Source organism: Actinomycetospora sp. (assembly GCF_036497585.1).
GTDB lineage: Bacteria > Actinomycetota > Actinomycetes > Mycobacteriales > Pseudonocardiaceae > Actinomycetospora.
The window spans coordinates 1-42,426 of record NZ_DASXJD010000087.1; the positions used below are offsets into that span (position 1 = coordinate 1).

The 42,426-nt window shown below is 73.8% G+C and carries 40 protein-coding genes; 31 read left to right on the top strand and 9 right to left on the bottom strand.

Going from position 1 to position 42,426, the window contains the following annotated elements:
• Positions 1–31 precede the first annotated feature (31 nt).
• Positions 32–235 (bottom strand): BldC family transcriptional regulator, encoded by a 204-nt coding sequence (locus tag VGH76_RS07650; RefSeq protein ID WP_331556033.1) that lies wholly within the window; start codon positions 233–235, stop codon positions 32–34.
• A gap of 214 nt (positions 236–449) precedes the next feature.
• Here VGH76_RS07650 and VGH76_RS07655 point away from each other — a divergent pair, with 214 nt between their 5' ends.
• The gene (locus tag VGH76_RS07655) at positions 450–806 is read left to right on the top strand and encodes a DUF4229 domain-containing protein (protein WP_331556034.1); all 357 of its coding nucleotides are present in this window, start codon (positions 450–452) and stop codon (positions 804–806) included.
• Between the two features lie 70 nt (positions 807–876).
• Here the strand turns inward: VGH76_RS07655 and VGH76_RS07660 are convergent, their stop codons facing one another.
• Complete coding sequence (locus VGH76_RS07660) at positions 877–1,755, bottom strand: 1,4-dihydroxy-2-naphthoate polyprenyltransferase (RefSeq protein ID WP_331556035.1); 879 nt, start codon at positions 1,753–1,755, stop codon at positions 877–879.
• Positions 1,756–1,864: 109 nt separating this feature from the next.
• Positions 1,865–3,133, bottom strand: a complete 1,269-nt coding sequence (locus VGH76_RS07665) for a hypothetical protein (RefSeq protein WP_331556036.1) — start codon at positions 3,131–3,133, stop codon at positions 1,865–1,867.
• A gap of 235 nt (positions 3,134–3,368) precedes the next feature.
• On the opposite strand from VGH76_RS07665, the gene menD reads away from it, so the two are divergent.
• The 25 genes from menD (at position 3,369) to VGH76_RS07790 (ending at position 32,532) form a co-directional block, all read left to right on the top strand.
• Positions 3,369–5,159, top strand: a complete 1,791-nt coding sequence (gene menD / locus VGH76_RS07670) for a 2-succinyl-5-enolpyruvyl-6-hydroxy-3-cyclohexene-1-carboxylic-acid synthase (RefSeq protein WP_331556037.1) — start codon at positions 3,369–3,371, stop codon at positions 5,157–5,159.
• A gap of 18 nt (positions 5,160–5,177) precedes the next feature.
• On the top strand, positions 5,178–8,114 hold the full coding sequence (locus tag VGH76_RS07675; protein WP_331556038.1) for a Na+/H+ antiporter subunit A: 2,937 nt from the start codon (positions 5,178–5,180) through the stop codon (positions 8,112–8,114).
• Positions 8,111–8,572 carry an NADH-quinone oxidoreductase subunit K gene (locus tag VGH76_RS07680; RefSeq protein ID WP_331556039.1) on the top strand — a complete coding sequence of 154 codons (462 nt, stop codon included), beginning with the start codon at positions 8,111–8,113 and terminating at the stop codon, positions 8,570–8,572. The genes VGH76_RS07675 and VGH76_RS07680 overlap by 4 nt, the downstream gene beginning before the upstream one ends.
• Positions 8,569–10,257 carry a Na+/H+ antiporter subunit D gene (locus tag VGH76_RS07685; RefSeq protein ID WP_331556040.1) on the top strand — a complete coding sequence of 563 codons (1,689 nt, stop codon included), beginning with the start codon at positions 8,569–8,571 and terminating at the stop codon, positions 10,255–10,257. The genes VGH76_RS07680 and VGH76_RS07685 overlap by 4 nt, the downstream gene beginning before the upstream one ends.
• Positions 10,254–10,859, top strand: a complete 606-nt coding sequence (locus tag VGH76_RS07690; protein WP_331556041.1) for a Na+/H+ antiporter subunit E — start codon at positions 10,254–10,256, stop codon at positions 10,857–10,859. The genes VGH76_RS07685 and VGH76_RS07690 overlap by 4 nt, the downstream gene beginning before the upstream one ends.
• Positions 10,856–11,155: a monovalent cation/H+ antiporter complex subunit F gene (locus VGH76_RS07695; protein WP_331556042.1), complete on the top strand. Its 300-nt coding sequence runs from the start codon at positions 10,856–10,858 to the stop codon at positions 11,153–11,155. Before VGH76_RS07690 ends, VGH76_RS07695 begins: the two co-directional genes overlap by 4 nt.
• A complete protein-coding gene (gene mnhG, locus VGH76_RS07700; RefSeq protein WP_331556043.1) occupies positions 11,152–11,529 on the top strand; it encodes a monovalent cation/H(+) antiporter subunit G in 378 nt (125 codons plus the stop codon). Before VGH76_RS07695 ends, mnhG begins: the two co-directional genes overlap by 4 nt.
• Before the next feature lie 126 nt (positions 11,530–11,655).
• Entirely contained in the window at positions 11,656–12,282 is a 627-nt protein-coding gene (locus VGH76_RS07705) for a DUF3592 domain-containing protein (protein WP_331556044.1), read from the top strand.
• The gene (locus VGH76_RS07710; RefSeq protein WP_331556045.1) at positions 12,279–12,995 is read left to right on the top strand and encodes a demethylmenaquinone methyltransferase; all 717 of its coding nucleotides are present in this window, start codon (positions 12,279–12,281) and stop codon (positions 12,993–12,995) included. Before VGH76_RS07705 ends, VGH76_RS07710 begins: the two co-directional genes overlap by 4 nt.
• Positions 12,996–13,197: 202 nt before the next feature.
• A complete protein-coding gene (locus VGH76_RS07715; RefSeq protein ID WP_331556046.1) occupies positions 13,198–14,628 on the top strand; it encodes a geranylgeranyl reductase family protein in 1,431 nt (476 codons plus the stop codon).
• Between the two features lie 217 nt (positions 14,629–14,845).
• Positions 14,846–15,232 (top strand): NADH-quinone oxidoreductase subunit A, encoded by a 387-nt coding sequence (locus VGH76_RS07720; protein ID WP_331556047.1) that lies wholly within the window; start codon positions 14,846–14,848, stop codon positions 15,230–15,232.
• Positions 15,233–15,241: 9 nt separating this feature from the next.
• Complete coding sequence (locus VGH76_RS07725) at positions 15,242–15,802, top strand: NADH-quinone oxidoreductase subunit B family protein (RefSeq protein ID WP_331556048.1); 561 nt, start codon at positions 15,242–15,244, stop codon at positions 15,800–15,802.
• Positions 15,802–16,620 (top strand): NADH-quinone oxidoreductase subunit C, encoded by an 819-nt coding sequence (locus tag VGH76_RS07730; RefSeq protein WP_331556049.1) that lies wholly within the window; start codon positions 15,802–15,804, stop codon positions 16,618–16,620. Before VGH76_RS07725 ends, VGH76_RS07730 begins: the two co-directional genes overlap by 1 nt.
• Positions 16,617–17,960, top strand: a complete 1,344-nt coding sequence (locus tag VGH76_RS07735; protein WP_331556050.1) for an NADH-quinone oxidoreductase subunit D — start codon at positions 16,617–16,619, stop codon at positions 17,958–17,960. The genes VGH76_RS07730 and VGH76_RS07735 overlap by 4 nt, the downstream gene beginning before the upstream one ends.
• Complete coding sequence (gene nuoE / locus VGH76_RS07740) at positions 17,957–18,751, top strand: NADH-quinone oxidoreductase subunit NuoE (RefSeq protein ID WP_331556051.1); 795 nt, start codon at positions 17,957–17,959, stop codon at positions 18,749–18,751. The genes VGH76_RS07735 and nuoE overlap by 4 nt, the downstream gene beginning before the upstream one ends.
• Positions 18,748–20,127 carry an NADH-quinone oxidoreductase subunit NuoF gene (gene nuoF, locus VGH76_RS07745; RefSeq protein WP_331556052.1) on the top strand — a complete coding sequence of 460 codons (1,380 nt, stop codon included), beginning with the start codon at positions 18,748–18,750 and terminating at the stop codon, positions 20,125–20,127. The genes nuoE and nuoF overlap by 4 nt, the downstream gene beginning before the upstream one ends.
• Entirely contained in the window at positions 20,127–22,874 is a 2,748-nt protein-coding gene (locus VGH76_RS07750; protein WP_331556053.1) for an NADH-quinone oxidoreductase subunit G, read from the top strand. The genes nuoF and VGH76_RS07750 overlap by 1 nt, the downstream gene beginning before the upstream one ends.
• Complete coding sequence (gene nuoH / locus VGH76_RS07755; RefSeq protein ID WP_331556054.1) at positions 22,871–24,205, top strand: NADH-quinone oxidoreductase subunit NuoH; 1,335 nt, start codon at positions 22,871–22,873, stop codon at positions 24,203–24,205. Before VGH76_RS07750 ends, nuoH begins: the two co-directional genes overlap by 4 nt.
• Positions 24,205–24,834 carry an NADH-quinone oxidoreductase subunit NuoI gene (nuoI, locus tag VGH76_RS07760; protein ID WP_331556055.1) on the top strand — a complete coding sequence of 210 codons (630 nt, stop codon included), beginning with the start codon at positions 24,205–24,207 and terminating at the stop codon, positions 24,832–24,834. The genes nuoH and nuoI overlap by 1 nt, the downstream gene beginning before the upstream one ends.
• A complete protein-coding gene (locus tag VGH76_RS07765; RefSeq protein WP_331556056.1) occupies positions 24,831–25,676 on the top strand; it encodes an NADH-quinone oxidoreductase subunit J in 846 nt (281 codons plus the stop codon). The genes nuoI and VGH76_RS07765 overlap by 4 nt, the downstream gene beginning before the upstream one ends.
• Entirely contained in the window at positions 25,673–25,972 is a 300-nt protein-coding gene (nuoK, locus tag VGH76_RS07770; RefSeq protein WP_169185271.1) for an NADH-quinone oxidoreductase subunit NuoK, read from the top strand. Before VGH76_RS07765 ends, nuoK begins: the two co-directional genes overlap by 4 nt.
• A gap of 11 nt (positions 25,973–25,983) precedes the next feature.
• Positions 25,984–28,062: an NADH-quinone oxidoreductase subunit L gene (gene nuoL, locus VGH76_RS07775; RefSeq protein ID WP_331556057.1), complete on the top strand. Its 2,079-nt coding sequence runs from the start codon at positions 25,984–25,986 to the stop codon at positions 28,060–28,062.
• Positions 28,059–29,750 (top strand): NADH-quinone oxidoreductase subunit M, encoded by a 1,692-nt coding sequence (locus VGH76_RS07780; RefSeq protein ID WP_331556058.1) that lies wholly within the window; start codon positions 28,059–28,061, stop codon positions 29,748–29,750. Before nuoL ends, VGH76_RS07780 begins: the two co-directional genes overlap by 4 nt.
• Positions 29,747–31,411 carry an NADH-quinone oxidoreductase subunit NuoN gene (gene nuoN, locus VGH76_RS07785; protein ID WP_331556059.1) on the top strand — a complete coding sequence of 555 codons (1,665 nt, stop codon included), beginning with the start codon at positions 29,747–29,749 and terminating at the stop codon, positions 31,409–31,411. Before VGH76_RS07780 ends, nuoN begins: the two co-directional genes overlap by 4 nt.
• 50 nt (positions 31,412–31,461) lie before the next feature.
• Positions 31,462–32,532, top strand: coding sequence for a polyprenyl synthetase family protein (locus tag VGH76_RS07790; RefSeq protein WP_331556060.1), 1,071 nt, complete (start codon positions 31,462–31,464; stop codon positions 32,530–32,532).
• Here the strand turns inward: VGH76_RS07790 and rarD are convergent.
• From rarD to VGH76_RS07810, 4 genes are all read right to left on the bottom strand, one after another.
• Positions 32,508–33,443 (bottom strand): EamA family transporter RarD, encoded by a 936-nt coding sequence (rarD, locus tag VGH76_RS07795; RefSeq protein WP_331556061.1) that lies wholly within the window; start codon positions 33,441–33,443, stop codon positions 32,508–32,510. The genes VGH76_RS07790 and rarD overlap by 25 nt on opposite strands.
• A 123-nt stretch (positions 33,444–33,566) precedes the next feature.
• Entirely contained in the window at positions 33,567–34,679 is a 1,113-nt protein-coding gene (locus VGH76_RS07800; RefSeq protein ID WP_331556062.1) for a 2-oxoacid:ferredoxin oxidoreductase subunit beta, read from the bottom strand.
• A complete protein-coding gene (locus tag VGH76_RS07805) occupies positions 34,676–36,598 on the bottom strand; it encodes a 2-oxoacid:acceptor oxidoreductase subunit alpha (RefSeq protein ID WP_331556063.1) in 1,923 nt (640 codons plus the stop codon). The genes VGH76_RS07800 and VGH76_RS07805 overlap by 4 nt, the downstream gene beginning before the upstream one ends.
• Before the next feature lie 190 nt (positions 36,599–36,788).
• Positions 36,789–37,658, bottom strand: a complete 870-nt coding sequence (locus tag VGH76_RS07810) for an enoyl-CoA hydratase-related protein (RefSeq protein WP_331556071.1) — start codon at positions 37,656–37,658, stop codon at positions 36,789–36,791.
• Positions 37,659–37,685: 27 nt separating this feature from the next.
• On the opposite strand from VGH76_RS07810, the gene VGH76_RS07815 reads away from it, so the two are divergent.
• Positions 37,686–38,285, top strand: a complete 600-nt coding sequence (locus tag VGH76_RS07815; RefSeq protein ID WP_331556064.1) for a PaaI family thioesterase — start codon at positions 37,686–37,688, stop codon at positions 38,283–38,285.
• 101 nt (positions 38,286–38,386) lie between these two features.
• A complete protein-coding gene (gene htpX / locus VGH76_RS07820; RefSeq protein WP_331556065.1) occupies positions 38,387–39,220 on the top strand; it encodes a zinc metalloprotease HtpX in 834 nt (277 codons plus the stop codon).
• On the opposite strand, the gene VGH76_RS07825 is transcribed toward htpX, so the two are convergent.
• A complete protein-coding gene (locus VGH76_RS07825) occupies positions 39,211–39,819 on the bottom strand; it encodes a hypothetical protein (RefSeq protein ID WP_331556066.1) in 609 nt (202 codons plus the stop codon). The two genes, htpX and VGH76_RS07825, sit on opposite strands and share 10 nt — an antisense overlap.
• Positions 39,816–40,493 (bottom strand): hypothetical protein, encoded by a 678-nt coding sequence (locus VGH76_RS07830; protein WP_331556067.1) that lies wholly within the window; start codon positions 40,491–40,493, stop codon positions 39,816–39,818. Before VGH76_RS07830 ends, VGH76_RS07825 begins: the two co-directional genes overlap by 4 nt.
• A gap of 92 nt (positions 40,494–40,585) precedes the next feature.
• Here VGH76_RS07830 and VGH76_RS07835 point away from each other — a divergent pair, with 92 nt between their 5' ends.
• From VGH76_RS07835 to VGH76_RS07845, 3 genes are read left to right on the top strand one after another with little or no spacing between them, the layout of a single operon-like run.
• Positions 40,586–41,659, top strand: coding sequence for a glycoside hydrolase family 172 protein (locus VGH76_RS07835; RefSeq protein ID WP_331556068.1), 1,074 nt, complete (start codon positions 40,586–40,588; stop codon positions 41,657–41,659).
• A 13-nt stretch (positions 41,660–41,672) separates the two neighbouring features.
• Positions 41,673–42,068 (top strand): EVE domain-containing protein, encoded by a 396-nt coding sequence (locus VGH76_RS07840; protein WP_331556069.1) that lies wholly within the window; start codon positions 41,673–41,675, stop codon positions 42,066–42,068.
• Positions 42,065–42,337 (top strand): RNA 2'-phosphotransferase, encoded by a 273-nt coding sequence (locus VGH76_RS07845; RefSeq protein WP_331556070.1) that lies wholly within the window; start codon positions 42,065–42,067, stop codon positions 42,335–42,337. Before VGH76_RS07840 ends, VGH76_RS07845 begins: the two co-directional genes overlap by 4 nt.
• The last annotated feature ends 89 nt before the right edge of the window (positions 42,338–42,426 follow it).

A 42,426-nucleotide genomic window follows, 5' to 3' on the forward strand; every position in this document is an offset into this window, starting at 1 on the left:
CGGCCGGGTCCTCCCGGGGTCCTGCGTGGATTCAGCTGTGGGCCTCGCTGGTGAGCCCGTCGAGGAGGGTGCGGACCTCGGACTCACGGAAGCGGCGGTGTCCACCCGGCGTGCGGATGGAGCCGATGCGGCCGGCGGCGGCCCAGCGGGTCACGGTCTTCGGGTCGACCCGGAACATGGCGGCGACCTCGCCGGGGGTCATGAGACGCTCGGTGGCGTCGGGTGCGACGGTCATGCGGCACCTCCTCGGGCCGGATGGCCCGACTTCCCAGGGTTCTGTCGCCCGCGGCCGGAGTGGTCGTCGGGCGGAGCAGACGAACTGGAGCGAATCGTGACACCGGACCCCTCACGTACTCGAACGCTAGTGCGGAGGTAAAAGGTTCACAAAGGCAGGAAACGGACGATCAGGTCGCGCCCGGCCCCCGACCCGGACGCCTACCCTGGAGGGCGTGGAACCCGCTGGATCGTCGTCGGGCGGCACCCCGCCGTCGTCCGACACCACCCCGCCGCCGGAGGCGCCGGCCCCGGCCCCGGCCCCGTCGGGCAGCCCCGGGGGCCTGGCCCTCGCCATCACGCTCTACGTCGCCGCCCGGGTGGTGCTGGTCGCGGCCCTCACGGGGGTGCTCGTGCTGGTCGGGCTGCCGCTGCTGCTGGCGCTGATCATCGCGCTCGTCGTGGCCCTGCCGCTCTCGCTGCTGCTCTTCCGGCCGCTGCGCACGCGGCTCAACCGGGAGCTGGCGGCGGCCGGTGCGGGCCGTCGCGCACAGCGGGAGCGCCTCCGGGCCGAGCTGCGCGGTGATCAGTAGGTGCGCTCCGCGCACGTGAGCACTTTCCGGGCCTATAGCCCCGGAAAGTGCTCACGAGCGCGCAGCGCACCTACGCGGCCACCACGGCCAGGCCGATCGCCGTCCCGACCCCCCAGACGAGCAGCGCCAGCCCGGTGTCGCGCAGCACCGGGATCAGAGCCGGTCCCCGCGCCCCGCCGAGCACCCGCCGCAGGGCCGGGACGAGCACCACCAGCGCGACGAGGCCCAGCAGGGCCCACGGCGCGCGCAGGCTCAGCACCAGGCTCATGCCGAGCGGGATGACGACGAGCGCGGCATACAGCACCCGCGTGTCCCGCTCTCCGAGCATGACCGCGAGGGTCCGCTTCCCTGCGACGGTGTCCGAGGGGACGTCGCGCAGGTTGTTCGCGACGAGCACCGCGCACGAGAGCAGGCCCACCCCGACCGAGGCGCCGATGCCGAGCCCGCTCGCCCGCCCGGACTGGGTGTACTCGGTGCCGAGCACCGCGATCGGGCCGAAGAACAGGAACACCGCGATCTCGCCGAGCCCGCGGTAGCCGTAGGGACTCGAGCCGCCGGTGTAGAACCAGGCACCTGCCAGGCACACCGCGCCGACCAGCAGCAGCCACCACGCGCCGCTCACCGCGAGCAGCACGATGCCGGCGAGCGCCCCGATCCCCAGGGAGACGAACGCCGCCGTGCGCACCGCCTCCGGGCTCGCGGTGCGGGAGCCGACGAGGCGCATCGGGCCGACGCGCTCGTCGTCGGTGCCGCGGATGCCGTCGGAGTAGTCGTTCGCGAAGTTGACGCCGATGATCATCCCGATCGCGACGACGAGCGCGAGCACGGCGGGCAGCGGCCGGAAGAGGTCGGCGGAGGCGGCGGCGCCGGAGCCGGCGACCACGGGGGCGATCGCGTTCGGGAGCGTGCGCGGGCGCGCCCCCTCGACCCATTGCGCGACGGTGGCCATGTCCACGAACACTAGCCAGCGACCGCGCGCCCGCCCGGGCACCGTCGTGGACGGAGGGCACCTTCGGCCGTCCCAGGCGGCCGAAGGGCACCTCCGTCCCCGCCCGCCGTCAGCAGGCCGGCGGCGGGGTGCTCGTGGTGACCCGGGCGGCGGGCACGTACCGGTCGGTGTCGATGCGCAGCCAGTCGGTGCTCGTGCCGTGGCTGCCGGCCACGGGGTCGCCGGTGACGCGGCACGCGACGTCCACCTGGGCGTCGTGGCCGACGAGGCCCTCGTCGCCCCCGCCGTTCGAGGGCGTGGACCGGATGGTCACCGGGTCCTGCGGGCTGTCGGCGGTGCCGAGGTGGATGTCGGCCGGGGCCTCGCCGGCGGGCCCGGTCCAGAGGTAGTCGACGGTGACGAAGGAGTTGTCGCCGAGCCCGAGCGCGTGGAAGGTGCCGTCGGCCACGTCGATCCCGGCCGGGTTCTTCACCGTGCGCCCGAAGCCGTCCTGGCCGTCGTAGTAATGCTCCTGGAACGCCTTCTGGGCCTCCGGCGTGCCCTGCGGGACGTCCGCCCAGTTCTGGCGCGGCGGGGCGGCGTTCCAGTAGTCGTCGTCGGTGTTCCACGGGCCGACGTCCCAGACGGGCACGATCGCGCACCGCCCGGCGTCCGTGCAGAGCCGGACGGTGTAGTCGCCCTTGCCGTCGGCGTCGAGCGCGTGGCTGGAGGGCAGCGCGACGAACTGGTCGTCCTCGGTGATGACGTGGCCGTTGGCGGTGGTGCCGCCGACCAGGCCCTCTCGGGTGGCGAACACCCGGTAGGACGCCCGCGGGGTCAGCGTTCGCTGCGCGCCGACCTCCCGGTCCGCCCGTACCGACACCGCCCGGACGGTCGGTCCCGCGCCGGCCCGCGGTGCGACGAGGGTCAGTCGCAGCGCCACGGTCCGCGCCGGGGCGGGCAGCACCGCCGGGGCGCCCGGCGTCGCGGGCACCCACTCCGACCAGCGCCCGGCGTCGTCGCGCCCGCGCACCGACGCGACCGCGGACGTGCCGGCGGGCAGGTCGGCGGTGACCGGCACCGTGAAGCGGTCCACGGCGCGCGCGAACCGGTGCGTGCCGAGGTCGAGGAAGCCCTGACGTGTGGCGCCGCGCAGGCTGCCGGCCCGCTCGCCGTCGCGGGGAGCGGCCAGCCGGGCCGCGCCGCCGGCGACCTGGACGCGGACGGCGCTGCCCGCGAGATCCGGGTCCCAGCGCTGGGCGTCGGTCCCGGGTCCCGGGGTCGGCGACGGTGCCCCGGCGGCGGCGACGCCGGTCGCGAGGAGCAGGACCGCGGCGACCGCCGTCACCCAGAGCACGACCGGGCTGGGCGCGGGGCGGCGCCGACGCGAGGTGCGCATGCCGCCAGCAACCCCGCTCCGACGGCCGCCGATACGTCCCCACGCGCCTCACCAACCACACGGGGGTCCCTCGATCCGGTCCTTCCGGGCCCGATCGGCGCGGCTGCTGGTGCCGGTGCGGTCGCCGTAGGTGTCCGGACCGGGTCCGCGTGGTGGACGTGGGGGTGGTCGCTGTGCTCCACGCGGCACCGGTTCGCCCGGCCGGGAGCCCGTCCGCTCACTACGCTCGCCCGCCGTGACCCCGTCGACCGTGCAGGCGCGCGTGGTCGTCGACGAATGGGTCCGCGGCGGGGTGCGCGACGTGGTCGCGTGCCCGGGATCGCGGAACGCGCCGCTGCTCCTGGCGATCCACGCCGCCGACGCGGCGGGTCGCCTGCGGCTCCACGTGCGCATCGACGAACGCTCGGCCGGCTTCCTCGCCGTCGGGCTCGCCGCCTCCTCCGGGCTCCCGGTGCCCGTGGTGGTCACCTCCGGCACCGCCGTCGCCAATCTGCACCCCGCGGTGCTCGAGGCCTCCCACGCGGGTGTGCCGCTGGTCGTGGCCAGCGCCGACCGGCCGCTCGAGCTGGTCGGCACCGGGGCCAACCAGACCGTCGACCAGGCGAACCTGTTCGGGAGCGCGGTGCGGGCGAGCGTCGTGCTGCCGCTCGCCGAGGAACGCCCGCGCGCCGCGGCCGGCTGGCGGGCCGCGGTCTGCCGGGTGCTCGACCGCGCCGCGGGCACCGGCACCGCCGACCCCGGGCCGGTGCAGCTCGACGTCCCGCTGCGCGAGCCGCTGGTGCCCGACGCCGGGGACGCCGCGGACCCCGTGGACGCGGCCGGGCTGCCCCCCTGGGCGGTCGGACGCCCCGACGGCGGGCCGTGGACGCGCGTCGCCCCGCACCTCCCGCGGGTCGGTGCCCTCGACCTCTCCGCCGCGGTGCCGACGGTCGTGGTCGCCGGCCACGGTGCCGCCGCCCCCGACGGGCTCCCCGCGGGCGTCCCGGTGATCGGCGAGCCGACCTCGCCGCTGTGGGGTCGGGGGCTACGCGCCGGGACGCGTCTGCTCGACGCCGCGCTGGACGGGACCGCCCCCGGACTGCTGCCCGCCCGCGTCGTCGTCCTCGGCCGTCCCACGCTGCACCGCGCGGTCTCGCGGCTGCTCGCCGACCCGCGGGTGGAGGTCGTCGTCGTGCCGGCCGCCGGCGCCGGCGGACCGGCCCGCCCGGGCTGGACCGACGTGGCCGGTACCGCGGCCCGTGTCGGGGCCCTGCCCCCGCCCCCGGCCTGGGGCGTGGACGAGGAGTACGGCGACCGGGTGGCGGCCGCGGACGCCCGGGTCGCCGACGCGCTGGCGGCGGCCGTGGAGGACGGCACCGGGCCCGCGCTGGCGGCCGCCCTGGTGGCCGGCCTGCCGCCGGGGGCGCTGCTGGTGGTCGGCTCGTCGAGCCCGGTGCGCGACGTCTCGCTCGCCGCGCGCCCGCGTGGGGACGTCACCGTGGTCTCCGCCCGCGGCGTGTCCGGCATCGACGGCGCGGTGTCCTTCGCCACCGGCGCGGCCCTCGCCCACGACGGTCCCGCCTGCGCCCTGCTCGGCGACCTGACCTTCCTGCACGACACGAACGGGCTGCTGGTGGGCCCGGACGAGCCGCGTCCCGAGCTCGTCGTGGTGGTGGCCAACGACGACGGCGGCAGCGTGTTCGCGACCCTCGAGCAGGGCGCCGCCGAGCACGCCGGGTCCTTCGAGCGGGTCTTCGCCGTCCCGCACGGCACCGACCTCGCGGCGCTGTGCCGCGCCCACCACGTCGAGCACACCGCGCCCGCCGGCGCGGCCGACCTCGCGGCGGCGCTCGCGCGCACGGGGCGGCCGGGCGTGCGGGTCGTCGAGGTCGTGGTCGACCGCGCCGACCGCCGCGGACTCGCCGACCGCCAGCGCCGGATCGCTCTGGATGCGCTCGGTCGCCAACCCGGGCACGGCGAGCCGGGCGTTTCCAGCGAACCGGGGGACAACGCCCCGATCGGTAGCATCGTCGGCGACGGTCCGTGAGCGGGAGGGGGCGGTTCGTTGCTGGAGCTGATCGGGGTGCACGCCCTGACCGCCCTGCTCGCCCCGACGCTCGTCCGTGCCCTCGGGCGCCGCGCGTTCGTCCTCCTCGCCCTCGTCCCCGCCGCCGCCTTCGGCTGGATCCTGACGCAGCTGCCCGACGTCCTGGCCGGGGTGCCGGTCACCGAGGGCTTCGCGTGGATCCCGGCGCTGGGTGTCGACGTCGCGGTCCGGCTCGACGCGCTCTCGGCGACGCTCTCGCTGCTCGTCACCGGGATCGGCGCGCTCGTCGTCTGCTACTGCGCGCGCTACTTCACCCCGTCCTCGCGCGGACTGGGGCGCTTCGCCGCGGTCCTGGTCGCCTTCGCCGGCGCGATGCTCGCGCTGGTGTGGGCCGACGACGTCGTCGTGCTCTACGTCTGCTGGGAGCTGACGACGATCTTCTCGTTCCTGCTCGTGGGCCAGGACGCCCACAAGCGGGCGAGCCGCGCCGCCGCGATGCAGGCGCTCGTCGTCACCGCCGCGGGCGGGCTGACGATGCTGGTCGGCCTGGTGGTCCTCGCCGAGGCGGCGGGCACCTACCGGCTCTCCGGGATCGTGGCCGCGGGCCCGCACCTCTCCTCCGCCGCCGTCACCGCGGGCGTGGTCTGCGTGCTCGTCGGGGCGCTCTCGAAGTCCGCGCTGATCCCGTTCCACTTCTGGCTGCCCTCGGCGATGGCCGCCCCCACGCCGGTCAGCGCGTTCCTGCACGCCGCCGCGATGGTCAAGGCGGGGGTCTACCTCGTGCTGCGCCTCGCGCCCGGCTTCGCCGACGTCGGCGCCTGGCGCCCACTGATCGCGGTGCTCGCCGCGCTCACCATGCTGCTCGGCGGCGTGGTGGCGATGCGCCAGCACGACCTCAAGCTGCTGCTCGCGCACGGCACGGTCTCCCAGCTCGGCTTCATGATCCTGCTCGCCGGGGCGGGGACCCGGGACGCGGCGCTCGCGGCGATCGGCCTCGTCGTCGCCCACGCGTTGTTCAAGGCGGCGCTCTTCCTGACCGTCGGCGTCATCGACCGGTGCGCCGGGACCCGTGACCTGCGCGAGCTGTCCGGGCTCGCCCGGCGCGCGCCGGTGCTCGCGGTGGCCGGGACGCTCGCGGCGGCGTCGATGGCGGGCATCCCGCCGCTGCTCGGCTTCGTCACCAAGGAGGGCGCGTTCGAGGCGTTCCTCCACGGTGCTTACGACCCTCCGGGCACCACGGCCCCGCTCGCACCGTTCCTGCTCGCCGTCGTCGTCCTCGGCTCGGTGCTCACCGTCGCCTACAGCGCCCGGTTCGTGGCCGGCGCCTTCACCGACGCGTTCACCACCGAGCCGCACCGGACGTGGATCCGCCCGGGCCCGCTCTTCGTCGCACCGCCCGCGGTCCTCGCGCTCGCCTGCCTGGCCGCCGGCCCCGCGATCGCGCTGCTCACGCCGCTGCTCACCGAATACGCGGACACCCTCCCCGCGACCTACGCCTCGCCGCTCGTGCTGGAGCTCTGGCCCGGGATCACCCTCGCCCTCGGGCTCTCGGTGCTCGCCATCGTGCTCGGCCTGCTCGTCGCCCTGCCCGGCGTGTCGGGGCGCGTGGCGGCGGTCCGCCCGCTCGCGGCGATCCGTTCCGAGGTCACCTGGCGGACCCTCGTGCACGCCGTCGAGGCGGGCTCACTGCGGGTCACCGCACGGACCCAGCGCGGGTCGCTCGCCGTCGTCGTGTGCACCGTGCTCGCGGTGCTGCTCGCCGGGCCCGGGGTGGCGCTGGTGGCGACCGGGGCGCTCGGGGAGATCCGCGTCGACCGGGTCGCCGACTCCCCGGCGCAGGTCGTCCTCGCCGTTCTCGCCGTCGTGTCCACCGTGGCGTCCGCCCTCGCCCGGCGCCGGCTCGCCGCGGTCCTGCTCGTCGGCGGCCTGGGTTACGCGCTCGCGGCAATCTTCGCGCTGGCCGGGGCGCCGGACGTCGCCCTCACCCAGGCCCTCGTGGAGACGATGACGCTCGTCGTGGTCGTCCTCGTACTGCGCCGCCTTCCCCGGGACATCACCGAGCACCACCCGCCGCGCCGACGGCTGGCCCGCCTCGCGATCGCCGCCCCGATCGGGGTGCTCATCGCGCTGCTCGGGGCCACCGCCCTGGGCGCGCGATCGCTGCCCGCGGTCTCCCTGGCCTTCCCCTCGCAGGCCTACGCGGTCGGGGCGGGCCAGAACGTCGTCAACGTGACGCTGGTCGACATCCGGGCCTGGGACACCATCGGCGAGCTCTCCGTGCTGGTCGCGGCCGCGACCGGGGTGGCGAGCCTGGTCTTCCTCGACCGCCGCACCGGCACCCCGCCGGGAGCCCGACGACGGCGGGCGCGGGCCGCGGTGGCGCCGGGACCCGCCGAGGGGTCGGCCTGGCTGCGGGGCCCGACCCTCGAGCGCCTGGCCCGCCGGGCCCGCCCTGGCCCCGCGGTGACCGAGCGGACGCTGCTGCTCGAGGTCATCACCCGCCTCGTCTTCCCGACGATCATGGTGGTCTCGGTCTACTTCCTGTTCGCCGGGCACAACGCGCCGGGCGGGGGCTTCGCGGGCGGCCTGCTCGCGGGCCTCGCGCTCGTCGTGCGCTACGTGGCCGGCGGGCGCTACGAGCTGGGGGAGGCGGCCCCGGTCGAGGCGGGCACGCTGCTCGGCGCGGGCCTGCTGTGCGCCGGGCTCTCCGGCCTCGGCGGGCTCGTGCTCGGGGGCGAGGTGCTGCAGACCGCGGTGCTCGAGCTGGACGTGCCCGTCCTCGGCCACGTCAAGCTCGTGACCTCGCTGTTCTTCGACGTCGGCGTCTACCTCGTCGTCGTGGGTCTCGTCCTGGACGTCCTGCGCAGCCTCGGCGCTGAGCTGGACCGGCTGGGCGAGACCCCGGACACCCCGGACCCCGCGCCCGCCTCCACCGCGGGAGGGGTGCGCCCGTGACCACGTCCTGGCTGCTGCTCGTGCTCCTCGCGGCGCTCTACACCGCGGGCGTCTACCTGCTGCTCGACCGCAGCCTCACCCGGGTCCTGATCGGCGTCCTCGTCCTCGGCAACGCCACCGACCTGCTCGTGATCTCCGCCGGCGGACCGTTCGGTGCGGCGGCGCTGGTCGGCCGCGCGCCCGACGCGGCGATGAGCGACGCGCTGGTGCAAGCCCTCGTCCTCACGGCCATCGTCATCACCCTCGGCGTCGCGGCGCTCCTGCTCGCCCTGATCCGTCGCTCGTGGGCGCTCGACCGCGAGGACGACCTCACCGAGGACACCGAGGACCGCTCGGTGCGTCGGCGGCTGGCCCGCGGCGAGCAGGTCGACGAGGACGAGCTGGACACCACCGGCTGCGAGCAGACCTCCGACACCGACGACGACCGCGCGACCGCCGGCACCGAGGCCCCGTCGTGAACCCCACCCCCGGCCTCGTCGAGAGCCTGCTGCCGCTGCCCGTGCTGCTGCCGCTGCTCGGCGCCGGCGCCGCACTGGTGCTCGCCGGCCGCCCGACCGCGCAGCGGATCGTCTCGGTCGGCGTGCTGGCCACGGTCGTGGCGATCTCGGGGGTGCTGCTCGCCGGCGCGGCGGGCGGACCGAAGGTGGTGACGCTCGGGGCGTGGCCCGCGCCCCTGGGGATCACACTGGTCGCCGACCAGCTCTCCACTGTCATGCTGCTCACCTCGATGGCGGTGACGCTGCTGGTGCTGCTCTACGCCATCGGCCAGGGCACGAGCGGCGACGACACCCGCACCCCGGTCTCGATCTTCCACCCGACCTACCTGGTGCTGACCGCCGGCGTCGCGGACGCGTTCCTCACCGGGGACCTGTTCAACCTCTACGTGGGGTTCGAGGTCCTGCTCATGGCCAGCTACGTGCTGCTCACCCTGGGCGGGACGCGGTCGCGGGTGCGGGCGGGCCTGACCTACGTCGTGGTCAACGTGCTCTCCTCGCTGGTCTTCCTCATCGGGATCGCGCTGGTCTACGCGGCGGTGGGCACGCTCAACCTCGCCCAGATCTCGGTGCGGATGGCGTCCGTCCCGCCCGGCACGCAGCTCACGATCCACCTCGTCCTGCTCACCGCGTTCGGCATCAAGGCCGCGGTGTTCCCGCTCTCGGCGTGGCTGCCCGACTCCTACCCGACGGCGGCCGCCCCGGTCACCGCGGTGTTCGCCGGCCTGCTCACCAAGGTCGGCGTCTACTCGATCATCCGCACCCAGACGCTGCTGTTCCCCGACTCCCCGGTGGCCGACGACGTCCTCATGGTCGCCGCGCTGGCGACGATGGTCATCGGTGCGCTCGGCGCCATTGCCCAGGAGGACCTCAAGCGCGTCCTCTCGTTCACTCTGGTCAGCCACATCGGCTACATGGTCTTCGGGGTGGCGCTGGCGACCCCGGCGGGCCTCGGGGCGGCGATCTTCTACGTCGTCCACCACATCACGGTGCAGGCCACGCTGTTCTGCGTCGCCGGGCTGGTCGAGCGCGTCGGGGGCTCGACCTCGACGACGCGGCTCGCCGGGCTCGCGGCCGCATCCCCGGTACTCGCGGTCCTCTACTTCCTCCCGGCGGTCAACCTCGGCGGCATCCCGCCGCTCTCGGGCTTCGTCGGGAAGCTGGGGCTCGTCGAGGCCGGTGTGCAGGACGGGTCGGTGCTGGCCTGGCTGCTCGTCGGCGGGGCGGTGCTCACCAGCCTGCTCACGCTCTACGCGATGGCGAAGGTCTGGGTGCTGGCGTTCTGGCGCCCGGCCGACCAGTTGCCCGTCGAGGATCCCGACGACGCCGGGGCCCACCGGTCGGACGACGACGAGCGCTACCCCGTCCTGATCGGGGCCGGACCGTCCCGCGGGGGGAGCGGTGCCCCGGCGTATTCCGGGGAGCTCCTCGGGACGCCGTCGCGCTCCGGGCAGGGCTGGGTCCGGGTCCCGCTGCCCGCGCTGATGACCGGGGCGACGGTGGCGCTGGTGACCGTGGGCGTCGCGCTCACCGTCGCCGCCGGCCCGCTGTACACGCTCACCGACCGCGCGGCCGCCGACCTCACCGCCCGCACGCCCTACGTGTCCGCGGTGTTCGGGCAGGCCGTCGACACCCGGGTCGCGCGGTGAGCCCCGGGTGGTGGCGCCGCCCGCGCCTGCTGCGCGTGGCGTGGCTGACACTGGTGTGGGTCCTGCTCTGGGGCACGTTCTCCTGGGCGAACCTGCTCGGCGGGATCGTCGTGGCCGTCGCCGTCCTGGTGCTGTTCCCGCTCCCGCCGGTGTCCTCGGGCGGGGGGCTGCGCCCGCTCGGGCTGCTGCGCGTGCTGCTCGACGTGGCCCGCGACCTCGCGGTCTCGAGCGTGCAGGTGGCCTGGCAGTCGGTGCGTCCCGGGCCGCCGCCGCGCAGCTCGATCGTCGCGGTCGAGGTGCGCGACGACTCCGAGCTGCTCATGGCCCTGCTCGTCGAGTGCCTCTCGCTGGTGCCGGGCAGCGTCGTCGTCGAGGCGTCCGCGCCCGAGCGGACGCTGTGGGCCCACGTCCTGGGCGCCGACGACGAGGCCGCGATCGCCCGGTTCCGCCGCCGGACCGACCGGCTCGTCGCCGACCTGCTCGCGGCCGGGGTGCACCGGGTCCGCGTCCAGCCGGACCGCGCGGCGCGGGTCGGGGCGGGCGACGACCCGCGGGACGACCCCGAGGCGCTCGAGGACCCCGGCGCCGGGAGCGGCTCGTGAGCGCCGCCGCGGTCCTGCTCGGCGTCGCGCTCGGCCTGCTCGGGCTCAGCCTGCTGCTGGTGTCCGTCCGCTTCGTTCGCGGCCCGTCGGCGCTGGACCGGCTGGTGTCCCTCGACGCGATCGTCGCGGTGATCATGTGTGGGCTCATGGTGCACGTGGCGCTGACCCACGACTCGGCGACGGTGCCCGTGGTCGTCGCGGTGAGCCTGGTCGGCTTCCTCGGGTCGTCGACTGTCGCCCGGTTCGTGGGACGGCGACGCGGAGCCGGCGACGACGGCGCGGAGGAGGACCGGTGAGCGCCCTCGCGCCCGTCCTCGACGTCGTCGGGGCCGTGCTCGTGGTGCTCGGGGCGCTGCTGGCGCTGGCCGCCGCCGTCGGACTGCTGCGCCTGCCCGACGTCCTGTCCCGGATGCACGCAGCGACCAAGCCGCAGACCGCGGGCCTCGTCCTCGTCGTCCTCGGCACTGCCCTGCTGCTGCGCACCAGCACCGACGTGTGGATGCTGCTGCTCGTCGCGGCCTTCCAGCTCGTCACCGCCCCCGTCACCGCCCACCTGGTCGGCCGGCTCGCCTACCGCTCGGGCGGGGTGCGCCCCGACGTGCTCCACCGCGACGACCTCGCCGGGCGTCCCGAGCCGCCCGACTCCACCGACCGTTCGTCCCCCGGGTGAGGCGCCCGTGAGCCCACGGGCGGCGATCGGCGCGACCCCCTCCGCTCGCCCCTTGTCGTCACCCGACCGGCGCACCGACTCCGTCCCGGGGAGGGGCGGCGCGGGGACCTCACTACGCTGGATGCCGTGACGGATCTGCGCGCGCTGGTCGCCGACCGCGCCCGGGTCGCGCGACGCGGCGCCGGGGAGGCGCTGCGTGCCACGAAGCTGGTGCTCGCCCCCGTGGTCCGGCGCGCACCCGAGATCGTCGTCGGCCTCGGGCTGGTGCTGAGCGTCCTGGCCGTCCTCGTCCTGGTGGGTGCCGCGCGCAACGACGCGGCGATCACCACCGACCGCGGGGTCGCCGTCGGCGAGGTGCTCGAGGGGTCCGACTCGCAGCACACGTTCATCCGCTACACCGCCTCGGACGGCGCGGTGCTCAGCCCCGACACCGGCGTGCTCTACCCCCGCGGCCTCGAACCCGGCAACTACGTGCTCGTCGAGTACGACCGCGACAAGCCCGAGCTGGTGCGCGTCGCCGGGCGGAACTGGACCGGGGGCCTCGCACCCGTCGCGCTCGGCGTCGTCGGCCTGTGGGTCGTGCTCGGCCCGCTCGCCTGGTACCTCGCGCGCCGCCGTCGCGCGGGCGAGCCCGGGTCCGGGGTGGCCCCCGACGCGCCGACGCCGCCCGACGCCGCGCCGGACGAGGCCGTCGCCGAGGACGGCCCGCCGGCCGAGGGCACGCGCCGCGAGCCGGTCGGGGCCGCACGGTGACCGCCGGCGCGGCCGAGCGAGGCTCGCGCGCCGGGCTCGATCGCGATCCCTCCGCCGTCGCGCGGATGTTCGACGCCGTGGCCGCACGCTACGACGTCACCAACACCGTGCTCTCCTTCGGCCGCGACCGGGCGTGGCGCCGCGCGACGCGGGACGCCCTGGCCCTCGCGCCCGGCGAGGTCGTGCTCGACATCGCCGCCGGGACCGGGGTCTCGACGGTGGAGCTGGCCCGCTCCGGCGCGACCTGCCTCGCCGCCGACTTCTCGCTCGGCATGCTCCGCGCGGGGCGGGCGCGGCACGCGGGCGAGGTGCCCTACGTGGCCGCCGACGCCATGCGCCTGCCGCTGCCCGACGCGTCGGTGGACGCCGTCGTCATGTCCTTCGGCCTGCGCAACGTCGTCGACCCGGACGCGGCACTCGCCGAGTTCGCGCGGGTGACCCGCCCCGGCGGACGGCTCGCGATCTGCGAGTTCTCCACCCCGACCTGGGCGCCGTTCCGCCGCGTCTACACCGACTACCTGATGCGAGCGCTGCCGCGGGTCGCGCGGGCGGTGAGCTCCAACCCGGACGCCTACGTGTACCTGGCCGAGTCGATCCGGGCGTGGCCCGACCAGCGGGCGATGGCCCGCCGCATCACGGCCGCCGGGTGGGGCGCGGTGAGCTGGCGGGACCTCACCGGTGGGGTCGTCGCGCTGCACACCGCCGTCCGCTGAGCCCCCCCGGCCCGATCAGAGCGAGCGGCACTCTCGCTGCTCCAACGCGCGGGACGGCCCGCTCGCTGGCTCCGGTGGCGCGCAACCAGATGGTGTTCCCCGTCCCGACGGGATCCATTCGGGATTCCAGCGGGCGTGTCGCACGCAACATGCCTAGACTGTGCGCGCCCGGAGCTAGTGAACGAATTCACAAGGAGCCACGGTGTCCGCTCACCACCAGGAGCGCACCCGGCAGGACGTCGGGGGTGACGACCGCTCCGCCGACGTCGTCGTCGTCGGCGCCGGTCCCGCCGGCTCCACCGCGGCCACCTACCTCGCCCGGGCCGGGCTCGACGTGCTCGTGTTGGAGAAGGCCGAGTTCCCGCGCGAGAAGGTGTGCGGGGACGGGCTCACCCCGCGCGCCGTCAAGCAGCTGATCGACCTCGGGGTCGACACCCGCGAGGAAGCCGGCTGGCTGCACAACAAGGGGCTCCGCGTGCTCGGCGGCGGTCTCTCGGTGGAGCTGCCCTGGCCCGAGCTCACCAGCTTCCCACCATACGGGCTCGTCCGGCCGCGGCACGACTTCGACCGGATGCTCGCCGACCACGCCCGGGCCGCCGGCGCGCGGATCGAGGAGCGCACCGCCGTCTCCGGCGCCGTGACCGACGACCGGACGGGACGCGTCGTCGGCGTGACCGCGAGGCGGGGCCCGGACCGCGAGCCGGTCACCTACTCCGCGCCGCTGGTCGTCGCCGCCGACGGGGTCGGCGCCCGCACTGCGCTCTCCCGCGGGATCGGCAACCGGGACGACCGGCCGCTCGGCGTCGCGGTCCGGCGCTACTACACCAGCCCCCGCTCCACCGACGACTTCCTCGAGACCCACCTCGAGCTCTGGGACCGTTCCGGGGAGACGAAGCGGAGCGGAGCTCGACCAGATCGAGCTGCCGAGGACCGCCTGCTGCCCGGCTACGGCTGGGTGTTCGGGATGGGCGACGGGACGGCCAACGTCGGGCTCGGCATCCTCGACCGGTCCAACGCCACCGGGTCGAACTACCGGGCCATGCTGCGCGCCTGGTGCGAGTCGCTGCCCGAGGAGTGGGGCTTCACCGAGGAGAACGCGGTGAACGACATCGGCGGCGCCGCGCTGCCCATGGGGTTCAACCGCACCCCGGTCTACGCGGACGGGCTGCTCCTCGTCGGGGACGCCGGGGGCATGGTCAACTCCTTCAACGGCGAGGGCATCGCCTACGCCATGCAGTCCGCGTCGCTCGCGGCGCAGGCCGTCCTCCAGGCGCGCGCCCGGCCGGAGGGGCCGGCCCGGGAGCGCGCGCTGGCCGGCTATCCGGCCGCCGTCCGGGCGGAGCTCGCCAGCTACTACCGGCTGGGCAACCGCTTCGCCCACGCGCTGCGCCACCCGTGGCTGGTGCAGTACACCGCCCGCCACGGGCTCCCACGCCAGGCGCTCATGCGGTTCCTGCTCAAGTTGCTCGCGAACCTGCATGACCGCCGCGACGGCGACGTCTCCGACCGGCTCCTCGAGCTGCTGCTGCGGCTGACCCCGCAGCTCTCGGACGCGCCGCCGTCCGCCGGGCGCTCCGCCCGGCACGCCAGGCCCACCGCCCGCTCGGCGACGGGGAGGGATCGCGCCGCGTGAGCCGACGACCGAACCAGGGGTAAGGCGACCCTCAACAGGGGGTCGTTCCCCCGCGCTCCGTAGGGTCGACCCCCGTCCGGAAGACGTGACCCCGGACACCGCGCACGCGGTGGTGGGGCCCACGGCCCGCACGGGGTTTCCCGGGGCGACGCCCCCACGACCAGCAACGACGCACGACAGCCATGATGAGTCAGCACGGTGCAGGAGGACTTTCCAGATGCAGGGTCCTGGGACGGCGGGTCTGACCGCCTACGTCCCGCTCCTCGTGATGTTCATCCTCGCGGGAGGCTTCGCGCTCTTCTCGGTGACCGCCGCGCCCTACATCGGGCCGCGGCGCTACAACCGCGCCAAGCTCGACACCTACGAGTGCGGAATCGAGCCCTCACCGCAGCCGCTGGTCGGCGGTGGCCGCGTCCCGGTCGCCTACTACCTCACGGCGATGCTGTTCATCCTCTTCGACGTCGAGATGGTGTTCCTCTACCCGTTCGTGATCAACATCGACGCCCTCGGCCTGTTCGGGCTGGTCGAGGTCGTGCTGTTCGTCGGGACCGTCGCCTTCGCCTACGCCTACGTGTGGCGGCGCGGCGGCCTGGACTGGACCTAGGAGAGTCGCATGGGACTCGAGGAGAAGCTGCCCAACGGGATCCTGCTCGCCACCGTCGAGGGGCTGGTGAACTGGACCCGCAAGGCGTCGCTGTGGCCGGCCACCTTCGGCCTGGCGTGCTGCGCGATCGAGATGATGACCTCGGGGGCGCCGCGCTACGACCTCGGCCGCTTCGGCATGGAGGTCTTCCGTCCGAGCCCGCGGCAGGCCGACCTCATGATCGTGGCGGGCCGGGTGACCAACAAGATGGCCCCGGTGCTGCGGCAGATCTACGACCAGATGGCCGAGCCGCGCTGGGTGCTCGCGATGGGCGTCTGCGCGTCGTCGGGCGGGATGTTCAACAACTACGCGGTCGTCCAGGGCGTCGACCACGTCGTCCCCGTCGACATGTACCTCCCGGGCTGCCCACCGCGCCCGGAGATGCTGATCGACGCGATCCTCAAGCTCCACCAGAAGATCCAGCAGGAGCCGCTCGGCCCGGTCCGCGCCGAGCTCGCGGCCGAGCGCCGCGCGCAGGGCGAGAAGCTCGAGCTGCTGCCCTCCTCGGTCAAGTACGGGCGGGACCAGTGATGGCCGACGACGAGAAGCAGCCCGGCGTCCCCTCGACCGGGGCCGGCGGCGCGAGCGGCCCGACGGGCGCCACAGCCGACCGCGAGATCCGGGCTGAGTCGTCCGCCGGCGCCGTCGCCCAGGGCCCGCTCGAGCAGCACCGTCCGCACGCCCCGACGGTCACCGGCCGCGCCCGCGAGGGCATGTTCGGCATCGACGGCTCCGGCGACACCTCCGGCTTCGGCGGCCTGCGCCTCCCGGCCTACGCGCCCGCCCCGGCCGAGCGGCCCTACGGCGGCTGGTTCGACGAGGTGGTCGACGAGACCGCGGCGGCGCTGGACGAGGGGGGGGTGACGACGTTCGAGGACGCGGTCCCCCAGGTGACCGTCGACCGCGGCGAGATGACCTGGTACGTCGCCCGCGAGCACCTCCCGACGCTGGCGACGACCCTGCGCGACGACCCCGCGCTGCGGTTCGAGTTCTGCTCGGGGGTGTCCGGCGTCGACTACGGCGAGGGCATCCCGCAGCAGCTGCACTCGGTGACCCAGCTGCTGTCGATGACCTACCGCCGGCGGCTGCGCCTCGAGGTCTGCCTCGACCTCGCGGACCCGCACTGCCCGTCGCTCGTGCCGATCTACCCGACGGCGGACTGGCACGAGCGCGAGACCTGGGACATGTTCGGCATCGTCTACGACGGCCACCCGAGCCTGACCCGGATCCTCATGCCGGACGACTGGAACGGCCACCCGCAGCTCAAGAGCTATCCGCTGGGCGGCATCCCGGTCGAGTACAAGGGCGCCGAGATCCCGCCGCCCGACCAGCGGAGGGCCTACACGTGAGCACTCTCGAGCCCGGTCTGGACCCGCAGACCGACCCCTACGCTGCCTCGTCCCGCGAGACCACCGAGGGCACCGTCTACACCGTCACCGGCGGCGACTGGGACGAGCTGCTCGGCGAGACCACCGGCGACGAGCGCATCGTCATCAACATGGGGCCGCAGCACCCCTCCACCCACGGCGTGCTGCGCCTCGTCCTCGAGATCTCCGGCGAGACGGTGACCGACTGCCGCCTGGTCATCGGCTACCTGCACACCGGGATCGAGAAGAACTGCGAGTACCGCACCTGGACCCAGGGCGTCACCTTCGTGACCCGGTGCGACTACCTGGCGCCGCTGTTCACCGAGACCGCCTACTGCATGTCCACCGAGCGGCTGCTCGGCGTCGAGGTCCCCACGCGGGCCCAGGTGATCCGGGTGCTCCTCATGGAGATCAACCGGATCGGCTCGCACCTCGTCGCGCTCGCGACCGGGGGCATGGAGCTCGGCGCGCTCACCGGCATGACCAACGGGTTCCGGGAGCGCGAGGAGGTCCTGCACCTGCTCGAGTTCCTGACGGGGCTGCGGATGAACCACGCGTTCATCCGGCCGGGCGGCGTCGTCCAGGACCTCCCGGAGGGCGCCGAGAAGCGCATCCTCGAGTTCTGCGACGTCATGGACTCGCGCCTGCCCGGCTTCCACCAGCTGCTCACCGGCAACGCGATCTGGCAGCAGCGCCTCGTCGGGATCGGCTACCTGCCGCTCGACGGCTGCCTCTCGCTCGGGGTGACCGGCCCGATCCTGCGTTCCGCGGGGCTGGCCTGGGACCTGCGCAAGATCGACCCGTACCTCGGGTACGAGCAGTACGACTTCGAGGTCCCGACCGACAACGCCGCCGACTCCTTCGCGCGCTACAAGCTGCGGGTCGAGGAGATGCACCAGTCGCTGCGGATCGTCCGGCAGTGCGTCGAGGCGCTCGAGCCAGGCCCGACCATGGTCGAGGACGCCAAGATCGCCTGGCCGGCGAAGCTGTCCATCGGTGCCGACGGCATGGGCAACTCGCTCGAGCACGTCCGCAAGATCATGGGGCAGTCGATGGAGTCCCTGATCCACCACTTCAAGCTGGTCACCGAGGGCTTCAAGGTCCCGCCGGGCCAGGCCTACGTGCCGATCGAGTCGCCCCGCGGGGAGCTCGGCGCGCACCTGGTCTCCGACGGTGGCACCCGGCCGCTGCGCGTGCACCTGCGCGACCCCAGCTTCGTCAACCTGCAGGCCGCGCCGGCGATGTGCGAGGGCGGGATGATCTCCGACGTCATCGCCGCGCTGGCGAGTCTCGACCCGGTGATGGGGGGATGCGACCGATGACGTCGACGGAAGACGTAGCGCAGCGGAGCTCGACCCGACCGACCGTCAACGAGGTCGATCTGTCGATCTTCGACGGCCAGCGGGAGCGGGCCGCGGCGATCGTCGTCCGCTACCCGGAGCCGCGTTCGGCGCTGCTCCCGCTACTGCACCTCGTGCAGCACGTCGAGGGCCACGTGAGCCGGACCGGCGTCGCGTTCTGCGCGGACGTCCTCGACCTCACCCCCGCCGAGGTCTCGGCCGTCGCGACCTTCTACACGATGTACAAGCGCGAGCCCGTCGGCGAGCACCTGGTCAGCGTCTGCACCAACACGCTGTGCGCGGCGCTGGGCGGCGACGACATCTACGCCGCGGTCCGCGAGCGCCTCGGCGGGATCGGGCACGACGAGACGTCCGGGACCCCGGGGGAGCCCGGCAGCCTCACCATCGAGCACGCCGAGTGCCTCGCGGCCTGCGACCTCGCCCCGGTGCTCACCGTCGACTACGAGTTCTTCGACCGGCAGACCGTCGACTCCGCGCTCGAGATCCTCGACGCGCTGCGGCGCGGGGAGAAGCCCCACCCGACCCGGGGGGCGCCGCTGACCGACTTCCGCTCGGTCGAGCTGCTGCTCGCCGGGTTCTTCGACGAGCCCGAGGTGGGTGGGGCCGCCGCCAACGCCGGCCCCAGCGCGGACGAGGCGACCCTCGCGGGCGCGCAGCTCGCCGAGGAGCGCGGCTGGCACGCCCCGCCGATGCCCGACCGCGGGCCCGACCGGACCACCGAGTCCACGACCCTCCCGGGAGGCCCGTCATGACCGAGGCGACCCGAGCGCCCGAGGAGTACCGACCCGACCCGCTGACGCCGGTCCTCACCCGGCGCTGGCTGCTGCCGGAGTCCTGGACGCTGAGCCACTACACCGAGCTCGGCGGCTACGAGGCGCTCGACACCGCCTTCGCCACCGACCCGGCCGATCTCGTGAGCCTCGTCAAGGACTCCGGGCTGCGGGGGCGCGGCGGCGCCGGCTTCCCGACCGGCATGAAGTGGTCCTTCATCCCGCAGCCCAAGCCGGGTGAGGAGCCGACGGCCGCCACGAAGGACGCCCCGCAGTTCAAGCCGAAGTACCTCGTCATCAACGCCGACGAGGGCGAGCCGGGGACCTGCAAGGACGTCCCGCTGATGATGGCCGACCCGCACAGCCTCATCGAGGGCTGCATCATCACCAGCTACGCGATCCGCGCGAACTTCTGCGCGATCTACGTACGCGGCGAGGTCGTCCACGCGATCCGCCGGCTGCACTGGGCCGTCAAGGAAGCCTACGAGGCCGGGCACCTCGGCAAGGACATCCACGGCACCGGCTTCGACCTCGAGATCGTCGTGCACGCCGGGGCGGGCGCCTACATCTGCGGCGAGGAGACGGCGCTGCTGGACTCCCTCGAGGGTCGGCGCGGACAGCCCCGTCTCAAGCCGCCGTTCCCCGCGACGGCGGGCCTCTACGCGGCCCCGACGGTGGTCAACAACGTGGAGACGATCGCGACGGTCCCGTCGATCGTCGCGGGCGGCAAGGACTGGTTCCGGACGATGGGCCGCGAGCGGTCACCGGGCCCTAAGATCTATTCACTGTCCGGGCACGTCGAGCGCCCCGGCCAGTACGAGGCGCCGCTGGGCACGACACTGCGCGAGCTCCTCGAGATGGCGGGCGGGATGAAGGACGGGATCCCGCTCAAGTTCTGGACGCCCGGCGGGTCCTCGACGCCGCTGTTCACCGCCGAGCACCTCGACGTCCCGCTGGACTTCGAGGGCGCGGTGGAGGCCGGCTCCATGCTCGGCACCACGGCGTTGATGATCTTCAACGAGACCGTGTCGGTCCCATGGGCGGTCATGAAGTGGACCGAGTTCTACGAGCACGAATCCTGCGGCAAGTGCACCCCGTGCCGCGAGGGCTGCTACTGGCTCGCCGGCATCCTGCGCCGGCTCACCGAGGGCCGGGGCACCGAGACCGACATCGACACCCTCCTCGACGTCTGCTCCAACGTGCTCGGCCGCTCGTTCTGCGCCCTGGGCGACGGCGCGGTCTCGCCGATCACCAGCGGGATCAAGTACTTCCGCCAGGAGTTCCTCGACCTCTGCCAGGACCAACCCGCAGGGCACACGGACGCCCGAGGCCCTGCCGTTCTTGCCGGAGCCCACTGATGACACAGGCCCCCCAGAAGGATGAGGCACAGCAGGAGGCACCCCCCGTTCCCGAGGGGCACGTCCGGCTGACGATCGACGGCCAGACCGTCGACGCGCCGAAGGGCGAGCTCCTCATCCGGACCTGCGAGCGCCTCGGCATCGTCGTCCCCCGGTTCTGCGACCACCCGCTCCTCGACCCGGCCGGGGCCTGCCGCCAGTGCCTGGTCGAGGTCGAGATGGGCGGCCGGCCCATGCCCAAGCCGCAGGCCAGCTGCACGATGACCGTCGCCGACGGGATGGTCGTCAAGACCCAGCACACCTCGCCGGTGGCCGACAAGGCCCAGCAGGGCGTGATGGAGCTGCTGCTCATCAACCACCCGCTGGACTGCCCGATCTGCGACAAGGGCGGCGAGTGCCCCTTGCAGAACCAGGCGATGTCCTCGGGGCGCGCGGACTCGCGCTTCGTCGAGGAGAAGCGGCACTTCGCGAAGCCGCTGCCGATCTCCGACGAGGTCCTGCTCGACCGCGAGCGCTGCGTGCTCTGCCAGCGCTGCACCCGGTTCTCCGAGCAGATCGCGGGCGACGACTTCATCGAGCTGCTCGAGCGCGGCGCCCACCAGCAGATCGGCACCGAGGAGACCGCCTGGGGCGAGGGCGAGGACTTCCAGTCCTACTTCTCCGGCAACACCATCCAGATCTGCCCGGTCGGCGCGCTCACCTCGGCGTCCTACCGGTTCCGCAGCCGGCCGTTCGACCTCGTCTCGACGCCGGGCCAGTGCGAGCACTGCGCCTCCGGGTGCTCCACCCGTCGCGACTGGCGCCGCGGCGGCGTGACCCGCGTGCTCGCCGGCGAGGACCCCACCGTCAACGAGGAGTGGCTCTGCGACAAGGGCCGCTTCGCCTTCCGCTACCCCACCTCACCGCAGCGGGTGCTGGCGCCGATGGTCCGCGGCGACGACGGCGAGCTGGCCCCGGTCTCGTGGATCGAGGCGCTCGAGCGGGCCGCCGAGCTGCTCACCGCCGCCCGCGACGGGTCCGGCCCGGCCCGGGTGCTCGTCGGCGAGGACGGCGCCGAAGCCGGAGGGGAAGAAGCAGCGGGCGACCCGAAGCAGGGCGTCGGGGTGCTGCCCGGCGGCCGGCTCACCGTCGAGGACGCCTACGCCTACGGCAAGTTCGCCCGGCTGGCGCTGCGCACCAACGACGTCGACCAGCGCGCCCGCGTGCACTCCGACGAGGAGCTCGACTTCCTCGCGGGCCACGTCGCCGGCGTCGCGCCCGGCCACGTCTCCTACGCCCACCTCGAGGCCGCGCGCACCGTGCTGTGCGTGGCGTTCGAGCCCGAGGAGGAGTCGCCGATCGTCTTCCTGCGGTTGCGCAAGGCCTCCCGCCACGGCACCCGGGTGGTGCACGTCGGGTCCTGGACGACGCCGGCCGTGGTGAAGACCGGCGGTCACCTGGTGCGCGTCGCCCCCGGCGACGAGCCCGCCGCCCTCGACGCCCTGCCCGAGGATGTCGCCACCGCGCTGGCCGAGCCGGGCGCGGTGGTGCTCGTCGGGGAGCGGGCCGCGGAGGTGCCGGGGCTCTACACCGCGGTCGCCGAGCTCGGCGCGCGGACCGGGGCACGGGTCGCCTGGGTGCCACGGCGCGCGGGGGAGCGCGGCGGGGTGGACGCCGGCGCGGTGCCGTCGCTGCTGCCCGGCGCCCGCCTGCTCGACGACGCCGACGCCCGCGAGGCCGTCGCCGCGGTGTGGGGCGTCCCGACGCTGCCCGAGGGTCCCGGCCGCGATGTCACCGCCATGCTGCGCGCCGCCGCGGACGGGGAGCTCGCCGGCCTCGTCGTCGGCGGCGTCGAGCTCGCCGACCTGCCCGACCCGGCCCTGGCCCGCACCGCGCTCGCCGAGGCCGACGTCGTCGTGTCGCTGGAGCAGGTGCTCTCCGAGGTGAGCGAGTACGCCGACGTCGTCCTGCCGGTGGCGCCGGCGGTCAACCGCAGCGGGACCTACCGCAACTGGGAGGGCCGCGACCGGCCGTTCGCGACGACGATCGACCCGGGCCAGGGCGGTTCGGGCCGGGTCGGCGGCACGGCCGCGATCACGCTGCCCGACTGCCGGGTGCTCGACTCGCTGGCCGTCGAGATGGACGTCGACCTGTTCACCCAGACCCCGGCCGCGGCGGCCGCCGAGCTCGCGGAGCTGGGCACGGTCGCGGTGACCCCGTCGACGCCGAGGACCCGCCCGAGCGGCCCCTCCCCGGACGGCCCCTCCCCGGACGGCCCCGCCCCGGACGGCAGCAACGGCACGTTCCTGGCGTCCCACGCCAGAACGGCGCCGGTCACCCATGAGGGCTCGGGCACCGTCCGGCTCGCCACCTGGCGTCAGCTGCTCGACGGCGGGGCGCTCCTCGCCGAGGAGCCCGACCTCCCCGGCACCGCCCGCCCGGCCCGGCTGCGGGTGGCGGCGGGCACCGCCGAGCGCCTCGGCCTCGTCGCCGGCGAGCCCGCCCGCCTCCACGCCGCCGAGACGCCCGGGCGGCACGCGGCACCGGACGCGACGGCGGCCGGGCTCGACCTGCTCGTCGAGCTCGCGGACCTGCCCGAGGACGTCGTCTGGGCCCCCTCCCACGTGCCGGGTCCCAGCCATGAGGGATCAAGAGCGGTCCTCACCCTCGCCGCCCTCGGCCTGCACCACGGCGGCCCGGTGCAGGTGACCGGGTCCGCGGCCACCGTCACCGCCGGAGCCACCCTCGAGTCGGGAGACCAGCAGTGAACCCGCTCCCCCCGCCCGGCGCCCCGGGCTACACCCAGGCCCTGCTCGCGGACGACCCGCTCTGGCTGACGATCATCAAGGTCGTCATCGTGTTCGCGCTGCTCCTGGTCCTGACGCTGTTCATGATCTGGCTCGAGCGGCGCGTGGTGGGGCGGATGCAGCAGCGCCCCGGCCCGAACTGGAACGGCCCCTTCGGCCTGCTCCAGTCGCTGGCCGACGGGCTCAAGCTGGCCTTCAAGGAGGACATCCGGCCGGTCCTCGCCGACCACGCGGTATTCTTCATCGCGCCGGTGATCTCGACGATCCCCGCGTTCGTCGCGTTCGCGGTCATCCCGCTCGGGCCCGAGGTGTCGATCTTCGGGCACCACACCGCGCTGCAGGTCGCCGACCTCCCGGTGGGCGTGCTCGTCGCGATGGCGTGCTCGTCGGTCGGGGTCTACGGGATCGTGCTCTCCGGCTGGGCGTCCGGCTCGCCGTACCCGCTGCTGGGCAGCCTGCGCAGCGCCGCCCAGGTCATCTCCTACGAGCTCGCGCTCGGCCTCTCGATCATCGGCGTGGTGCTCTACGCCGGGTCGCTCTCCACCGCGGACATCGTCTCGGCCCAGGAGACCGGCTGGTACATCTGGCTGCTGCCGGTGAGCTTCGTGGTGTTCGCGATCTCGATGGTCGGCGAGACCAACCGTGCCCCGTTCGACCTCGCGGAGGCCGAGTCCGAGCTGGTCGGCGGCTTCCACACCGAGTACTCGTCGCTGAAGTTCGCGCTGTTCTTCCTCGCCGAGTACGTCAACATGGTCACCCTCTCCGCGGTGGCCACCACGCTGTTCCTCGGTGGGTGGCGCGCCCCGTGGCCGCTGTCGCTGTGGGCGGGCGCGAACGAGGGCTGGGTCCCGATCATCTGGTTCATCAGCAAGATGTTCGTGTTCCTGTTCGTCTACATCTGGCTGCGCGGGACGCTGCCCCGCCAGCGCTACGACCAGTTCATGCGGCTCGGCTGGAAGATCCTCATCCCGATCAGCCTGGTGTGGATCCTCGCCGTCTCCGCGCTGCGCGTGCTGCGCACCCAGTACGGCACGGTGTCCGCCCCGGTGGTGCTGCTGATCGGTGCCGTCGTGCTCGTCGTCGCGGTGGTCGTCGCGGTCCTACTGCCCGACCGCCGGCCGGCGGACGAGGAACCGGAGGAACCCACCGTGGTGTCCGACTACCCGGTGCCGCCGCTCGACCTGGCGGTCCCGCCGTCACCACCCCGACGACGTCGGTCGGTCACCCCGGTGGCCAAGGAGACCGCCGCTGTGGGCTCCGGCTCGGGCTCCGAGGAGAAGGAGGACGCCTGATGGGCATGTTCGACGGCATCGCCGGCTTCGGCGTGACCTTCTCGACGATGTTCAAGAAGGTCGTCACCGAGGAGTACCCGCTGGTCAAGAAGGTGACCGCGCCGCGCTACCACGGCCGCCACCAGCTCAACCGGCACCCGGACGGGCTCGAGAAGTGCGTGGGCTGCGAGCTCTGCGCCTGGGCCTGCCCGGCCGACGCGATCTACGTCGAGGGCGGCGACAACACGCCCGAGGCGCGGTACTCCCCGGGCGAGCGCTACGGCGCGATCTACCAGATCAACTACCTGCGCTGCATCGGCTGCGGGCTCTGCATCGAGGCGTGCCCGACGCGGTCGCTGACGATGACCAACGAGTACGAGCTCGCCGACGACGACCGCCAGGACCTGATCTACACCAAGGACATGCTGCTGGCGCCGCTGCTGCCGGGCATGGAGCAGCCGCCGCACCCGATGCGGCTCGGCGACGACGAGCAGGACTACTACGTGCAGGGCCCCGAGATGGCCCGGCAGGGCCGCGAGCAGGCCGGGGAGCACGACCTCGACACCGACAACCGGGCCGGGGCGAACGTCGAGCCGGGAGCGGCCCTCGTCGGGAAGGGCCCGCTGGCCAAGAGGGGTACGACGGGATGACGACCTCGACGGGCGAAGCGGTCGCTTTCTGGATCCTCGGGCCGGTCGCGCTGGCCGGCGGGCTGGGGATGGTGTTCTCCCGCAACGCCGTGCACTCCGCGCTCTGGCTGGTGCTGACGATGCTCTCGCTGGGCGGGCTCTACATGGTCCAGTCCGCGCCGTTCCTCGGCTTCACTCAGATCATCGTCTACACCGGCGCGATCATGATGCTGTTCATCTTCGTGCTGATGATGGTCGGCCGGGACGCGTCGGACTCCGTCGTCGAGGTGCTGCGCGGCCAGCGCGTCTCGGCGGCGATCCTCGGGATCGGGTTCGCGGCGCTGCTCCTCGGGGCGGTGGCGAACTCGGTGGTGGTGCCGCTCGCCGTCGGGCCCGCCCCCGGCTCCAACGTCGGCAACCTCGGGCTGCTGATCTACCAGCGCTACCTGCTCGCGTTCGAGCTGACCTCGGCGCTGATCATCACCGGCGCGCTGGGTGCGATGGTCTACACCTTCGCCGGGCGGGCGAAGGCCAAGGTGATCACGCAGCGGGAGCGCGTCACGGCGCGCCTGCTCGGCCCGCCCGAGAAGTACGGCTCGCGGTCCGGGCCCGGCGTGTTCGCCACCGGCGACTCGGTGGCCACCCCGGCGCTGCTGCCCGACGGCTCGGTCGCGCCCGAGTCGCTCTCGTCGATCATCGAGGCCACGGCCCGGGAGCGGCTGGGTCACGCCACCGAACTGGCCCACGCGGGCGACGCGCACGACCAGCACGCCCGGGACCACGAACCGCACCACGAGGCGGGTCACGAGGCCGGTCACGAGGCCCGTCACGAGCAGAGCGAGATCCAGGGGAGCCAGGCGTGAGCCCCACGAACTACCTGCTGCTGTCCGCGGTCCTGTTCGCCATCGGCACCGTCGGGGTGCTCGTGCGGCGCAACGCGATCGTCGTGTTCATGTGCGTCGAGCTCATGCTCAACGCGGTCAACCTCTCGCTGGTCACTTTCGCGCGCCTCAACGGCTCGCTCGACGGCCAGGTCATGGCGTTCTTCGTCATGGTCGTGGCCGCCGCGGAGGTCGTCGTCGGCCTCTCGATCATCATGTCCATCTTCCGCGCGCGCCGGACCGCCTCGGTGGACGACGCGAACCTCCTCAAGTACTGACGGGAGCCTCGATGCTCGCCCTGCTGGCCGCTGACCAGCTGCCACCGGTCGGTCCCGCGACCGGCGCCGCGAGCGCGGCCTGGGTCCTCGTGGCCCTGCCCGCGCTCGGCGCCCTCGTGCTCTTCCTCGGCGGGACGCGCACCGACCGGTTCGGCCACGTCGTCGGGGTCGCGACGGTGCTGGGGTCGTTCGTCTACGGCGTGGTGCTCTTCGTCCAGGCGCTCGCGCTGCCGGGCGAGGAGCGGGTCCGCGACCTGCCGCTCTACGAGTGGTTCGGCTCCGGATCGCTCTCGGTGGAGTTCGGGCTGCGCCTCGACCCGCTCTCGCTGACGTTCGTCCTGCTGATCACCGGCGTCGGCTCGCTGATCCACATCTACTCCGTGGGCTACATGAGCCACGACGAGCACCGCCGCAAGTTCTTCGCGATGCTCAACCTCTTCGTCGCCTCGATGCTGATCCTGGTCCTCGGCAACGGCTTCCTCACCCTCTACCTGGGCTGGGAGGGCGTGGGTCTCGCGTCGTACCTGCTGATCGGCTTCTACGTCGCCCGCCCGCTCGCCGCGAGCGCGGCGAAGAAGGCGTTCCTCATGAACCGGGTCGGTGACGTCGGCCTGGCGCTCGCGATCTTCATCCTCTTCCAGCAGCTCGGGACCACCCAGTACACCGAGGTGTTCGCCCGCGCCGGGGAGATGTCGACCGGCACGCTCACCGCGGTGACGCTGCTGCTCCTGCTCGGCGCGTGCGGCAAGTCCGGCCAGTTCCCGCTGCAGGCCTGGCTCCCCGACGCCATGGAGGGCCCGACCCCGGTGTCGGCGCTGATCCACGCCGCCACCATGGTCACCGCCGGGGTCTACCTCGTCGCCCGGACCCACCCGCTCTACGACCTCGCGCCGACGGGCCAGCTCGCGGTGACGATCGTCGGGGCCGTCACGCTGCTCATCGGCGCGATCGTCGGGTGCGCCTACGACGACATCAAGAAGGTCCTCGCCTACTCCACCGTCAGCCAGATCGGCTACATGATGCTGGCCGTCGGGCTGGGACCGATCGGCTATGCGGCGGGTCTCGCGCACCTGCTTGCGCACGGCTTCTTCAAGGCCGGGCTCTTCCTCGGGGCCGGCTCGGTGATGCACGGGATGGCCGACGAGACCGACATGCGCCGGTTCGGCGGGCTGTGGCGCCACCTGCCGATCACGTTCGGCACCTTCACCCTCGGCTACCTGGCGCTGATCGGCTTCCCGTTCCTGTCCGGCTTCTACTCCAAGGACGCGATCATCGAGGCCTCGCTCGGGGGATCGCTGACCCGCGGCTGGCTGCTCGGCGGCGCCGCGCTGCTCGGCGCGGGCCTCACCGCCTTCTACATGACGCGCCTGATGCTCATGACCTTCTTCGGCGCCGAGCGCTGGCGCGAGCTGACGCCGCGCCGCGCGCCCTGGGATCCGCAGGCGGAGAGCGAGGCGCGGCCGCAGGCGCCGGAGGCGGGGCACGGAACACGGAGCGATCAGGGGAGCACGCCGATAGGGGAGCTGGACCATTCGGCACCGCACGGCTACCACCCGCACGAGTCCCCGTCGGTGATGACGGTGCCGATGATCCTGCTGGCCGTCGGCTCGGCGGGCGCGGGCGCGTTCCTCGTCATCGGGGAGCGGCTCGGGGGCTGGCTGGAGCCGGCGGTCGGCCCGGTCGGCGAGGTCTCCGACGCCGTCATCCCGACGGGCCTCGTGCCCGGCATCGCGTCGGTGCTCATGGTCCTCGGCGCCGGCATCGCCTACCTCAGCGTGGGGCGCAAGCCGGTGCCGGTCGAGCGTCCCGCCCGGGTCTCGTGGCCGGTGCGCGCCGCCCGGGCCGACCTGTACGCCAACGCCATCAACGAGGGGCTCGTCGCCCGCCCCGGGCTCTGGCTCTCGCGGGCGCTGGTCTACCTCGACAACCGTGGGGTCGACGGCGCCGTCAACGGCACCGCCGCCCTGCTCGGCGGTGCCTCGGGCCGGGCCCGGCGCACCCAGACCGGGTTCGTGCGCTCGTACGCGCTGACGATGCTGGGAGGCTCGCTCGTGCTGGTCGCGGCGCTGCTGGCGGTGACACTCCCGTGAGTGCCCTGCTCCTGGTCATCATCCTGGTGCCGCTCGTCGGGGCGGCGGTGTGCGGGGCGCTGGTGCGAGCCGGCGCCGGCCCGAAGGGCGACACGACGGCGAAGACGGTCGGCTTCGTCGTCTCCCTCGTCGAGCTGGTCCTGGTCGCCGTGGTGTGGGCGATGTTCGTCCCGGCCGCGCCGACCCGCTTCCAGGGCGAGCTCTCCGTGGCCTGGATCCCGGCCTTCGGCACCCGGTTCGCGCTCGGGATCGACGGCATCGCGCTCGTGATGATCGCGCTGCTCGCGGTGCTGGTGCCGATCGTGATCGCGTACACGTCGTTCACGCGTTCTTCCGAGGCGAGCGCAGCGACGGGACGCGGCGGGACAGGCCGGTTCCCCGACGGACGCGGCGCGGGCGGCTTCGTCGCGCTGATGCTCTCCCTGCAGGGGATCCTCGTCGCCCTGTTCGCCGCGACCGACGTCTTCCTGTTCTACGTGCTCTTCGAGGTCATGCTCGTCCCGATGTACTTCATCATCGGGCGCTTCGGCGGGGCCCGGCGGCAGTACGCGGCGGTCAAGTTCTTCCTGTACTCGTTCCTCGGCGGCCTGCTGATGCTCGGGTCGATCATCGGGATCTACGTGGCGAGCGGGACCCGCCTCGGCCAGGCCAGCTTCGACTGGACGACGCTGCAGCACCTCGCGGCGCAGCTGCCGCTGTCCACCCAGATCCCGCTCTTCCTCGGTTTCTTCGCCGCGTTCGCGATCAAGGCGCCGCTGGTGCCGCTGCACACCTGGCTGCCCGACGCCGGTGCCGAGGCCCCGATCGGCGGCGGTGTCATCCTCGTCGGCGTCCTGGACAAGGTCGGCGTGTTCGGGTTCCTGCGCTACTGCCTGCCGCTGTTCCCGCTGGCCTCGCAGTCCCTCGCCCCGCTCGCGCTGGTGCTCTCGGTGATCGGCGTGATCTACGGGGCGCTGCTCGCCGCGATGCAGACCGACATGAAGCGCTTCGTCTCCTACACCTCGATCGCCCACTTCGGGTTCATCGGCCTGGGGATCTTCGCGTTCTCCCAGCAGGCGCTCGCGGGCTCGTCGCTCTACATGGTCAACCACGGCATCTCGACGGCGATGCTGTTCCTCGTCGTCGGGATGCTCGCCGCCCGCGGCGGGTCGAGTCGCATCGCCGACTACGGCGGCGTCGGGCGGATCGCCCCGGTCCTCTCGGGGCTCTTCCTGGTGGCCGGCCTGACGACGCTGTCGCTGCCCGGCACGAACTCCTTCGTCTCGGAGTTCCTCGTGCTGCTCGGCGCCTGGCCGCGGGAGCCGGTGTACACGGTGATCGCGACCGTCGGGATGATCTTCGCCGCGCTCTACGTGCTCTGGGTCTTCCAGCGCACCATGACCCGCCCGCTGCGCGGCGAGGCCGTCCTCGGCGGCGGACCGGGGGCGGCCTCGGCGGCGGCGCTGGGGGGGGTGTCCGACGGCGGGCTGCGCGACATGCTCGAGGACGACGCGTCCGCCCGGGCCCGCGCCCGCTTCGGCGACCTCACCGGGCGGGAGATCGGGGTCCTCGCGCCCCTGGTCCTGCTGATCTTCCTGCTCGGGTTCTTCCCGCAGCCGGTCCTGGACATCGTCAACCCGGCGGTCTCCGCCACCATGAGCGAGGTCGGCGTCGCCGACCCGGTCGGCCCGAACGGAGTCGCCCGATGACGGCAACGATGCTCCCCGCCCAGGGCGGATCGCTCTCCGCGTCGCTGGGGGTGGACTACGGCGCGCTGGCCCCGTTGTTCATCATCCTCGGCGCGGCCTGCGTCTCGGTCCTGATCGAGGCGTTCGTCCCGCTGGCCCGCCGCGCGTCGTGGCAGCTGGTGCTCTCGCTCGCCGCGATCGCGGTGTCGCTCGTCCTCGTGATCGTGCGGGCGGTGAGCGAGACGCCGGCGACGATCGTGCTGGCCGGCTCGCTCTCGGTGGACACCCCGAGCCTGTTCCTCTGGGGCACGTTGCTCGCCCTCGCCATCCCCTCGGTGCTCATGATCGCCGACCGTTCCGTGGAGGCGGGCGGCGCGTTCGTGGCCGACCCGGAGGCGCTCGCCGAGGCCCAGGAGCGGGCCCGGGTGCGCGCGCCGGTCACGGTGGGGGGCGGGTCCGGAGGCTCCGGCGGGACGGGTGGCTCCGCCGGGGACGGCGCCGGCCGGTCACCGCGGGGCGGGCAGGCGCCGCCGCCGGAGATGCACACCGAGGTCTTCCCGTTCGTGCTCTTCGCGCTCGGCGGGATGCTCGCGTTCTGCGCTGCGAACGACCTGCTCACGATGTTCGTCGCCCTCGAGGTGCTCAGCCTGCCGCTCTACCTGCTCTGCGGGCTGGCGCGGCGTCGTCGGGTGCTCTCGCAGGAGGCCGCGGTCAAGTACTTCCTGCTCGGGGCGTTCGCCTCGGCCTTCTTCCTCTACGGCGTGGCGCTGCTCTACGGCTACGCCGGCTCGGTGCGGCTCTCCGACATCGCCGCGGCGGCCGCCGGGGGCCTGCGCTCGGACACGCTGCTCTTCGGCGGGCTCGCGCTGCTCGTGGTCGGGCTGATGTTCAAAGCCTCGGTCGGCCCCTTCCACACCTGGACCCCCGACGTCTACCAGGGCGCGCCGACCCCGGTGACCGCGTTCATGGCGGCCTGCACCAAGGTCGCCGCGTTCGGCGCGATCCTGCGGGTGTTCTTCGTCGCGTTCGGCCCCACGGCGACCGAGTGGCGCGGCGTGCTGTGGGCGGTCGCGATCGCATCGATGGTCATCGGGGTGGTGCTGGGGCTCACCCAGACCGACCTCAAGCGGATGGTGGCCTATTCCTCGGTGGCCCACGCCGGGTTCCTGCTCATCGGCTGCCTGGCCATCACCCCGGCCGGCCTGTCGAGCACGCTGTTCTACCTGCTCGCCTACGGGTTCACGACGATCGCGATCCTCGGGCTGATCACGCTGGTCCGTACCGGCGACGGCGAGGCCACCCACCTCTCGGCCTACGCGGGGCTCGCGACGCGCTCGCCGGTGGTGGCGGCCTCGCTGTCGTTCTGTCTGCTCGCCCTCGCCGGGGTGCCGCTGACCAGCGGGTTCACGGCCAAGTTCGCGGTGTTCTCGGCGGGCCTGGCCGACGGGGAGGCGCCGCTGGTGATCGTCGCCCTGGTGTGCAGCGCGATCGCCGCGTTCTTCTACCTCCGCGTGATCGTGATGATGTACTTCTCCGAGCCGGCGGCGGACGGGCCGTCGGTGAGCCTGCCGGGCCCGCTGACCACCGTGTCGATCACGCTGGGCCTCGTGGTCACGCTCCTGCTCGGCATCGTCCCGACGGCGGCCCTGGACTGGGCGGCCGCCGCCCGGTTCCTCGGCTGAGACGCGATACCCGACGGGTCCCCGACGTCGGGAAGGTTGACAATGTGATCGTGCAGAGCTCCACACCGGCAGGCTCCTCGCCCACCGCCGCGACCCAGGTCGCCGGTCTCCCGATCGCCGACGAGGCGCTCGCCACGGAGGTGACGGCCGGGCTCGAGCGCGTCGAGGACCTGCTGCGCCAGGAGGTCCACAGCGACTACCGCTTCGTCGCGGACACCTCGCTGCACCTCATCGAGGCCGGCGGCAAGCGGTTCCGCCCGTTGCTGACGCTGCTCGCGGCGCAGGTCGGCGCGGGAGACGGGGCGCAACGGAGCGCGACCTCCTCGCGGGCGACGAGCGACGACGTCGTCGTCGCCGCCACCTCGGTGGAGCTGGTGCACCTCGCGACGCTCTACCACGACGACGTCATGGACGAGGCCGTGATGCGCCGCGGGGCGCAGAGCGCGAACGCCCGATGGGACAACACCGTCGCGATCCTCACCGGGGACTACCTGTTCGCGCACGCCTCACGGCTCGTCTCCCAGCTCGGTCCGGACGCGGTGCGGATCATCGCCGAGACGTTCGCCGAGCTCGTCACCGGCCAGATGCGCGAGACCCGCGGGCCGCGGGGCGACGACCCCGTCGAGCACTACATGGCGGTCGTCGCCGAGAAGACCGGCTCGCTCATCGCCACCGCGGGCCGGTTCGGGGCGATGTTCGCGGACGCCCGGCCCACGGACGTCGAGGCGCTGCGCCGGTTCGGGGAGATCATCGGGGCCGCGTTCCAGGTCTCGGACGACATCATCGACATCGCCTCGCCGTCGGGCGACTCCGGCAAGACCCCGGGCACCGACCTGCGCGAGGGCGTGGCGACCCTGCCGGTGCTGTTCGCGCTGGCCGACGACGGGCCCGACGCCCGGCGGCTGCGCGCTCTCGGCGTCGGGGAGAAGGAGATCACCGACGACGCGGTGATCGCCGAGGCGCTGGACGTCCTCCGCGGCTCGGAGGGACTCGTCCGGGCCCGGGAGGCGCTCGACGCCCAGGCGCGGGCCGCCCGCGACGAGCTCGCCGGGCTGCCCGCCGGCCCCGCCCGCGACGCCCTGTCGGGGCTGCTGGACTACACCGTCGACCGCGTCGGCTGAGCGCCGGCCGTCCGCAGGGACGGGCGCCGTCGATACGCCCACCAGCCCTCCACCGCGAAGACGGCGAGGGCGATCCAGACGAGGACGAAGCCGACCCACCGGGCGGTCGGCATCGGCTCGTGGTCGACCAGCACGCCCCAGGCGAACTGCAGGGTCGGGTTCACGTACTGCAACAGGCCCAGCGTGGCCAGCGGCAGCCGGCGGGCCCCCACCGCGAAGAGCAGCAGCGGGAGCGCGGTCACCGGGCCCGCCGAGATCAGCAGCAGGGTGTGCCCGGTGCCGTGCCCGAAGGTGCCGACCCCGGTCGCCCCGAGCCAGACGAGGTAGCCGATCGCGACCGGCCCGAGCAGGAAGCCCTCGGCGGTCAGGCCGGCCACCGGCTCGAGCGGCACACGCTTCTTGAGCAGCCCGTAGAGGCCGAAGCTGCACGCCAGCACGAGCGCGATCCACGGCAGCGCCCCGGTCCCGGCCCAGAGGACCGCGACGGCCACCGCCGCGACCCCCACCGCCACCCACTGCAGCCGCCGCAGCCGCTCGCCGAGGACGACGACGGCCAGCACCACCGAAACCAGCGGGTTCATGTAGTAGCCCAGCGCGCTCTCCACGACACGCCCGTGGGTCACGCCCCAGATGTAGACGCCCCAGTTGACCGTGATGAGCGCCGACGCGGCCGTGATGGTGACCCAGGTCCGCCATGACTGCCCGCGCAACCGCGACCAGCCCCGCAGCACCGTGAGGAGCACGAGCATCGCGACGAGCGTCCACGCGATCCGGTGGGCGAGGATCTCCACCGACCCCGCGGGCTCGAGGAGCGGCCAGAACGCGGGGAAGGTGCCCCATAGCGTGTAGGCGCCGAGCGCGGCGATCAGGCCGGATCGGGACGGGCGGGCCGGGGAGTCGTCATCGACCACACCTGACCTCACCACGGCGCCGGGCACCTCGGCACGCGAGATCCTTGTCTGCCACGGCACACCGGCCTGCCACCCCGGAGCAGGTGGCACCCGCTCCGGGGGGCCGCCCGCTCCGGGACCGGGCTACTGCTCGTTGTCGGGCGTCGGCATGACCGCCCACGTGTCCTTGCCGCGCAGCATGGTCTGGAGGTCGTCGCCGCGCTGCTGGGCCTGCTCGGTGGCCGCGGTGACCTGGGCGCGGGCGCCGTCGTCGTAGGTGGGGCGCTCGACGTTGCGGAAGATGCCCGTGACGGTGTGGGTCAGGTCCTGGTCCGAGAGCCGCGAGAGCGCGAACGCCTGCGTCGGGTCCTCCTCGTCGGCGTGGTGGGTCACGAGCGCGTCCTCGCCGACCTCGTCGACCCGGCGCACCTCGAGGCCGCCGGAGGCCGCGCGGACCACGCCGAACTCGCCGTCGTTGCCGAAGCGGATCGGCTCGCCGTCGACCAGCGGGACCAGCCGCTGGGCCACCTCGTCGCCCTTGCGCAGGACGTCGAAGGACCCGTCGTTGAAGATCGGGCAGTCCTGGAAGATCTCGACCAGCGAGGCGCCGCGGTGGGCGGCGGCCTGTCGCAGGACCTCGGTGAGGCCCTTGCGGTCGGAGTCCAGCGCGCGCCCGACGAACGTGGCCTCGGCGCCCAGGGCGAGCGAGACCGGGTTGAACGGGGCGTCGACCGAGCCCATCGGGGTCGACTTGGTGACCTTGCCGACCTCCGAGGTCGGCGAGTACTGGCCCTTGGTCAGCCCGTAGATCCGGTTGTTGAACAGCAGGATGGTGATGTTCATGTTGCGGCGCAGCGCGTGGATCAGGTGGTTGCCCCCGATCGAGAGCGCGTCGCCGTCGCCGGTCACGACCCACACCGAGAGGTCGGGCCGCGTCACGGCGAGCCCGGTGGCGATCGCGGGCGCCCGACCGTGGATCGAGTGCATCCCGTAGGTGTCGAGGTAGTACGGGAACCGGCTCGAGCAGCCGATCCCGGACACGAACACGATGTTCTCGCGCTTGAGGCCCAGCTCGGGCAGGAAGGAGCGCACCGAGGCCAGCACGGCGTAGTCGCCGCAGCCGGGGCACCAGCGCACCTCCTGGTCGGAGGTGAAGTCCTTGGCCTTCTGGACCTCGTCGGTCGTCGGGACGAGGTCCAGGCCACCGAGCTTCGGGTCGGGGAGGTCAGTCACTGAGGAGCCAGACAGGGCGGTCATGCGGGAAGGTCCCCCTTCACGGCGTCGGTGAGGACGCCGGCGAGCTCTTCTGCCCCGAAGGGCAGGCCTGCCACCTTGGTGTAGGAGCGCGCGTCCACCAGGTACTTCGCGCGCAGTAGCATCGCCAGCTGCCCGAGGTTCATCTCGGGCACGACGACGCGGCGGTAGCGCCCGAGGACCTCACCGAGGTTGTCGGGCAGCGGGTTGAGGTTGCGCAGGTGCGCCTGGGCGATCGACAGGCCCGCGTTGCGGACCCGCCGGCACGCCGCGCCGATCGGGCCGAACGTGGAGCCCCACCCGAGCACGAGCACCTCGGCGTCGCCGTCCGGGTCGTCCACGGTGATGTCGGGCACCTCGATGCCGTCGATCTTGGCCTGGCGCAGCCGCACCATGCGGTCGTGGTTGTCGGGGTCGTAGGAGATCGACCCGCGACCGTCGGCCTTCTCCAGCCCGCCGATGCGGTGCTCGAGCCCCGGGGTGCCCGGCACCGCCCAGGGACGGGCCAGGGTGTCGGCGTCGCGCAGGTACGGCCAGAACTCCCCGGAGCCGTCGGGGGCATTCGCCTCGGTGGCGAACTCGACCGACAGGTCGGGCAGCGAGGAGACGTCGGGCACGTTCCACGGCTCGGAGCCGTTGGCGATCGAGCCGTCGGAGAGCAGGAACACCGGGGTGCGGTAGGTCAGCGCGATCCGCGCGGCCTGGATCGCGGCGTCGAAGCACTCGCTCGGCGAGGCGGGCGCGATGATCGGCACCGGGGCCTCGCCGTTGCGCCCGAACATCGCCTGCAGCAGGTCGGCCTGCTCGGTCTTGGTCGGCAGGCCGGTCGACGGGCCGCCGCGCTGGACGTCGAGGATCAGCAGCGGCAGCTCGAGCGCGACCGCCAGCCCGATCGTCTCGGACTTGAGGGCCACCCCGGGCCCGGAGGTCGAGGTGACCCCGAGCGCACCGCCGAACGAGGCGCCCAGCGCCGCGCCGATCCCCGCGATCTCGTCCTCGGCCTGGAAGGTCGTGACGCCCATGCCCTTGTGCTTGGACAGCTCGTGCAGCACGTCCGAGGCGGGGGTGATCGGGTAGGTGCCCAGGAACACCGGCAGCTTCGAGAGCTGGCCGGCGGCGACCACGCCGTAGGCCAGCGCGAGGTTCCCGGTGATCTGGCGGTAGGTGCCGGTGGGCAGCGCGGCCGGGGCCACCTCGTAGGTGACCGCGAACGACTCGGTGGTCTCGCCGTAGTTCCACCCGGTGCGGAACGCCAGGATGTTCGCCTCGGCCAGCTCGGGCTTCTTGGCGAACTTCTCGCGCAGGAACTCCTCGGTGCTCTCCGTGCCGCGGTGGTACATCCACGACAGCAGCCCGAGTGCGAACATGTTCTTCGCCCGCTCGGCGTCCTTCTTGGACATGCCGGTGGGCTCGAGTGCGGTGCGGGTCAGCGTCGCCATCGCGACCTCGTGGACCTGGTAGGGCTCCAGCGAGCCGTCCTCGAGCGGGTTCGCCTCGTAGCCGACCTTCGCGAGGTTCCGCTTCGTGAACTCGTCGGTGTTCACGATGAGGACGCCGCCGTGCGGCAGGTCCTTCAGGTTCGACTTCAGCGCCGCGGGGTTCATCGCCACCAACACGTCCGGGCGGTCGCCCGGGGTGAGGATGTCGTAGTCGGCGAAGTGCAGCTGGAAGCTCGAGACCCCGGGCAGGGTCCCCGCCGGAGCACGGATCTCGGCCGGGAAGTTCGGCAGCGTCGCGAGGTCGTTGCCGAACGCCGCCGCCTCCGAGGTGAAGCGGTCACCGGTGAGCTGCATCCCGTCACCGGAGTCGCCGGCGAATCGGATCACCACCCGGTGGGTCTGCTTGACCTCGGTCTGCCGGATCTCGCCGTGTGCCACCAGGTGGTCGGGGAACTGCGCCCCGACCTCGGTGTCCGTGCTCATCGAGCGATCCAACCCCTTCGTGCTCTCCGGGCCGTCCTCCGGGTCCGTGTCCTTCTCACCCGGCCCCCGGACGCCGGCGACGTCACCAACATCCCACGTTAACCGCGTGGTGATCGGCGCAGCGCGCCACCCGGGTGCGGGTCACAACACACTTGACCGAACAAGGGGACCGCAAGGGCGAACGCGCCGGTCAACGGCGACGTACCCGCTCGAGCCCGGCCCGGAAAGCAGGCGAGTGCAGGGACGTCAGCTGGGGCCCGACCTCGACGTCGACGGCCGCGGCGTGGTCGGCGAGGTCGGCCGTCGCGCGGACGCTGGCCTTGGTCGCGACGACGAGGTCCCGCGGGGCGCGCGCCGAGTGCGCGGCCAGGCGCAGGGCCTCGACGACGACGGGGGACCGGGCTGCCGTGCCGTCCGCGCCGACCGGCGGATCGGGCATCTCCCCGGGCACCCGGCGCAGCGCGAGCCCGCTGCGCTCGGCGTCCGACGCGTCCATGCCCTCCCCGCCGAGCAGCATCGCGAGCGTCGCCTGCTGGCCGACCAGCCGCTGCGCCATCCACGTCATGCCGCCGCCGGGGTGCAGGCCCAGCCGCAGGAAGCCCGGCTCGAACCGCGCGGTGTCCCCGGCGAGCCGGATGTCGGCCGCGAGCGCCACGTTGATCCCGGCCCCGACCGCGGGCCCGTCGACGGCGGCGATGGTGGGCACCGCGCACGCGGCCAGGGCGAGGAAGCCCGCGTAGACCGCCTTGATGTTCGCCTCGCCGGAGGTGCCCTCGGACTCCCCGATCGCGGCGAGCTCGTCGAGGTCGCCGCCGGCACAGAACGCCGGCCCCCGGTCGGCGGCGCCGGTGACGACCACCGCGTGGACGCGCTCGTCGGCGGCGACCCCGTCGAGCGCCTCGACGAGCCGGTCGGAGAGCGCGCGCGACATCGCGTTGCGCCGGCGCGGATCGCGCAGGGTCAGCAGGGCGGTGACGCCGCTGCCCTCCGTCGGAACGTCCGGGGGGAGGTGCTCGACGAGGACGGCGGGTGCGTCGGTGCTCTCAGCCACGCGGGACATCGTGCCCAAGCCGGTTAGCGTGCGCACATGACCCAGGCGCGCCCCCGTTCCCTCGACCTCCCCGAGGACGCGACGATCCCGCCCCGCCACCCGAAGGCACCCGGCGTCGGGGAGCGGACACCGCCGCACGGTCCCGCGTGCCGGGGCTGCGCGGACGTCCCCGGTGGCATCCGGCTCGAGTCGTGGGTCGACGACGACCGCGGCGAGGGCGGCGAGCCCGGCCACGGCGTCGCGGTGCGCAGCCGCATGGTGGTGACCGAGGACATGCAGGGCGGTCCCGGACTGATCCACGGCGGCTTCCTCACCGCCGCCTTCGACGAGTGCCTCGGCTCGGTTCCCGCGCTCGTGACGCGGGCGTGCGTGACGGCCCGGCTCGAGACCGACTTCCGCGCTCCGATCCCCGTCGGGACGACCCTGTGGCTGCGGGCGCGGCTCGACGGCGTGCTCGGGCGCAAGTACTTCGTCAGCGCCGCCGCCCGCCTCGACGCCGAGGACGGGACGCTGGCCGGCACGGCGCGGGCCCTGTTCGTCCAGGTTGGTGTCGAGCACTTCCTGCGCCACAGCCGCCCCGAGGACCTGGAGGCCCTCGGCGCCTCCCCGGAGCAGATCCGCGCCGCCCGTTCGTGACCGGCGCGGGCGGCCGCCGGAACTCCGGCGCCTGGCTCGTACGTTGGAACCCTCGGGCGGCCCGGGAGAGGTCTCACGGGCCACGGCGAAAGGGAACCACGGTGCGCAACGGGCTGAAGACCGCCCTCCTGCTCGGCGGGCTGAGCGCGTTCATCCTGGTGATCGGGTCGCTGTTCGGACGGACGGGGCTGCTGATCGCGCTGCTCGTCGCGATCGGCGTCAACGGCTACTCGTACTTTTTCTCCGACCGGATCGCGCTGCGGGCGATGCACGCGGTGCCCGTCACCGAGGCCGAGCAGCCCGGCATGTACCGGATCGTGCGCGAGCTGGCCTCGGCGGCGCACCAGCCGATGCCCAGCCTCTACGTCAGCCCGACCGACGCGCCCAACGCCTTCGCCACCGGGCGCAGCCCGCGGCACGCGGCGGTGTGCGCGACCACCGGCATCCTGCGGCTGCTCGACGAGCGGGAGCTGCGCGGCGTGCTCGGCCACGAGCTCTCCCACGTCTACAACCGCGACATCCTCATCTCCTCGGTGGCGGGCGCGCTCTCGAGCGTCGTCACCTACGTCGTGATCGGGGCGCAGCTCTTCGGTGGCGGCAGCCGGAACTTCCTGGCGACGATCCTGCTCGCGCTCGTCGGCCCGCTGGCCGCCGGGATCGTGCAGATGGCGGTCAGCCGCACCCGCGAGTACCAGGCCGACGCCAGCGGCGCGCAACTCACGCACGACCCGCTGGCCCTCGCCTCGGCACTGCACAAGCTGCAGTACGGCACCCAGGTCGCGCCGCTGCCCCCGGAGCCCGAGCTGGTCTCGCAGTCCCACCTCATGATCGCGAACCCGTTCCGGCCGGGCGAGGGCGCCTCGAGGCTCTTCTCGACCCACCCGCCGATCGAGGACCGCATCGCCCGGCTGCAGGAGATGGCGCGTCACGGCTGAGTCCTGACCGGACCGAGCAGGTCCGCGACGTGGAGGAACACCTCCGGGTCGACGTCCTCGGGACGCGGGACCCGGTGCAGGCCCTCCTCCCGGGGCGACCCGCCCGGCACGGGACGGTGGCGGCGCACCGCTGCGAGCCGGTAGCGGCCGCGCATCGGGACCGGGACCGAGGTCTCGGCGGCGACCAGGTCGACGTCGAGGTAGAAGGAGCCCTCGACGAACACCCGACGCCCGGGCTCGAGCGGCTCGACGTCCCCGAGCCCGGCGCTGTTGACGACGACCTCGCGGTCCCCCACCTCCAGGATCTCCACCCCGAGCGCGCCGCCGTCCTCCCGGAGGACCCGGGGCTCGCCGACCACGCCGCAGGCGCCGACGATCCCGAACGGGCCCGCCTCCCATGCCCTGGCCGGCCGGCACCGCAGGTCGTCCACCTCGCTGAGGTAGAGGACCGGGGCGACCTCGAGCACCTCCCCGACCGCGACCACCGGGAGACCACCGGCACGGAGGTGCTGCGGCTGGAGCCGCACCGTCGTCACCTCGCGGTAGCGCGCCTGCGCCCGGGTGGTCCAGCCGGGGTGCGCGCAGGCGTCGGCGGTCACGACCGGCTCCCACCGGCGTGGCCGGCCGCCCCGATCGCGACGGCCGGGCCGTCCTCCCGCTCGGGCACCAGGTCGGCGACGTACACCGCGTCCTCGCTCGCCTCGGCCGGAGCCGGGACCCGGCGGAGGGGCACCGGCCCGACCGGCCGGTCCGCGGTCCGGCGGTAGCGCCGCAGCGCGGCGACCCGGAACCGGCGGCGGCAGAGCGCGACGGCCTCGCCGTGCGCCGAGCCGGCGTCGAGGATCGGGTCGAGGTAGAGCGAGCCCTCGACGTGCAGCGGGCCGTCGCCCTCGGGCGGCTCGGTGGTCGCCCAGTTGACCGGGACGAGCCACCCGGCGGCGTCCAGGACGTCGATGCGGCACGTGCACCCGCCTCCCGGATCGAGGGAGACGGCCGTGACCGTGCCGCGGGCGTCGACACACCCGAACTCGTCGACCGACCAGAACCCCGGCGCGGGCGAGCCGTGGAACGGCCCGGCCTCGTGCAGGAGGCCCGCGTAGACCGCGGGGACCACCTCCAGCGCCTCGCCGACGCGCGCCCGCGGGAGCTCGCCCGCGGCGAGCAGGTGGGGCAGCAGCTGGACCGTCAGCGCTCCCGGCGCCCGCCGCGGTGCCCGCCGTCCCGCGGGAGCCCGTCCCGCTCGACGCCTGGTCTTCCTCGCCGTCCCCGCCATCGGAGTCCTCCCTGGTGCCGCCGGGCCTCGTCGGGGGCTTGGAGGAGCGCGGGCGCCGATCGGTTCCGTGTTTTTCCGGGAAGACTCCGGACATGACCGCCGACTACGGCCCGTACGGCTCGAGCCTGCGCGACCTGCCCCGGCTGCGGCACACCCGCCGTCGTCGCAGCTCCAGCTGGGACCGCAGCGGCGGCAACGACGACCGCGCGCACGTCGCCGCGGGGGCGACCGCCACCCTGCTCGACGTCACCGGGCCCGGCGTGGTCACCCACCTCTGGATGACCGTCGCGACGCCCCGGTCGCTGCGGAACCCCCGCGGGCGGCGGGCCGACCTGCTGCGCCGCCTGGTCCTGCGGATGTGGTGGGACGGCGAGGAGCACCCGAGCGTCGACGTGCCGCTCGGCGACTTCTTCGGCGTCGGGCACGGTCGGACCACGAACTTCGTCGCCGCGCCGCTGCAGATGAGCCCGCAGGACGGCAAGGCGCTGAACTGCTGGTTCGCGATGCCGTTCGCCGCCGGCGCGCGGATCGAGCTGGTCAACGAGGCACCCGAGGAGGTGTGGGCCTACTTCTACGTCGACCTCGAGGAGCTCGACGACCTGGGCGACGACGTCGGGCGCTTCCACGCCCAGTGGCACCGGGAGAACCCGACGCGGGGCGTGCGGCCCGGCCGGTCGAACGCCGACTTCCAGTTCGGCGGCACGAACCTGACGGGCGATGGCAACTACACGATCCTGGAGGCGCGGGGGCACGGGCACTACGTCGGGTGCGTGCTCAACGTCGTGCCGCGGCGACGACGGCGCTGGAACTGGTACGGCGAGGGCGACGACATGATCTTCATCGACCAGGAGCCCGGCGACTGGCCCCCGACGCTGCACGGCACGGGCACCGAGGACTACGTCAACACCGCCTGGTGCCCGACCCAGCCGTACTCGGCGCCGTACCACGGGGTGACGTTGCCGGGCGGGCGGAACTGGCGCGGACCCGTCTCGCTGTACCGCTTCCACGTCGAGGACCCGGTGGTGTTCGAGCGCTCGGTCCGCGTGACGATCGAGCACGGCCATGCGAACCGTCGCAGCGACGACTGGTCCTCGGTCGCGTACTGGTACCAGGCCGAGCCGCACGCGCCGTTCACCCTGGCGCCGGTCGCCGAGCGCCTCCCGTGACACGCTCGTGGACGTGACCGGGCACTGGGTGTGGGTCGTCGGCCCGGACTGCTACCTCGACGACGACGGCCGCGAGCACCCGAAGCTCACGCCTGGCGCCCCGGCGATGCGCTGGGCCTGCCACCGCGACACCCGCCCCGGCGACCTCGCCGTCCTCTACCGCTCGCAGCGCGCGAAGGACCTCGCCTACCTGCTGCGGGCGACCTCGGAGCCCGCCCACGAGCCCGGGCCCCGGCCCTGGAACTGCGAGGCCGAGGTGGTCGAGCGCTTCACCGAGCCGGTGCGGCTCGCCGACCTGCGCGCCGACCCGGTCACTGCGACGTGGCCCGCGCTGCGCGCCTCGTTCGTGCGCACCGGCGCCCCCGTACCGGACGACGTCTGGGAGCGGGTCATGGCGATGCGGCGGTGACCGACGACCGCGTCCGGCTCTCCAAGTGCATGTCCCGGGCGCTGCGCCACGACCCCGGGCGTCTCGGTCTGGAGCTCGACGTCGGGGGGTGGACCCTGCTCGACGCGCTGGTCCGGGGCCTCGACACGCCCGGCGATCCGGTGACGCGGGCCGACGTCGAGGACGTCGTCCGCCACGGCAGCAAGCAGCGCTACGAGCTCGAGGCTCAGCCGTCCGCCCGACGCTGCGCCTCGGCGAGGAAGTGCGCGGTGCCGGCCGTGACGTCGTAGAGGTCGCGGTAGTGGCGGTGGAACTCGTCGTACAGCTCGCGGTGCGCCGGGTCCGGTTCGACGCTATCGGCGATCGGGTTCCACGCCCG

What these genes read in the sequence shown, in the direction of transcription:
- nuoL (WP_331556057.1), top strand. Translation starts at nt 25,984, where the DNA reads ATGCTCGCCCTGCTGGCCGCTGACCAGCTGCCACCGGTCGGTCCCGCG.
- VGH76_RS07720 (WP_331556047.1), top strand. Translation starts at nt 14,846, where the DNA reads ATGCAGGGTCCTGGGACGGCGGGTCTGACCGCCTACGTCCCGCTCCTC.
- VGH76_RS07815 (WP_331556064.1), top strand. Translation starts at nt 37,686, where the DNA reads ATGACCCAGGCGCGCCCCCGTTCCCTCGACCTCCCCGAGGACGCGACG.
- VGH76_RS07810 (WP_331556071.1), bottom strand. Translation starts at nt 37,658, where the DNA reads ATGTCCCGCGTGGCTGAGAGCACCGACGCACCCGCCGTCCTCGTCGAG.
- nuoF (WP_331556052.1), top strand. Translation starts at nt 18,748, where the DNA reads ATGACCGAGGCGACCCGAGCGCCCGAGGAGTACCGACCCGACCCGCTG.
- VGH76_RS07765 (WP_331556056.1), top strand. Translation starts at nt 24,831, where the DNA reads ATGACGACCTCGACGGGCGAAGCGGTCGCTTTCTGGATCCTCGGGCCG.
- VGH76_RS07750 (WP_331556053.1), top strand. Translation starts at nt 20,127, where the DNA reads ATGACACAGGCCCCCCAGAAGGATGAGGCACAGCAGGAGGCACCCCCC.
- VGH76_RS07805 (WP_331556063.1), bottom strand. Translation starts at nt 36,598, where the DNA reads ATGAGCACGGACACCGAGGTCGGGGCGCAGTTCCCCGACCACCTGGTG.
- VGH76_RS07665 (WP_331556036.1), bottom strand. Translation starts at nt 3,133, where the DNA reads ATGCGCACCTCGCGTCGGCGCCGCCCCGCGCCCAGCCCGGTCGTGCTC.
- VGH76_RS07800 (WP_331556062.1), bottom strand. Translation starts at nt 34,679, where the DNA reads ATGACCGCCCTGTCTGGCTCCTCAGTGACTGACCTCCCCGACCCGAAG.
- VGH76_RS07830 (WP_331556067.1), bottom strand. Translation starts at nt 40,493, where the DNA reads ATGGCGGGGACGGCGAGGAAGACCAGGCGTCGAGCGGGACGGGCTCCC.
- VGH76_RS07730 (WP_331556049.1), top strand. Translation starts at nt 15,802, where the DNA reads ATGGCCGACGACGAGAAGCAGCCCGGCGTCCCCTCGACCGGGGCCGGC.
- nuoE (WP_331556051.1), top strand. Translation starts at nt 17,957, where the DNA reads ATGACGTCGACGGAAGACGTAGCGCAGCGGAGCTCGACCCGACCGACC.
- VGH76_RS07835 (WP_331556068.1), top strand. Translation starts at nt 40,586, where the DNA reads ATGACCGCCGACTACGGCCCGTACGGCTCGAGCCTGCGCGACCTGCCC.
- VGH76_RS07725 (WP_331556048.1), top strand. Translation starts at nt 15,242, where the DNA reads ATGGGACTCGAGGAGAAGCTGCCCAACGGGATCCTGCTCGCCACCGTC.
- nuoN (WP_331556059.1), top strand. Translation starts at nt 29,747, where the DNA reads ATGACGGCAACGATGCTCCCCGCCCAGGGCGGATCGCTCTCCGCGTCG.
- nuoI (WP_331556055.1), top strand. Translation starts at nt 24,205, where the DNA reads ATGGGCATGTTCGACGGCATCGCCGGCTTCGGCGTGACCTTCTCGACG.
- VGH76_RS07650 (WP_331556033.1), bottom strand. Translation starts at nt 235, where the DNA reads ATGACCGTCGCACCCGACGCCACCGAGCGTCTCATGACCCCCGGCGAG.
- VGH76_RS07660 (WP_331556035.1), bottom strand. Translation starts at nt 1,755, where the DNA reads ATGGCCACCGTCGCGCAATGGGTCGAGGGGGCGCGCCCGCGCACGCTC.